Below are 57,671 nucleotides of genomic sequence, written 5' to 3' on the forward strand. Positions count from 1 at the left end.
TTTATCTTCAATGATAATAAATTTATCATTTGGGTTATTTTTCGCATACTCTTCAATTACTGTGTTATCAGCAACTACTGCATCAGCTCCGCCGCCCTTTAGCTCTAAAATAGCTAAATTGTTATTCTTAAACTTTTTAATTTGCGGGCTGTTTTTACCAAGAAGGCCTTCAACCGCTTCTTGTCCAGTCGTTGCATTTTGAACGGCTACTGTTTTATCCTTTAAATCTTCTGCGCTTTTAATATCGCTGCCTTCTGGAACCATGATTTTATTAGTAGATAAGAAATATGGCACAGAAAAATCATAGGTTTTCTTTCTATCATCATTAATGGTAATAGAAGAAATACCGATATCAGCAATTTTCTTCTCTAATTCTACAAATAATGGGTCCCAGCCTGTATGGGCAATATCAACTTCGTATCCTGCTTCTTTTGCAACCGCTTTAATAATGTCAATATCAAATCCTACAATTTCACCCTTGTCCTGATATTCAAATGGGGCATACGCCGCATCCGTTACGACTCGAAGTTTTTTCTTTTCGTTACCAGAATCGTCCCCATTACCACTTGTTTCACTCGAACCGCAAGCTGTAAGAAGTAACATTAAAGCCATGACCAAGAACGTTGTTACTAATTTTAAATTCTTCTTCATTTTAGTCCCCCCAATATTTTTTTAAAAAACCAATCTTTTAAACATTTAAAATTTTTAGAATATAAGTGATTATAACTTTTTTTGTTTCCTTATTCAATATTTTATTAGTAAAACATTATTAATTTACTATTTTAATACGCTAGAATTGCAATATGAAAATAGTATTAATTGGATAATGATTTAATTTAAATGGATTTTTTCATTTATGATTCCAGCTTATCTAGGCAGATGCCCACACTCTCCGCGGATGACTACATAATCTATAGGGTAGTAAATGAAAAAAAGGAGAGTTGCCCAATGTATCCTTATGGTTATTATCAAGTACCGCCAACGCAGTTTGATTACAATCCATATGACCAGTTTGATCCGTATGCACAACCACAGCAGGAATATGACGTGTATGATCCGGACAGACAACCGCAACAACTTGAGCGCAGAATTAATCAGCTCGAGAGACAAAATGAGCGTCAGGAAAGACAGATTAATCAACTTCAACGTGACGTAACCCAGCTTCAACGCCGTCTGCAGCGTGTGAATCAACGTCTCCGCCAAGTCGAAAGACGCTTCAACTTCCCATTCACACCATTTGATGGAGAATATTAATAACGATTTTTAGGAACCTGGCTGCTCATGCCAGGTTCTTTTTACTTTTGTTAGATTCCCTCTTACAATAAAAAAATTTGTGTCAGTGTTTCTGACACACTCCCTGACAAATTCTAATAATTTAGTTAATTTATAAACTATAAAAAGGACTTCAATAAAAGGGAGGAAGGCGGCGGAATGACAAATCAATTGCGTAAAGGCGTCGAAACGCTTAAACTATTTTACATTAATAGATTAATTGACTCTGGTCTTTATAACGCCTCTAATCACAATCTAGATTCCCTCACATTAAGCGAACTGCAAAGTATTTTTCAAAAGACATTTCCAGTAAAAATAACGAAACTACCTAATGCTCCAATGAAGTAAAATCCAATCAATGTAAGGAAAGTTAACATAAAATAATGCATAAATCCTAATCACAATAGAGCGTGGTGAAAAACAAAATGACAAACGATTCTTCTTATAAGGATAAAAAGGTAATCACAATTGGGGTTGTTAGAGACCTTACGGGTCTTTCAGAGAGACAAATTCGTTATTACGAGGAGAGAAGGTTAATTTTCCCCGAGCGGTCCCCTGGCGGCAGCAGAAAGTACTCTTTTGCAGATGTAGAATTATTAGTGGAAATCGCGAACAAGATCGAAGATGGTGTCCAAACGCATGAAATAAGAAAAGAAATGCTCCGCAGAGAGAAGGCCCAGAATCAAAATGACGTACGAAGAAAAATGATCCAAGGACAATTGAATGCTCAGTTCGGTTTGCGAAAAGGTCCATCTTCTAAATAAAGAAGATGGCTTTTTTATTTCCTTCCAAAAACCATGTCAGGAAACCTCACATAAATGTAGAATCCACATCAAATCCATGTAAAAATACAAATACACCGAATGTTAAGAAAATTAACATGAATTTAAAGGAGGAGAAATGATGGATACGATATTTTTAATGAACAGTCTTTGGGTAATGGTTGGAGCCGTTCTAGTTATTCTCATGATTGGAGGATTCATCCTGTTGGAAACTGGATCAACACGAATGAAAAATGCCGGACATATTGCCGGGAAAACGATACTTACCTTTGGTATCTCATCCATCATATTTTGGGCAGTTGGCTACGGCTTAATATTTGGAGAAGGAAACCCGCTTATTGGCTTATCTGACTTTTTCTATTCGGGATATGACGTGGAAGGATTGGCACTTTCCGGCTCGGTATTCTTTATGTTCCAATTAGCTTTTGCTGGCATTTCCTTAACCATTGCCTTCGGCGGCTTTGCTGAACGAGCAAAATTAGGAGCATATCTCGTGTTTGCCGTACTATTTTCAGTCATCGTATATCCGCCGATTGCCCACTGGATTTGGGGCGGAGGCTGGTTAGCAGAACACGGAAAACAAGATTTCGCAGGCTCAACGGTTGTTCACTTAACAGGAGCAATGGCTGCTTTTGCTGCTACATTAATCCTAAAACCACGAATTGGGAAATACAATAAAGATGGTTCAGCAAACAATCTGGCAGGACATAACCAAGTATTCACAGCGCTTAGTGTTTTAATCTTATGGGTGGGTTGGTTCGGATTTAATGCAGGCAGTACGGTTTCTGTTGATGGAGCATTCTTTGGTTTTGTAGCACTTAATACAAACCTGGCTGCAGGTGCCGGAGTAATCGCAGCCATGATAATCTCTTGGATTGTTATGGGTAAAGCAGATGTTCCAATGATGTTAAATGGTGCCTTAGCAGGTTTAGTCGCCATTACAGCCTCCTGTGCTTTTGTTGATACATGGGCTGCCGTCCTAATCGGTTTCATATCAGGAATACTTGTATTTTACAGCATTCGATTCTTCGAAAGAAAAGGCATTGATGATCCGATTGCTGCATTGTCTGTACACGGTACAGCAGGTATTTGGGGAACTTTATCAACAGGATTGTTTGCAACACCGGAATTAGCAGCAGTTGGAGAGCCAGGATTATTTTACGGAGGCGGTTTACACCAGCTGGGTGTTCAGGCATTAGGGGTTGTCACCAGCGGTGCTTTTGCTTTCATTGTCTCCTTTATCCTATTAACAATCATGAAAGCTGTTATGAATGGCTTGCGTGTTACAGAAGAAGAAGAAATTATTGGTCTAGATATGAGTGAGCACGGAAGCTACGGTTACCCTGAAATCGTCAAAGCAGATCAATCAACAATAGGACCAGAGACAAAGCTTAACGCATAATACCTTATTTCCACTGCCAGGCCTATCCCCTTCCACACACGAAGGGGATGGAATTGTATTTTTGGAGGTGAACTGAATGAATGAACAGCTACTTAGAGATTAAAAGGTTCCGTGATGACCAAATGATTCGGGTTTCTCATAATCATTTTCAATTAAATCAGCTGCATGATGAAATCATTCACTCTGTCATCACCCTTTCAATTGGGCAAATGATAGAAAGATCCGGGCCTATCCCCTGCCCATTTACTTTTTTTATGATGGGCAGTGCTGGACGGTTTGAGCAAGCTTTATGGAGCGACCAGGATCATGGCATTATTTATCAGGAGCAAGGCACTAAAATAAACGAATACTTTTTGGAATTAGGGAAAGAAATCTCACAAGGCTTACACCTGGCCGGTTATGTTTATTGTGATGGCGGAGTAATGGCCAGTAATCCATTATGGTGCAAATCCCTGCCACAATGGAGACGGCAATTAGCAGATTGGCTGGATGATTCTAGCTGGGAATTAATACGTCAATTATTGATTTTCATTGACGGGCGGTCACTATATGGGAACGCAGGCTTACTAGAAAACTTAAAAATGGAAGTATATCAGAATATTCATAAACAGAACCTCATAAAAAAATTACTCAGTAATACCCTGCATCTGAAAAAAGGAAGAGGCATTTTAGGTCAAATACTCGTGGAAACTCACGGACCGCATTCAGGAGCACTAAATATCAAGGAAAAAGCCCTTTTTCCATATGTGAATGCAATACGTTTATTGGCTATTAGAGGAAATATAATTGAAACCTCAACTCTTTCAAGGCTTGAAAACCTGCAAGAATCTGATCTTTCTTCTATTAAGAGAGAATTATATAAACAACAGTTTTTAAAATTACTAAACTTTCGTCTATCACACGCTAAAACTGATAATTACGAGAATAGCCATTATTTGCCTATCACTGCCCTTTCAAAGGAGCAAAAGGAAGAAGTAAAAGCAATATTGAAAAATGGAGCTGCCCTATATCGATATGTAAGAAATTTAGTAGATAAGGAGGATACCTAATGGGAATGAATGATATGATTCACTTTTTCAGACAAATGTCAGGCAGACTTGGTTCCAATATTTATGCTGGTGTTCAAGGGCATGCAAACATGCAAAATATCTCTTTTATTAGACAGCTCCAAAAAGAAATGAAAGAAAACAACTGCCTGGACACACCGCTTCAAGAATTAGAGGTTGTGGTGTTTGATTTAGAAACGACAGGATTCTACCCAGAAAAAGGAGATCGAGTCATTTCCATTGGGGCCATAAAGATGATTGGGAAGGAAATCCAAGAAAGAGAAACTTTTTATTCCCTAGTCCACTCACCCCATAGTCTTTCAGACGAAATCTCCGTTCTGACCAGTATTACCGATGAGGAATTACAGACAGCGCCGCCTGCAGAAGAAGTATTATTGGAGTTTTTTAGATTTGTAAAGAATCATGCTCTTGTGGCCCACCACGCTAATCATGAACAATCCTTTATGCAAAAAATGACATGGGATCTACTAAGAACTAGATTTGAACACCGAATCATTGACACCTCCTTCTTATTACGTATTTCAAACCCCGCAATTAAGTCATTACCTCTTGAAGTGGTCTGTGAGGAATGCGGCATAGAAATAATTAACCGGCATCATGCCCTTGGTGATGCAGCACTAACCGCACAAATTTGGGGACATTATTTGGGTCTTGCCCACAATAAGGGATATAAAAATTTACGTGAAGTATATGAATATATTGCAAAAATAAGGTAGCAGTCAAAGCCAAAACAAATATAGTGAAAAACTAATGTTTATTCTTTTTTATAGAATAACATTTCTCATCCAAGCTGTTTTTTCAGTTGACAATAGTAGAATCCCCGCAGGAAATCACTCCTTCTCAATCTACTTTTTTACCCTCAAAAAATATTTTTTTACTATTTCTATTTCCCTTTAACCTTAATCTAACAATAATGAAAACGCTAACAATTTTTTCGATTTATTTGAATTGTCAGATTTTTATGTTGACCAAGATTTAGATTGGGTGTAAGATAACTGAAAATATAATTTGTATTAAATATTCTAATTAATGTACTTACCTTCAGCCATTCCTTAAAACAGGAAAATCGGCATAGGTATTCTTTTACAATCGATTTTAATTATTTAAAGCGTTGTATGACTAAAAGGAGTGGTTAGGTTGGGAAGTCAATGGATTTTCCTTGACGGAGACTTCGTCAAGAAAGAGGATGCTGTAGTTTCAGTTTTTGACCATGGATTTTTATATGGAGATGGAGTATTTGAAGGCATTCGTGTATATAGCGGAAACGTCTTTAGACTCGATGCCCACCTAAAAAGACTGTTCGAATCAGCACAATCCATTATGCTGAATATTCCTTATACACAGGAAGAAATGACACAATTAATTGTGGATACGATCAGAAAAAATGAATTAGACAGCGCCTATATTCGTGTTGTTGTTTCACGAGGTAAAGGAAATCTCGGCCTAGACCCTTCCTCCTGCAAAAAGCCAAGCGTCATCATTATCGCAGAGCAATTAGCATTATACCCAAAAGAATTTTACGAACGGGGAATCAAAATTGCTTCTGTGGCAAGCAGAAGAAATCGTCCAGATGTCCTTAGTCCACAAGTTAAATCACTAAATTATTTAAATAATATTCTAGTTAAATTAGAAGCCAATCAAGCTGGTGTAGAGGAAGCTCTAATGCTTAATGATCAAGGATATGTAACAGAAGGCTCAGCTGACAATATCTTCATCGTAAAAAATGGAGTTATCTTTACCCCTCCTGTTTACTTAGGGGCATTAGAAGGGATTACCCGAAACGCTATTATTGATGTAGCAAGAGCAAAAGGTTACGAGGTTAGAGAATCTCCTTTCACTCGTCATGATGTTTATGTGGCGGATGAGGTGTTCTTAACTGGAACAGCAGTAGAAGTCATTGCAGTTATTAATGTTGATGGCCGCGAAATCAGCGGCGGAAAACCAGGTACCGTTACAAACGACCTATTAGAAGAATTCAGAAAAATCGTAACAACGGACGGAGTGGCTTGTTATCCTGAATCAACAAACCACGCTATTGTCAGTTAGGAGATATTACAATGCGAAGCGATATGATTAAAAAGGGGATTGATCGTGCTCCCCACCGCAGCCTTTTATACGCAACTGGGGTAACAGTGAAAGACCTGGATAAACCGTTTATCGGTGTCTGTAACTCATTTATTGAAATTATCCCTGGACACAAACACCTTAATCATTTCGGTGAAATTGTTAAAGAAGCTATAAGAGAAGCTGGCGGAATACCTTTTGAGTTTAACACTATTGGCGTAGATGACGGAATCGCAATGGGCCATGTAGGGATGCGTTACTCCCTTCCCAGCCGTGAAATTATCGCCGATAGTGCAGAAACAGTCATAAATGCCCACTGGTTCGATGGAGTATTCTACATTCCGAACTGCGACAAAATCACACCAGGAATGTTAATGGCAGCAGTCAGAACCAACGTCCCTTCTGTTTTTGTTTCAGGCGGACCAATGGAAGCTGGTGTTTCTTCTACCGGAAAAAATTTATCACTCACTTCTGTTTTTGAAGGAGTTGGAGCTTACCATAGCGGTAAAATGACTCAAGCAGAGCTGCTTGATATTGAAACGGCAGCATGCCCGACTTGCGGGAGCTGCTCTGGAATGTTTACGGCAAACTCCATGAACTGTTTGATGGAAGTATTAGGGATGACCGTTCCAGGTAACGGAACAATTGTGGCAACCTCTGAAGAAAGACATGAGTTAATCCGGCAAGCTGCGAAACACTTAGTTGAGTTAGTGAAAAACGATATTAAACCTCGCGATATTATAACCAGAGAAGCAATTGACAATGCATTTGCCTTAGATATGGCAATGGGGGGATCGACGAATACCGTCCTACATACCCTTGCAATCGCTCATGAAGCTGGTATTGAATATGATTTGCGTGAAATTAATAAAATTGCTGAAAGAGTTCCTTATTTAGCAAAAATTATGCCTGCCTCCGATTACTCTATGGATGATGTACACCGCGCAGGCGGAGTTAGTGCCATTCTTAATGAACTATGTAAAGTTGAAGGTGCATTACATCAAGATTGCTTAAGTATCACAGGTAAGACTCTTCGAGAAAATGTGAAAGAAGCAACAATAACAAATGAAGCCGTCATTCGGACCAAAGATAATCCATATAGCCCTGTTGGTGGACTATCCATTCTATACGGAAACATTGCTCCTGATGGCGGAGTCATCAAAGTTGGTGCGGTGGATCCTTCCATTAAAACGTTCCTTGGTGAAGCAATTGTTTTTGAGTCCCAAGATGAAGCACAGGAAAACATTAATAATGGCACCGTTAAGGCTGGTCACGTTGTTGTCATTCGTTACGAAGGGCCTAAAGGCGGACCAGGAATGCCAGAAATGCTTGCTCCAACATCGGCCATTGCAGGCCGTGGATTAGATAAAGAAGTGGCTCTGATTACTGACGGCCGTTTCTCAGGTGCCTCTAGAGGTATCTCTATCGGGCATATTTCACCTGAAGCTGCTGAAGGCGGTCCAATCGGACTCGTTGAAAATGGCGACAAGATTCTCATTGATCTTGAGGCACGAACAATTGAGTTAATCGTTGATGATGAGGTGCTGGCAGAAAGACGCAGACTATGGCAAAAGCCAGAACCAAAAATCAAAACCGGCTACCTAGCCAAATATGCAAAGTTAGTTACATCCGCTAATACTGGCGGAGTTATGAAAATTTAAATGCTATTCAGTTATTAAATACTGCAACTTTAACCTAATCCAGGGTTTAGGCTCCCTATTTAATCGCCGAGGTTAAAGACCAATCAGTAGATTTGAAAAGTTTATAGAAAAAATCGATGACGGGAATAAAGGAATAAGAACATGTATTTTCAGAGAGCTGGGGTTGCTGGAAGCCCAGTAATACACCTTATTCCGACATCATCCCTGAGTATTGAGCTGAACAGTCACGACTCATTAGGCTCAATCGGGTGTACACTTAGGCACCTGTTACAAAAAGAAGCGGTTATGGTTTTAATTAACTGCTTCATGAGGCAGTATTCGTAAGGATGCTGTAAAAAACCGGGTGGTACCGAGAAATGGAAGGCCTTTTCTCCCCGATCTATTCTGCTTTTGTTTTCAACTGCAGTTTATTTCGGAGGCGAAAATGGCCTTTTACTATTTAAATAGATAACAATTATGTATTTTCATAGGTTCACTTTATAAAGATTTAAACAATCACAAGGAGGGATTACGAGGTGAAAGTAGAAGCAAAGCCGGACTTCCAAACCAGTACGGCACCAAAAACGGGTGCAGACCTGCTCATTGACTTATTAATAAATGAAGGTGTTGATACTCTATTTGGGTATCCGGGTGGTGCCGTTCTGCCAATATATGACGCGATTTATCGTGCGAGAGGCAGTATAAAGCACGTCCTCTTCCGCCACGAGCAAGGAAGCATTCATGCTGCTGAAGGTTATGCCCGGATTACTGGGAAACCAGGAGTTGTAATCGCAACTTCTGGTCCGGGGGCAACCAACCTGGTTACAGGAATTACAGACGCGATGATGGATTCTTTACCTCTAGTGATTTTCACTGGCCAGGTTGCAAGAGGTGTCATTGGAACGGATGCATTCCAGGAAGCGGATGTTATGGCTATCACAACACCAATCACAAAACATAATTATCAAGTACAGTCTATTTCTGACTTACCAAGGATTGTAAAGGAAGCCTTTCATATTGCTTCTACAGGCAGACCAGGGCCGGTATTAATCGATATTCCAAAAGACATTTCAGCAGGAGAATTATTCGTTATTCCTGAGGAAGGAACGATAGACCTTCCTGGATATCAGCCAACTACGAAGCCAAATCCGCTGCAGATCAAAAAGCTTGCTGATGCCATTACAAAGGCTAAGAAGCCTGTAATTCTTGCGGGTGCCGGTATTCTCCATGGCAGAGCTTCAAGAGAGCTGACTGCATTTGCCGAGAAACACAAGATTCCAGTTGTAACCACTCTTCTGGGTCTTGGAACTTTCCCAGCCAACAATCCTCTCTCACTCGGAATGGGTGGTATGCATGGGACATATGCAGCGAATATGGCACTGTACGAAACAGATTTACTAATTAATATTGGCGCCCGCTTTGATGACCGTTTGACAGGGAATTTAAAGCATTTCGCTCCAACTGCGAAAGTCGCTCATATTGATATCGATCCTGCAGAAATTGGTAAAAATGTTCCAACCAATATTCCAATTGTATCTGATTCAAAGGAAGCTCTGGTTGAGTTGCTCAATCAGAACGGTGAATCACCGGATACTGAAGGATGGTTGAAAACACTTAATAAATACAAGGAAGAATTCCCATTATGGTACAAACACAGTCCTAACGGGATGTCTCCTCAGTGGCTGATTGAAGCCATTCATAAAGTAACCAATGGAGAAGCAGTTGTCACAACGGATGTTGGACAGCACCAAATGTGGGCCGCTCAATATTACAATTTTGAAAAGCCTCATCGCTGGGTTACTTCCGGCGGACTCGGGACGATGGGATTTGGCTTCCCTGCAGCCATTGGAGCACAAATGGCTGCTAAAGAAAGCACTGTCGTAGCCATTGTGGGTGATGCAGGATTTCAGATGACCTTACAAGAGCTATCCGTAATCTATGAACAAAACCTTCCTGTCAAGATCATCATTGTTAATAACGGTGCTCTAGGTATGGTTCGACAATGGCAGGAATTATTACATGGCAACCGAATTTCTGAGTCCATCCTTCATTCGCAGCCTGATTTTGTAAAGCTGGCTGAAAGCTATCATATTAGAGGGTTGAAAATTGAAAGCCAAGAAGAATTGATCACCAAGCTTCCTGAAGTGTTTGCTTATGACGGTCCCGTTTTATTGGACTGCCGAGTATTACAGCAAGAAAAAGTCTTCCCGATGATCGCTCCAGGAAAAGGAATACATGAAATGATTGGGGTGAAACCATCATGAAACGGATTATATCCTTAACCGTTCAGGACCGAAGCGGGGTGTTAAATCGGGTCACAGGTTTATTGCAAAGACGACAATTTAATATTTCAAGTATTTCAGTCGGTCCTACTGAAACCGAAGGCATTTCAAAAATGACCTTAGTAGTTGAAGTCGAAGATGAACAGCGCCTCGAACAAGTAACAAAACAGCTAAACAAGCAGATTGATGTTTTAAAAGTTTCAGATATTACAGATAAGGCGATTGTTGCCCGTGAACTGGCTTTAATTAAAGTAGCCGGCAGTTCACAGCTCCGCAGTGAGATTAACGGGATTATCGATCCATTCCGTGCCTTGATTATTGACGTAAGCAAAGACAGCTTGACGATTCAGATCACAGGCCGTCCAGACAAAATTGACGCGTTGATTGATTTACTTCGCCCATATGGTATTAAAGAGATTGCTAGAACAGGATTAACCGCCTTCTTACGCGGACATCAACCACAGGTTAACGAGTTAACTACCTACTCTCAAATAAAATAAACATTTTCGAAGGGATGATTATAATGGCAAAAGTATTATATAACGGAGATATTCAAGAGGCAGTTTTACAAGGAAAGAAAATCGCAGTAATCGGATATGGCTCACAAGGTCATGCTCATGCATTAAACTTAAAGGAAAGCGGTTTTGACGTTGTTGTTGGTTTAAGAGGCGGAAAGTCTTGGGATAAAGCAGTTGAAGATGGTGTTGAAGTAACATCTGTTGCAGACGCAACTCGTCAAGCTGATGTTGTAATGGTTTTACTTCCAGATGAAATGCAGCCTAAAGTTTACGAAGAAAGCATTAAACCAAACCTTGAAGCTGGTAACGCATTGGTATTTGCACACGGCTTCAACGTTCACTTTACACAAATCGTTCCTCCAGCAGATGTAGACGTATTCCTAGTTGCACCTAAAGGACCAGGACATTTGGTACGACGCACTTATACAGAAGGCGCAGGTGTTCCAGCACTATACGCTGTTTACCAAGACTACACAGGCCAAGCGCGTGAATTGGCACTTGCTTATGCGAAAGGAATCGGATCTGCTCGTGCAGGTGTCCTAGAGACTTCTTTCCAAGAAGAAACTGAAACAGATTTATTTGGAGAACAGGCAGTTCTTTGCGGCGGTACTACTGCCCTTATCAAAGCAGGTTTTGAAACTCTTGTAGAAGCAGGATATCAGCCTGAGGTTGCTTACTTCGAGTGTTTACATGAATTAAAATTAATCGTTGACCTTCTATATGAAGGAGGACTTGAAAACATGCGTTATTCTATCTCAGATACAGCACAATGGGGAGATTTCGTTTCTGGACCGCGTGTTGTTAACGAAGATACAAAAGCCCGCATGAAAGATGTATTAAAGGATATTCAAACTGGTGCATTTGCGAAAGGCTGGATCTTGGAAAACCAAGCAAACCGTCCTCAATTTAACGCAATTAACCGCAGTGAAAATAACCATCCAATTGAAGTAGTCGGCCGTGAGCTTCGCGCTTTAATGCCATTTATTAAAAATAAGCCAGTAAATGAGAAGAAGGAAGTGGTGGTAAATGGTTCACGTTAACATCTTTGATACGACACTTCGCGATGGCGAACAGTCTCCTGGTGTAAATTTAAACCAACTCGAAAAACTGGAAATTGCCAGACAGCTTGAAAGGTTTGGCGTTGATATTATGGAAGCTGGATTCCCGGCTTCCTCCCAAGGGGATTTCGAGGCAGTTAGAGCAATTGCCCGGAGTATTAAAAACAGTTCCGTTACTGGCCTGGCAAGAGCAACCAAGTCGGACATTGACATTGCGTGGGACGCATTAAAGGATGCAGCGGAACCAAGGTTGCACGTTTTCCTTGCTACCTCCCCTATTCATATGAAATATAAATTGTTCAAAACACCTGATGAAGTTATTCAAACATCTGTTGATATGGTGGCATATGCAAAACAAAGATTCCCCCATATCGAATGGTCGGCTGAAGATGCTTCTCGCTCGGATCTTGATTTTCTTGTCAAGATTATTACAAAGGTGATCGACGCTGGAGCAACAGTCATCAACCTTCCTGACACTGTAGGTTATGCAACTCCTGCCGAATATGGTTACATGTTCCGCTATATTCGTGAGAATGTTCCAAATATCCACAAAGCAGCGTTATCCTGCCACTGCCATGATGATTTGGGCATGGCGGTTGCCAATTCACTAGCGGCAATCGAAAACGGTGTTACCCAAGTGGAAGGAACCATTAATGGAATTGGCGAGCGTGCTGGAAATGCCTCTCTTGAGGAAATCGCAGTAGCCCTTAATATTAGAAAAGATAAATATCCTTTTACAACGAATCTTGTTTTAAAAGAAATTAAACGTACCAGCGACCTTGTCAGCCGCTTTACCGGAATGATGGTTCCTGGAAATAAAGCAGTAGTTGGAAAGAATGCATTTGCCCATGAGTCTGGAATTCATCAGGATGGTGTATTAAAAAATACATTAACCTATGAAATTATCACACCTGAAATGGTTGGGATTCAATCGAATGATTTAGTCCTTGGTAAGCATTCTGGACGTCATGCTTTTAAAGATAAAATTGAAAATATGGGCTTTACCTTATCTGCTGAGAAGCTTCAAGAGGCCTTTGTTGCATTTAAAAAGCTGACAGATCGCAAAAAAGAAGTAACAGATGAAGACTTATTTACCATTTTAACCGATATCCAAACAGCCGTTGCGGATGTAAAGAAATATGAACTTGTTGCTTTCCAGGTACATTATGGTTCAGCCAACCTCCCTACAGCCACTGTTGCACTAAACACGCCTGAAGGGGTTCGCGTTGAAACTGCTCGTACTGGTTCAGGAAGCGTTGAAGCTCTAATGAACACATTGGAAGCTTTGATTAAAGAAGAAATACACTTAACCGATTTTAAACTAAATTCGGTTGGCCAAGGACGAGATGCATTGGCTGAGGTTCATGTAAAAATGACCGTCGATGGTTTACAAGTAAGCGGCCGCGGTTCCGCTCAGGACGTATTAGAAGCTTCTGCTAAATCGTTCCTAAATGCTGTTAACCGAGTATTTTATACCCCTAAAGCTGTTGTTCAAGCAGCAGCTCAAGCTTAAAAGTCTTTTTCAGCAAGGGTGATAAAAAAATGATGAGGAGGTTGCTTCGAATGAAAAAGCGTATTGTATTACTACCTGGTGATGGGATCGGCAAAGAGGTTATTAATTCTGCAAAAGATGTGTTGAGCGCGATTGCTGAAGAATTTAATCACAGTTTTAACTTCGAAACCCATGAGATCGGAGGGGCAGCCATTGACCTGTACGGCACTCCGCTGCCGGAAACAACTGTTGACGCCTGTAAACAGGCAGATGCTGTATTATTAGGTGCAGTTGGCGGCCCAAAATGGGATAACAACCCCTCCCATTTACGCCCTGAAAGAGGATTACTTGGTATTCGGAAGGCTCTTGATTTATATGCAAATTTAAGACCCATTAAAGGATTTAAAAATTTACTGCATGCTTCTCCTTTAAAAGAAGAAGTTATTGCAGGAAGTGACTTGCTAATTGTCCGTGAATTAACGGGCGGACTTTACTTTGGCACTCCAAGCGAACGTCGTGACAATGGGCGAACAGTGGTTGATACCCTTCTCTATACTCGTCGTGAGATTGAAAGAATCGTAGACAAAGGTTTCCAGGCTGCCCAAGGAAGGCGCGGACACCTTACATCCGTTGATAAGGCAAATGTTTTGGAATCCAGTAAGATGTGGCGTGAAGTGGTGGAGGAGAAAAAAGCCCAGTATCCAGATGTGACTGTTGAACACGTATTGGTGGATGCAGCTGCAATGAAATTGATTACAAATCCTACACAGTTTGATGTCATTGTAACAGAGAACTTGTTCGGTGACATTCTTAGTGATGAAGCCTCTGTCTTAACCGGTTCACTAGGGATGCTTGCATCAGCGTCCTTGAGTGAGGACGGTGTTGGACTTTATGAACCCGTTCATGGATCTGCACCAGATATTGCTGGAAAAGGTGTTGCCAATCCAGTTGCGATGATACTATCAGCTGCGTTAATGCTGCGATATTCTTTCCAACTAAATGATGAGGCGAAGTTAATTGAAGAAGCTGTACAGTCCGTATTAGACAGCGGCTTCCATACCGCTGACCTTCAAATCCCTGAAGGAAGACTTGTAGGCACCGCTGAAATGACACGTCTGATTGTTGATTTTATTAAATCACAAAACGCGTCTAAATGTATTATGAGCTGTTACGTGTAACTAGTTGCAGCTGGGCTCATTAGTCCAGCTGCTTCTCCATATTAAGAAGCTATATTTATCGGGGAGATACTCCCCTATTGACTAATTCTAGAAATGTGAGGAAGGACATTATGCAAAAACCAAAAAATATTATTCAAAAAGTTTGGGAGCAGCATGTTGTATATCAAGAAGCAGGAAAACCTGATTTACTTTATATCGATTTGCACCTGGTTCATGAAGTAACCTCTCCTCAGGCATTTGAAGGACTACGGATGAACAACCGTAAAGTGCGCAGGCCCGATCTTACTTACGCAACCATGGATCACAATGTTTCCACACTTGATCTCAATGTAATCAAGGATCCAATCTCAAAGAAGCAAATTGATACATTAAAAGAGAACTGCCAAGAATTTGGTGTTGAGCTTTCAGACCGGCAGCATCCTGATAACGGAATTGTTCATGTCATCGGTCCTGAACTAGGTCTTACACAGCCTGGAAAAACAATTGTTTGTGGTGATAGCCATACTTCTACACATGGTGCATTTGGAGCTCTAGCTTTTGGAATTGGGACAAGTGAAGTCGAACATGTTCTAGCTACACAAACACTTTGGCAGGCACCTCCAAAAACAATGAATGTTAAGGTTAATGGAAAGCTTGGCACAGGCGTAACGGCGAAGGATTTAATCCTAGCGATTATCGGAAAATTTGGAGTTCAATTTGGTACCGGTTATGTTATGGAATATACAGGTGAAGCAATACGCTCCCTTTCTATGGAAGAGCGTATGACCGTTTGTAATATGTCCATTGAGGCAGGTGCACGTGCAGGCTTGATTTCTCCTGACGAAACAACGATTGAATACTTAAAAGGACGCCGGCATGTTCCGAAGGGTGAAGCTTTTCTTGAAGCTGCAGCAAAATGGCAGGCACTTGCCTCTGATGAAGGTGCACAATATGATGCAGTGGTTGAAATTGAAGCATCTGAAGTTGAACCTCAGGTTACTTGGGGAACCAACCCAGGTATGTGTATTCCGATAACTGCATCTGTTCCAAATCCTGACCAGGAAGAAAAGTCTAATAAAAAGGATGAAATTTCTCGTGCCCTAAAGTATATGGGACTTGAAGCGGGTCAGCCCATCTCAGACGTAGAAATTGACCATGTCTTTATCGGTTCTTGCACCAATTCACGGTTAAGTGATTTACGAAAAGCAGCCGATGTCATTCGCGGTCATAAAGTAAATCCTAAAGTAAAAGCCATTGTTGTTCCTGGTTCTTTTAGTGTCAAAATGGCTGCCGAAAAAGAAGGAATTGACCAAATCTTTATAGAAGCTGGCTTTGAATGGCGTGAATCAGGCTGCAGTATGTGTCTGGCAATGAATGATGATATTGTCCCTCCAGGCGGCCGCTGTGCCTCCACTTCTAATCGTAATTTTGAAGGCCGTCAAGGAAACGGTTCACGCACCCACCTTGTCAGCCCGGAAATGGCCGCAGCAGCTGCAGTAGCAGGTCACTTCGTGGATGTTCGAAAGTTTACAGCACAGGAGGTACTATAAATGGAACCATTACGCATTCATTCCGGTATTGTCTGCCCATTAAATCGTAGTAACGTGGACACAGATCAGATCATTCCAAAGCAATTTCTAAAAAGAATTGAGAGAAGCGGATTTGGTCAATTCTTGTTTTACCACTGGCGTTTTGATGATGAAGGTAACCTTCGAAAAGATTTTTCTATGAATGAATCAAAATATCAGGGAGCGTCTATTTTAGTTGCCGGCGAAAACTTTGGCTGCGGTTCCTCTCGTGAACATGCACCGTGGGCGATTCAAGATTACGGCTTTAAGGTCATTATTGCCCAAAGCTATGCAGATATTTTTAAAAATAACTGTGTGAAAAATGGTATTCTTACCATTCAAGCGAGTGAGGAACAGGTTCAAAGTATTATTCGTCAGGCTGAAAACGAGGAGTACTCCCTTACAGTGAATCTAGAAGATCAGGTGGTTACGGATAATCAAGGGCTGGAGTTTTCATTTGATATTGCTCCGTATCCTAAAGAAATGCTGCTTAACGGCTGGGACGAAATTGGTGTAACGCTGAATTTTGAAGATAAAATTTCTCAATATGAGTTTCTCCATAAATAATTAAAATGAGCTTGGACCTCCAAGCTCATTTTTTATTGTCTTGGCGCTAATAACATGACCAATACACCAGCTAGACATATTCCGCCGCCAATCCAGTCATACAAATCAGGAGTCTTTTTATCGACGCCCCACCCCCACAATAATGAAAGCACAATGAACACTCCCCCGTATGCGGCATAAACACGTCCAAATGAGGGAAACGATTGGAAGGTCGCAATGACTCCGTACAAGGCTAAAACAAGTCCTCCAATTAGGCCCCAATAGGACGGTTTCCCTTCCCTGAGCCATTGCCAGATAAGGTACCCTCCTCCTATTTCTGCAATACCTGCTAGTATAAAAACAATAGTTGCTTGTAGCACTGTGGTCCACGTCCTTTTGTTAAGTGGAAGCTGCTAATCCCATTCGGCGGAAATCAGCTCACTTTTTAATCACTACCCCTTTAAGAAATTGGGTAAATTCGGTTGAAAATAGTTCGGCTTCTTCAAGAAATGGGTAATGATTACTATTATCAAAAACAACTAACTTTGAATTCGGTATGTATTCATTCATCTCTAAAGAGTATGGAAGTGGACATTGAACATCATGTTTTCCACACATAATTAAGGCTGGGGATGAAATGAGTGTTAATTTCCTTGTAACGTCGAATAGTTGAATTTCACGGTTAAAATAATTTAACCGGGATGCCGATATTTTTTTCCTAATGTTTAAGTTAAAGTAATCATTAAATCGATCTGGTTTGTACAATGATAATTTGGTACGTTCATTTGAAAGTTTATTTCTTCTTTCTGCCGATAAATCTGGGTTTTTTAAGGCTTCCAGTAGTTCTTGCATTACTTTATATTTTGGATGATTCCTGTTATAAATACACTCAGGTGAAAACGTGGTATATTCTCTTGCAGCAGCTCCGACTATTACATTAAACCTCAAGCTGCTGGAAAAATAGATTCCATAGACAATTCCTAACATTCCTCCCGTCGAGTGACCGGCAAAACCCCATTTTTCAATACCTAATGCTTCACGAATACCTTCTAAGTCAAATATGGTTTCCAGCATGCTAAGCTGATAGGGTTCGACTGCCTTTGGTGAATTACCAGCTTCACGTAGGTTAACTAGGTAAACTTGGTGTGTATGCGTAAAAGATTCAGCAAAATAATCGCCAGTCTCATTAAATTCGGAATAGTGGTGGGTAATACAAAGGGGCTCTCCTTCCCCCTTCAGAAAGACTTCAAATGTTCCACGCGGTGTGTTAATCATTAATTGATTCCAGCTCATGATATTCTCCTCTACATATTTTGTCTGAAGACACCACTATATTCTATACACAGAGCAATGACTCCTTTTGATTTCTTAAGAAAATAAAGAATGAAAAATTGATAAGGGATGATAATAAGTATCAAAAAGGAGGGATCCTAATGGATGGGAAATACAATACAGGCGACGATGCGAATATAGAAATGAAGAAGGCTCTTAGTAAAACTACTCCTAGAAAGAATCCAAATATGAGTGAAGCCGAGTTTAAAATGAAATATCAGGGGAAGAAGCAAAGCTAATCAAACGGGGCAGGAAATTTCCTGCCCTTACTATAAACATCAAAGCTTTATTGCATCTACGATAACCGAAGGTGCACGCAGCTGGTCCTGATTCCTTGGGTCAAATTTTTTCGAGCGAAAAATTACTCCGTCTTCTGAATTCCACTCATTATAGTGAAAGATACCTGCTTCATCACAATACTCCAGTAAGTTCACTTGAAAACCTGCTGATTCAAACAATTTAGTTAGAGTACGATAGTTATGGACGATTTTATGACTTGCAGCAGGATGATCTTTAGGACCGGGTCCGCCGATTTTTACTATATTCTGATATTCCTCATCTGGAAAATACCCATCAGGAACAGCACAGCGAATATAACCAGAAGGCTTCAGATATTTATAACAATTTTTTGCAGCTAGAACACCTTCCAGATAGGTAAAGTGCTCCCAAACATGTTCTGCAAGAATTGCCTTTATGGAGCTACTTTCAAACTTTTTACTCCACGTGGTATCATCGAGTAAATTCAGTTCCTCTTCCTGCGTATGTACCCACCCCGGATTATTATTATATTCCCCTGCCCCTATCACAACTTTGATTTCTTTTTCTGTTTCCACCCGTTTTCCCCCTGAACCTTTTCCATTGCTATCTTCCTACTTTTCTATCCAAAATCTTTTTATAACATTTCCATCTTCCTCAACAAAGTCTGAATCAGGTATTCCTCCATTATTAACAATCGTTTTAAAGGAGCCTGTATTCTCTTCATCACAAACAACCAAAGCTTTATTGATTCCCAGCTCTTTAGATTTTTCCAGTGCCAGTGATAATAGTTTTGTTGCATAGCCTTTCATTCTTTCTGAAGGACGGATACCGTAGCCAATATGTCCGCCTCTATTTAATAGATTTTCATTTAAGCGGTGTCTAATATTAACTACACCAAGTATTCTTTTGTCTTGGTTTATTAACCAAAATGTTGAATCTGGAACCCAGCCCTCCGGAAGGTTTTGTCCCTGCTCATTATTCCTTAGGAATTGGACCATTTCCTCAAAGTTTGAAGGATCTCGTTTGATTACCCAAGGGATCATATCCTCTTTACTATCTAACCATTCTTGATAAAAGGAGAGGTATTCTTCCTTCAAATCTACCGTTGGTTTGACTAAAGATACCCTTGATTCCATTGGCAATCTTTCATAGGTTAGGTTATCGTCCTTTTTTTCCAATAGAAACACATCGGGATTACGCAGACTTTTCCAATCTTCAAATCCGAATTGAGGATTATAATGATTTAATAGTAAAGAAAGCAGGTTACCATGCGTAACAATAATTGTATTGTGAGCTTCACTGTTCAGTACATCCTCTACTACGCTTACGATACGATTCACCGCTTCATAACTTGACTCCCCGCCCTCAAATTTCATTTCAAAATCATCAAACGTTGCTTTTAGTTTATCAAGCCAATCAGTTAGGTTTTGAGAACTAAGGACACGTTCTGTTAATAAATCGTTTGTTTCAATTTCCAAATTCATTCTTTGTGCGGCCGGCTCTATTGATTGCACTGTACGCTTATATGAACTAGCGATAATACGATCAATTGAAAAATGAGTTAAGAAATCCGCTAATTGAATGGCTTGTTTAGCCCCTCTTTCTGTAAGCTCTGCTTCAGGCGGCTGTCCCTGTGCCTCACAATGTCTAATAAGATAAATTTTCTTCACATTAACTCCTCCTGCTATTCCTCTAAAGTTTTCCTAAAGCCATAAAAAGGACGATATCCTAATCCTTCATAAAAAGAATGCGACGTACTAGAGGCAAGCATTTCGATTCTCGTTTTCGGGTATAATTGGTGGACGTGCTGAAGTAAATCCTTCCCGATGCCTAACCCGCGGTACTTTTTATCTATTAGTAATTCGCAAATGTAAAGAGTGATACATGTATCTGTTAACCCACGAATATATCCGACCACCTCATCATCTTCAGTTACTGCCACGAATGAAACATTTGAATTTTCCCATGCTGCCTTACTGTCTTCATTCTTTTCAACGAGGTTACTCCAGCCCTCTTCTCGGTTTAAACCTTGTATTCTATCAAAATCAGTGTCTATATACCTTCGAATTTTTATCGTTTTCATTGTATGTACCTCACAAAATGGTTATCTTTTAAAATAGGAACCGTTTGATAGGCATTTAATAAGCTGCAATGCCCTACATCAGCTTCAAATCCTTTCTCGCGTAATTCCCGGCCGCTGCCACAATCCCAAATGAATTGGGTTAATTTTGGTTTTGCCTGCTGAAATGCCCCTATGCATACCTCTGCTTCAGGTGACTTTTCCCCTTCTAGATAAGATAAAATAGCACCGGCACCTAAATAATCCTCAATGGCAGGGCGAAGTGTATCTTCCTCTTCTTTTCCATCACTCCACAGTTCACCGCAAGGGATCACCGTAATACTTGCATTCTTTTGTAATCTTAGTTGATTACAAACTTCAGCAACGGATGCAGCATTTAGCAGAGAACCTATTAACAGTGCAGGCACTTTAGAAGCAATCCAGGTACAAAAGGCACCGTTTAACGAGGTTAATACAAACTTTTTATTTCTATGTTTTTCATTAAAAGATACGGGTGATAAGGTTGGTTTCCCTGCCTTAGCTGCCTCACTTCTTCCTAGTATAAATTCCGCATTAATGTTCTTCGCATATTCTTTTCCATCCAAATTAGGAGGATATGGATAGATGACTGCATCATAATGTAAAGCTGATACGACTGTTGATGAGAAGCTGAGGACATCGACAATAATGATAATGTCACCACGCTCGGCTGCCTCTCTAGCTCCACGTCTGCCCCATTCCACACGACAAGTGTAGGGAGATTGATCAAACATCAAATTTACCACCTTTTATTAAGTTCTTGAATCAGGAGGGGTATCCCATATCGATTCTAGGGATGAGGCTAAGCATCCGATCTGAATAGTCGGAAAAAATCCCCTTATTTCATAAATAGCATTGAAATTTGCTTAAATAAACGGAGAGATTCCGCCTATTGTTTCAAAAAACGTTAAAAAGATAAAGTTTTCATTGAATAACCGGAAAATCTCCGCTTATATCCCCTAAAATGAGCTTCATTTTACATTTAACCGGAGAATCTCCGCTTAGTTTGCTTAAGCTGGTCTGTCGACTCTTATTTTCAAAACTCCCTCAAAGTGCAATACCGTTATATATTCATCAAATTATTGTCATTATCCTTCCACAAAAAATAAAATTGCTTTACTCCATTAGGAGTAAAGCGCCATTTTTAGAGTTCATCTAATATATTCTGATTTTGCGGGTCTTCGTTATAGGTCAAAACCTCTTCAACAGGCTGGTAGGAATCACCGTAAAATTGTTGATCTTTGTAGGTATGAATCTTGTTATACGTTTTTCTCATGCCTTCAAAAATTAGCTCTTCAGACTCTTTATTTGGAGCCCAGTATAAGATCTCCATTTTATTAACTTCATTGGTAGCGAGCGACCGTCTTTCATATCCGATCGAATTAGCATGTTCAAAACCTTCACGTTTATAAAAATGAAGCCTTTTTTCTGTATCGCTGTCTTCATAATTAACTGGTTCTACTTCAAGAATGATAGGCTTTCCTTTTTGTTTCATTTTTTCGATTAACTTATGGCCAAGTCCCTGGCCGCGTGCATTTTTTGAAACGAAGAGGTAATCAATAAAAACAAAATCATCTAACTCTGCATACATCAATACATGATTAGGTCCTTCATCCTTATGGTAAATATCAGATCTCTCTTTTAATAGTGTCTCCATATGCTCTCTAGACTTCATTTCTTCTACAGGAAAATATTGATTAAGCTTCTCATACCAATGCAAAATACTGCTCCTCCGTTCAAGTGTGTTAATGAGGAAAGTATGTGTGGTTTTCCTATTTTTAATACAAGCTATGGTAAAATAGTTTTTATTAACTTTTTAAAGGAGATAATATGAAAACTGAAAAGGAAAAAATGGTGAACGGTGAACTTTATCTTGCCGGGGATCCACAATTGGTGAGAGAACGTATAGATGCTCGAAGACTTACCAGATTATACAACCAAACTCTCGAAAACGATGAGGAGAAAAGGACTGCTCTTTTAAAAGAACTTTTCGGCTCAACCGGAAAAAACCTATACATAGAACCAACCTTCCGCTGTGATTACGGATACAACATCCATGTTGGGGAGAATTTCTATGCCAACTTCGATTGTGTCTTTCTAGATGTATGTGAAATCACGATCGGTGATAATTGCGTTATAGCTCCTGGTGTACACATCTATACAGCCACACACCCACTTGATCCCACTGAAAGAATTTCAGGCAGTGAGTATGGAAAACCTGTTACCATCGGTCACAATGTTTGGATTGGCGGAAGAGCTGTTATTAACCCCGGAGTAAACATTGGAAATAATGTCGTCATTGCCTCAGGTGCAGTCGTAACAAAAGATGTACCAGATAATGTTGTCATTGGTGGAAATCCTGCAAAGATTATAAAACAAATAGAAATCTAAAAAAGGGCTTGGTCAAAGCCCTTTTAATCCTTCCCTAATGAAAATCCGTTAAATAACCGTCCGCCAAATGGCTGCAGAATATCATCAATCATCATAATGATTTTATTTTTATCGCCGTTTCTATAAAAAATATCAAACGCCTCGACAAATTTACCTGCAAATATTTCATCATAGTTTTTTAATGAACGAACCATCCATTTTGAAGTGCCGATCCATTTTCCATTTGTTCTTAAGACAAACTCACTGCTTAATTCTGCAAGAGTATTGGCAATAAAGACCTCCTCCGCTCTATCGGTACAGCCAATAAAATCATCAAGTGCATCTGTAATGAAATAACGTTTTACTTTTATGGTTTCAGCTGACCATTCTTCTGGGCCATTCTCTAGCAATTCATTTGCCTCTTGTTTTATTGACTGTATGATTCCAGTATCTTTGATTACGATTCCTTCTGAAACCATTTTGGGCAAGGAAGGTCTGGCTCGTTCACAATCACTTTTAAAGAAATCCTTATAGGTTGATAAATTGTGGACAAAAACCTCAATATTCCATCCAAATTCAATGACTGACTCTCTATATGCCTTTGTAAGACTCTTATCAAATATCACGATATCAAGGTCCGATGTTTCTGTAGCTTCACCTCGAATGACACTTCCTGCTAATACGGCACCATGACAATTCGGGTAACGACGCAAGATAAACAATTCAGCTGCTTTGAATGGATCAATTTTATTAATCTTCCACACCCCCATTACTTTTTTTATAATAAATAAGCGTAGTATTTTCATTTAAATTCTTTTGAATTCCCGTTTTTATGTATCCCATCTTTTCGTATAAGCAGCAGTTTCGCTCCTCTTCTAAAATCGTTGCCAATTCCCAGCTGAGTGCTTGAGGAAACAATTCCTCCACCAAGACGATAGCTCTCTGTGCAATCCCCTTCCCTTGATATTCCGGAGAAATAAACATAGGGCTGATCCAAAATTGCTTCTCCACTTTAGAAACTACACAAATAGCACCTACAAGATTATTCTCAATCAGTATTTTATAAAAGCCGCCTTGTGGATTATTTATTCTAGTGATAACCGTATCAATGGTTTCATTTGCCGGGTTTGTCTGGTAATCTTGATACTTTTCCAGTAATGGGTTAAAGGCTTTAACTTGAATATCAAAAATCTCTTGTGCATCTTTATTGGTTGCTTTTTCTAGTTTGATGTCCAATTTGCCTCAGCTCCTTCTAAATAAAATTCATAGATTTCAAGTGAGTGGTATCTCCTTCTAGAATAAGTTTAAAACCATTTTCATTCGTTTCTACAATTGTTAGACTCGTATCATGTATATAAGGAGGGTCCCATAGTGCTTCAATTCGTAAGTTCTTAAAATATGAATACAAACATTTTATTACGACAGAATGAGTTACAATTAATATGTTTCCAGATTCATGTTCACTTTTTATTCGTTCTAAAACCCGAATGGCTCTTGCTCGCGTTTGTTCAAACGTTTCTCCTTCAACAGATGTATATTGATGAGGTGCATTCCAGAATGCGTCAAATTCTGTTTGATACAATTCTTTGATCAATGAATGAGTTTTCCCTTCCCATTGACCTAGCTTAATTTCCCTTAAATTCTCATCGTAAATAACAGGTATATCTCTATCTCCCCGTATCAAACTGGCAGTGGCTTTCGTCCTCCCGCTTGTACTTGAATAAATCGCGGTTAACTCTGTATCTTTCAATCTTTCACCTAAAGAAACCGCATTGTTTATACCGCTTTCTGTTAGATTTGAATCCAGCCAGCCTTGCATTCTTTTTTCAGTGTTCCACTCGGTTTCACCGTGTCTTGTTATGTAAAGAGTAATCATACCCATTCTCCCTTACTTATTTAGTTCGCTAATTCCTTCATTAGTTTACTTTAACAAAAAAAAGGCCACGCATTTGACCTTTTATAAAATATTTTGAAGTGTTTCCAAAATATATAAAATAAATTGGTAAACCATTGTTATGAGCTGTGATATAAATTCAAATAAAGAGTCCAACAACATGCATCACCCTTTCATTCGTCCTGTTTTATCATATGCTTTGTGGGACGAGTATGAAATGGATAATAGCGTACTTCTGTTACAATACAAGTGAAATGATGCCTTGGCTGATGCTTACAATTAGGATACTCTGACCTAAGCCGCTAATGATCCCTGTACTTACTCTTAATGGATTATTACTCATCCGCAGTTTCCTTTTTTGGGTCCAGCCATCCAGAACCATGGGAAGATTCAATATGATCCCAAGCCAAAGTGGTAAATTTAATTCAATTATTAATAAGAAAGGGAAAAATAAATAACCCAATAAGATCCCCGTGCACCTTGCACATAATGGCAGCGTATGTCCTTTTATCGTCAAACTCCGTGTCTTCATCCGGTGACAAGGAACAATGTCAGTTAACCTTTTTAAGTTAATTACAATTTGGTCCACAGTCACAATCTGGTCCTCCATCACAATCTGATTTTTTGCCATCGCAATCTGGTCCGCAATCAAATGTCGGACAGTCTGGAACACAATCCAGCTTATTCTTTTTTCGATACTTCTTACTTCCATAATAGAAAAGTATAAACAACAGGGTTAGAATGCCTAATGCCGCCGCGATCATGCCAAATACCATTTTGCCATTTAGTAAAAACGTAACAGCTGTCACAAAAGAAATAATCATTCCAGTTAACAATAGAAAAAACATAACAACCACCTTTACTCTCTATGCAGTTCTCTTATTCTTTAACATTATGATTCCAGTAATTAATAATAAAACGGGGCCAATAATAAGATATTTAAATATGCCAGGAGTAGCTAAACAATACAAACTGAGCGGTAGTGCCCAGAGAGAACCAATAATGAGCAAGATCGGTTTTAATGAAAAACTTGAGAAGCCTGTCAAAAACATTGGCAGTAAGTACATGATCATGAACGAATTTAAAACATCTAGGTCTGCGCTAGTATGGGTATAAGGATTAAAAAGTAAAATAGTGCTGCAAAAAAGGAAACTTCCAATTGATACAAAGGTCCCTATTAGTTTCATAAAATTCATCTATATCTCCCCCAAAAAAACACACAGCTAATTATTTATTTATATTCCATTAAATTGGCAAAAAACCTTTTTCTAATAAAAAGAAAATGAGAGCAGCCTTTTAAGCTGCTCCATCTAAGAACTAAAATTCAGGCAGTCGATCCAGATTGTTTTCTTTTATCCCATCCGGTTCGCTTCGAATAATATCTCTTCCATATTTGTGAAAAACGTCGACATGTGCGATTTGACCTGCTTTTGCTTCTTTCAAAGCCGTAATGTAATCCAATTCTCTGCCTGTGCTTGTTTTAAAGGCAATGATATCTCCATCATCATTTTTCCTAACGGCTGTAAATTCCTCTTTTCCATCAGGATTACCTTGCGCTGCCTCTATGTGCGCCTGCTGCTCACTTTGCTGCTTATATTCTTCATAAATTTTCTCATAATTCTTATCTTCCACTTCATCCACCTCCGAACGTATGTTAGTATTTTGAGGCTATTGGCAGATAAATATTCAAAATACACAAAACTGACAAAAAAGGTCATTTATTAGACGTGGTATAATTTACCTAATTGGGGGGCGATGAAATTGGCATCAAATAAGGAAAATGTCTGGTTTTTTATTAAAGATTCCGAACAGCAAGGACCTGTCTGCCTTTTTGAATTACAAAAGTTATTAGAACAAAGGGTACTCTCTGGTGATACCTTCGTCTGGAACAAATCAATGAAATGCTGGCAAATGGCAAAAAGCCTTGATGTTTTTTCAAAGTGTATTTTTGAATCCACTAGAGTTCACCTTCTCCCAGATAAGTTTAATACAAAAGAAGAATATGAAGAAGCAACCTATCCTAATGGCAGACCTTATGTACGGTACCTTGCCAGGTTTTTTGACCTTTCCTTATTTTCCATCACTTTCATTTTATTCGTATCTATTCTGTTTCCAGCATTCGTTAGTGAAATCTCAAATTTATATATATTTATCATAAGTTTGATACTTTGGATTATGGTTGAACCTGCTATCATTGCCATTTTCGGCAATACCTTTGGAAGGGCTTTCTTAAATACTAAGATCAAAAGCTTAAATGGCGACAAGCTTGATTTCCAAACTCTGTTAAAGCGGAGTATATTTGTTAGTGCAGCTGGTATGGGATTTGGAATCCCTATCTTAAATTTTATATGCTTCTTTTTTTCCTATCGAGACCTAAAGAAACGTGGAATGTCCACTTGGGACAATAAAAACGGAACTGTAACATTATATGGAAAGGTTAGTGTATCGAGGCTTTGTATTGCAGGCAGCTTCCCTCTCGGATTGTTAGCTGCTGGTTTTTATATTTAATATGATGGAGCTGTTTGAGGAATCAAACAGCTCCTTTACTTTTACTATAAGCTCAAACTGGAAGAACTTTTGTGATTTTTGACTTCTTTTATATTTCTCAAAACTAAAAACATGCAATAAATCACTACGAGATTAAAAAGTACAATGCTCCAAACCAACATACTGCCTATCTCCACTCCCGCTCTTATTTGAAGGAAAATCATCGCTGTCATGGCGGTAAGTAAAGTTATTTCTTTTATGATGATTACCGGGGCAAGCAAGTAGCCAAATGGCTTTCTCATCATTAAGAGGACACCAGCCAGCAGACCTGCTGGTACAACAAAGCCCAAATCAAGTGCTTGAATAACGAATGTTGTATAGTGCTGCAAATCTTCCGGCGGCGGTGTTTGCTTTAATAGCGGAAAGCCCAGCTTTCCGGTCCACATCATCCCAAACACAAAAGAAACAAATAGCAGGAATCCACCTAAGAATTTCACTGGTGTTTTTTCCGCAAAGAACAAAGGGAGATTATGAATTTCATACGACACCATCATAAGTGTAAAGGCAAAGAAACTGGCTGACATGAGGGCGACATAGATAAGAAACATTGAATTATACATGGAAAGAAAGGAATAAGAGGCGTAAGTGTATAGAAAATAGCCTAGCGTACCAGTCAGAAGCAGGCTCCCTTTAAGCAATCCTTTTCTATACAAATAAAATGATAGAAGCAGCAATGGTACTCCCAAGAAGAGTGTAACATAATCCTGTGCGATTGCTTGGGCAGCCATTGACACCGAGTCATGCACATAAAGTCCTTTTCCATAGATCGAGACACTTTCCCCATATATCGACTTGTATTCATATTCCCCTTGCCCATGATTTGAAAAAATGGCATAAGACGTTGAAAAAAGTGAGAGGATGGCAACAATAATAACAAGTATACTTATGGTATTTTTGTATTTCATAGCTGGTTCCGCCTTTCAAATATGATTTAATAGTATGTATTCGATACACCAAAGCCGCGACCTCTATGTTCACAAAAAGTTCAGTTTTCCTTTTTACTAGAGCTTCACCTGTGATTCAGCAATAATAGTTATATTAATGTTTTTACCTTGGAGTGAAGAAGAAGGATGAAATTTAATCAATTCCATAATCCTCGAAAAAACAGAGAGTTGCTTTCAGAGATTACCGGAAAACATCTAGATATAGAAAAGGTTATAACAGAGACAGAAGAGCTTTTTCAGCAATGCCGTGAGAATATACCAGTACCTCAAATCAACAAAACACCCCTCTCACTTCCTTTTTCGAAAAAGATTATAGAGAGACTGTTTCGATTATTCGCCAAGCCCTTTTCCATTTCGGAGCCTGTACAAATTTCCGTTGATTCTAATGGGGAAGTTTATCCTGAATGGAAACTGAAACTGGATGATGAGTACGAAAACTTAATGAGCAGGATTTCTAGGGAAGTAAATATTGTGGATTACGGCGGAGTTGGAGATGGAAAAACAGATAACACTACTGCTTTTAAAAAAGCGATTGGAGAGGGATTTGTTAAAGTAATTGTTCCAGAGGGCATCTTTATTACAAAAGGTATTGTTATGCCATCTTGGACTTATCTCGCTGGGGCAGGAAAAGGGAAAACCACGATAAAATTACATAATAATGCTCCAAAAGGATCTCGATTAATTACCAATGCCAACCATTGGCGTGGAGATCATCATTTATTTGTTCAGGGAATGAGTTTAGATTGGAATATCGAAAGACTTGGGGAGGTCAAAAAGACCAGTACCTGGGGCAATCATTCTAGTTGTTTAACATATGCGAACGTTACATACGGCTGGGTAAAGGATGTTGAAGGGATTAATCCTGGGCTCCATTGCTTTGATATTTCCTCCACACAGTACAATTATGCTGGTGATGGGTTCCGGGCTCGAGGCGGAAGCAGCTATGTTTGGCTGGACAATTTAACCGGCTATGGTTTCGGAGATGATGGAATAACGACCCATCATAGTGACTATATTTTTATTTCAAATTCACATATGTGTGACCCGAGCGGCCGTGCCCATCAGAAAGGTTTTTCTAATTCAAATGGGTTTGAAGTCGATGATGGTTCAAGGAATGTTCTTTTGGTGAATAATTCAACAGCAAGATGCTTCGGGGGGATTGAATGTAAGGCACATCAAAATTCCTCTGCTGCCTCTAACGTGAAGATCATAGGTCATATATCGGTTAACGACAACCGTTCCTATAACTTCCGCCATATCGGGCACCACAAAAGTACTGATACAGAATCAAAGTCGGCCTATAATATTACAGCTATTAATCTTGCAGCCATTCAACCTGTTTTCACTGAACTATATAAAGATTCGACGCCGCGTGGATTGGTGGTGTCAGCCTATAAAAATGTCGTGGTTAATCATTTCACCTTGATTGGGGACTCTGATTATGACTACCAAAGTAACCCCCTCATAGCGGTACAATATCGAGCAAGAAATGTGGTTTTAGAAAACATTTCAATCAAGGGGTTCAGAAGAGCTGGTGCAGTTATTAAGGTTTACGGAGGAGAAAATCGGGCTGATTCTGTCTCTATCCATAATGTTGAGGTAAGTGATTCCGAACGGAAGGTAATTGATATAGGTATTGCTGTAAAAGATATTCATATTCAACAAGAGAAGGAAATAGAAAAAGCGTCATATCATTTATGACGCTTGCCTTCTTTTTCAACTATAAATTCATCTACCAATTTTTCAGCTGTTTTTCGGTATAAGTTGCTCATATGAACAAGAGAAGTAATCATCAGTACCTGCTCGAGGTAAGGGGCGTTTCGATCCTCCATTTTTGATACCTCTTCCTTTACATCTTTGACCCGCTCATTTATATCCTCATTAAAATCAGCCACATTTTTCTTCGAAAGGTTTAAATAACTCTTGTAAAAAGAATCTAACTCGATGTCCTCTTTTATAATCCTTTTATTTATCCCATCAAGTGTCATTTGAATATCGTTAATGGAAAGAGCCCCTTTTAATTGATAAATCAAACTCATTAATATCAAATGCTCTTTGGAGTACTTCTTATTTTTTATCGGAAAAATAAGCTTCCCTTTTGCATAATTATTTATCATGGTTTTCGTCAAAATCTTTTCATCATCATTACGTTTAGTCTCTGCAAATTTATTTTCAAATAACTGTATGACCTGGTCCATATATAAATCTATATTGGGGATATCATCTAGTTTAAGGTTTGACTCCAGTTGAAGGTCCTTAAGAATTTCATTGATTTTTTCCATATTAAAAACTCCGATCATTGTGGTATCTAATTAACATTATATCGTAACAATTATTCGTTGACTAGTTGTTGTTTTACAGGTATTATAATAAGTAGTTATGGAAACTACATGTTGTGTCAGGAGGGTATTAACCTTGAGTAATTATATTCGTGAACCCATTAATGGATTAACTCATTTAACAGGAGCTTTGCTATCTTTTGTCGGACTTCTGGCAATGTTAATTAAAGTTTCGAGTACCACCGCGTCGACGATGGCCATTGCTGCCGTGATTATTTTCGGCGTCAGTATGATACTTCTTTATTCTGCCTCAGCAACTTACCATATGGTGATTGCTAAAGATCATGTGATTGCGTTTTTAAGACGGCTCGATCATTCAATGATATTTATCTTGATTGCAGGTACCTATACACCTTTTTGCTTTATCAGTTTAAATGGAACAACCGGTAATATTCTATTTTCAATTATTGCAGCGGTCGCTTTAAGCGGGGTTGTTTTTAAAATGGTTTGGTTTAATTGTCCACGCTGGATTTCTACAGCATTGTATCTTGTTATGGGATGGATGATTGTCTTTGTATTTTCGCCATTAGCAGGGAGCTTGGAGCACATGGGGCTATTTTTATTAGTACTCGGAGGGATTTTTTATACAATCGGCGGTGTGATTTACGGTGCAAAACCAAAATTCCTTCAATCCAAATACATGGGCTTTCATGAGATTTTCCATATCTTTATCATGCTTGGCAGTTTGTCTCACTTCTTTTGTGTCTTTTACTTTGTTATATGAAATAGAAAAAACGCCCTCCAGTGGCGTTTTTTCTTTAAATTATGAGTTCTTTTTATTTTCTCTCGCAGCTTTTTTCCTTGCTTTTTTACTTAAACCTTGTTCCGAACCAAATTCCGTATCTGCTTTGCTTCCACCAGTATGAGGCTGGTTGCGATTATTGTTTTTATTCGTCATTTTTTAAATTCCCTCCTATTTATGTATGTTGGGCTAGCAACATCTTTTATCATGCATAAAAAGATAGGGAATTATACCTACTTTTTCTTTATTTCTCTATCAGAAAAAAGCGTGAAATTGAGCATTAAGAACTACATCAGCATATTTCTAAGTGCAGACAGTTAGGAAGAACCTAAGAACACAGTATGAAGTTCGGTTTCAACCACTTTATTTTTGCAGGCAACATGATATGCCTTGCTGTTTGGTCTAGAGCTGACAATTTTACTGATTTCTTGCTCAATGTAATGAATAGCAACACCATCATCTGCTGCAATTCCTGTCTGTATTTTCTTAGCTCCAATAAGATTATGGTATGCAGGTCTTCTATCTGCTTCCCCATCATAATGAGGACAATTGCTTCCTTTCAAGAAACCTAAGCAGCTTAAAGGCTCAAGTCCTTCCCCATAGGAGTCGGTTACTCCTTCCTCGAACCAACAAATGGACCCTGCGCTAATTCCAGCTAATAGGATTCCTTGGTTCCACGCTTTTCTCAAGATGGTGTCTAATCCCCAATCTTTCCATAGTGCTAAAAGATTCTTGGTATTACCGCCGCCAACATAAATAATATCTTTTTCCAAAATATAGTTCTCCAGATCCCTTGTCGGAGGTCTAAATAATGAAAGATGTGATGGTCTGCAGTTTTGTTTTTGAAAAAAATTATAAAACCTTTGAATATAGTCTTCTGAATCTCCACTAGCAGTTGGGATAAAACAGATTTTGGGATTTTCTTTACCCGATTGCTTAAGAATATAAGAATCCAATAATGTATTCTCAGGTTCCATGGAGAAACCTCCGCCGCCAAGAGCGATAATTTGCCGCATATTTAATTCCTCCTGGATAGATTTATCTATACTCTTTTATCCCGTTTTCAAATGCCTCTGCATCATCATTTTCCACCCCATGTAAGGCTTCTTGCAGCGCAAATGTACTTCTATAAAATCTAACTCGGTCAGCTATTTCAGTACCATTCGGATACAGATTCAAACACATATTAAAAAATTCTTCTCCGTAACTGGATAGAATTCCTGCAAAATCATAGGCGGGGTCTCCTATATTACTGCCTCCAAAATCAATGATTCCTGTAATATTATTAGTTGTTGTATCCCACAAAATATTTGTTGCCCCAAAATCACCGTGGACCAAGGATGTTTTTAAACTACGAAGGGTTTCACTGTTTAGATATGCTTCAAAAGAATATGAGGTTTGACGTTGTGCGTCTTCCCTCATTAAGGGATATAGTTTATCTTGTATTCTTTGATATAAGTTGACCATTTCTTCACGGGGATTAGTTTCCTCTAATAGCAGTGTTTTTTTAGAAATGGAATGTATTTCGAATAGAAAAGTAACAAGCTGTGATGCAAGCCTATTTAATACTTTTTCACTTTTAATGTTTGCGAAACTTTCTTTCCATAGTGGTGATCCTTTGATTAATTCGTAGCCAACAAAAACTTTCCCGACTTCCCATTTTTCAAAAGATTGATAGATAGGATTGGGAATCGGAAGTGATATCTTATTCTTAATAGCTTCTAATATCTGAGTCTCTTTTTTCAAACTGGCTATTCCCTTTTCGTACTTGGGAAATCTAAACACAACTTTTTCATTCACAATTACTACATCATTATTTTGGCCAATTTCATTAAGCTGACTATTCTCAATGGAAAGGCTGGGGTAAACCTGTTTTATACGCTCAATAAATTTCTCCATTTCTGTACTTTCTTCTCCTATCATGACAAAATGGCAGACTAAATCCATGTGGATTTAGTCTGACTATTTCTCCTATCAATTTACAATTGCGTCTGGTGCCTTGTCGGATACAAGATTTAATTGAATGTTAAACTCTAGATAAGCCTTTAATCCAGCGAGTACCATAGTGTATCCTCCCATTGAATCAATTGCATGGCTGACCATTTCATCGCCGCTGCCTGAAAAGCCAGAGTTTGTAATTGAAACAAAGGTTTGATTATCTCCTCGGGGGGTAAATATCCACTCCACCTGGGTACCATCTGTCCATTCAATACTTATTTTCTTGTTTTGCTGGATTTCCTTAACAATCAGCTCATCTCCAACTCCATACATCTCCCAGTCCCACCTGATTGTTTTACCTTCTTCTAATCTTCCGCTGCTTTTGGTAAACCAGAACTTTGTAGTGATTTCAGGGTTGATAAAAGCTTCATAAACAACTTCAACTGGCCTCTTAATAAGCATTTCTGCCTTAACAACTGGATTTTCGTTTAACGTTATCATGCTTAATACTCCTTTTTCATAGCTTTTATCACTATGGTTTCTATTTCGATGATGGTTTCATACTACTTTCTTTTAATACTTTTTCTGATAATCGATTAGCAATTAATTTATATCCAGCAGGATTGGGATGCAGGGAATCACTGAAATAGGTACTTTTGGGTTTATCTTGAAACAGGTCAAGCGTGGCAACATATTCAATTCGCTCAAAATTTTCTGCAGCTTTGACAATCCCAGCATTCCAATCTTTAATAGTGCTTAGAATTTCCTTTGTATTCGAGTATTCAACATAGGGTTGATATAATCCTAAAACAAAGATAGGCGCTGCAGAATTCTCTTTCCTAATGCTTTCAAGGATAAAATTTAGGTTGGTCAGGAATTTACCTTTACCAACGTTAATTCTTTTCGCATCAAGTGGATCAAATTGATAATTAGCACTCTTTCTAAAATCATTCGTTCCGATATACAAAATGATATAACTAGCCTTTTTTATCTGCGCGTTGATATTTTTATCCTGCAGTTGTCTGATAACTTTTTCTGTAGAATACCTTGGAATAGCATAGTTATTCACTTTGATAGAAGTCTTATGTACTTCTTCCAATTTTTCTTTAACTCCTTCAATATATCCCTTTTTTGCAGGGTCCCCTACTCCATGTGTGATTGAATCACCGAGGGCTACAAGGTTAACACCCCTTGTACTGGCTGAAGAACCATGAATACTGGTATAAGTGCCAAACAGAATTAAAATAACACAGAATAGAAAGATATAATTTTTCATACTAAAACTCCTAGTTTTGCTGATTTATTTAGGAGTTTTCCCAGTGACACCCAGACTATGTTGGCAGTATCTGTGAGTTTACTCCAAGTGTAGTGTTAATTCTTTGAAGGCATGAAAGCTCATCTTTTTCCCAAAACTCCTTGTTAATATTTTATTATTTTGTACCTCAAAAAAACGATTTATATATCCTACATATTCAAGAAATTTATATAATAATCCTCTAATAAATAAAATATCTAAATAGAAGAGGAGCCCTTTTGATTGCAGGGCTCCTCTTCTATGCTTTTACTTCATTTATTATTTTGTTTACCTCTTCTTGCAGCACGATCGCATGATTATATACAGGATCCTTTGCACCGTAGAGGAGAGTAACTCTCCCCTTTGATGTCATCGTAATGATTTCATTTATTATCTTTTGTTTTTGTACATCCGTGCGTAATTCCTCTATGTATCTTGCTCTAAACTCACGAAACAACTCCGGTTTGTGACAAAACCACTTGCGAAGCTCAGGACTTGGAGCAGCTTCCTTCTCCCATGCAGTTAACTTAGCTGCCTCCTTCGAGATCCCGCGAGGCCAAATACGATCCACTAAAATTCGAAAACCATCTGACTCGTCAAATGGTTCATACACTCTCTTCAAGAAAATATTCCCCATTAGAAACCAGCTCCTTTTCCAGTTTTTAGAAAAGTGTCCATTCCAGGCGGACACTGTCCACGGACGGTGAACTCCTTTTAGGAGTCACCTTGGTGACAGGCACCATATTATTCGGTTGGTGACAGGCACCCATCAGTCCTCATCTTTGATGTCGTGGTCTTCTGGGATGGGTTCGCTGAGGATTTCTTCTACTAGGTGTTTGTATTTTTCGATTTGTTTTAGGTGGGTGTTGAATTGTTCTTTGTTGATGACCCAGCCTTCTCCGTCATGAATGGCGCGGATTTTCTTTTGTTTGATTAGGTCTTCTATAGCTGATTCTGGCATTGATAAATATTCTGCTGTTTCTTTTATGGTTAGATACATATCTCTCATTCCCCGCCCTTTAAGGTAATCTTGTTTACGACTCTTCCCGCTCTTCCTTTTGTAGTCACTGCCTGTGAAAGGGAGTTTAGGATGGCTTCTTCAGCTGCTTCTGCAGCCCCTGTGAAAAGCTGGTTCATCAGGGGATGATCTTCACGGAGCTGGAGCCTTTGTTCCGTTGGTTCATCTGAAAAATGCTCTGATTTATAAGCTGTCGAAAAAGCGATGACAATATCCCCGCTGCCGTGACTGAAATGACTGCCTGTTCTCCCAAGACCTATTCCACAACGTTTTGCTAAACGCAATAGCTGTCGGTCACTTAAAGGCGCATCACTTGCGAGAACAATGATAATGGAGCCATCTGCTGTTTCCGAAAGTCCCCCCAGTTCTGAAAATTGGAATCTTTGTTGTTCTTCCTTTTTACCAAAATTAGTAAGGACTAAGCAGCCAATGGTGTATTCCTCGATGGTACGTGAAGACGTTCCAATTCCTCCTTTATAACCAAAGCAAATCATTCCTTTTCCAGCACCAACAGCTCCTTCCTCCGTCTGATGGTCAGAGGCATTTCTTATGGCTTCAATTGCATGGGCCGGTTTAACGGGAAACTTCCTAATCGAATTTAAGTAACTATCATTGCATTCTCCCACTACGATGTTAATGGTCCCTGTGGTTTCTCCAATTTCAGGATTCTCAGCCAGCATGTATTCTAATGTCCCTTGAGTGACTGCGGGTACTCCAAACGTATTGGTCAGCATAATCGGTGATTCAAGAATCCCTAGTTCATTGATCTGAACCAGGCCGGTTGTTTTGCCAAAACCATTAATCACATAGCTTGAGGCGGTGACTTTCTGTTTAAATACATTGCCTTTATGAGGCAGTATCGCTGTTACCCCTGTGCAAACATAATCTTCCCCTGTTTCATCCAGCGGATAATCAAGCGTTACATGACCTACCATGACGCCTTCAACATCGGTGATACAATTTTTAGGACCTGTTGGCAGTTTCCCGACACTCACCCCTGTCTGTCTGATCTTCATACTAGCACTCCTGGGCGATGGTCGAGAAAGTTTTGGTAGGCAAAACCTCTTACCTCTTCCTCTTTAAAATGTTTCAATAATTCGTTAATGAGATTCTGGGTTTTCGAGGCGTCCTCAAGGCCGGTAATAAATGCCCCAATCCCATCAAAATCCGAACCCAATCCAATATTCCTTACTCCGCCTAACGAACAAAAATGATCGATATGGTTAATAAGATCTGAAATCATGACCTCTCCACCCTCTTTTACAAACGGAGGATAGTAAACAACATGGATCATGGCGTTTCTTTTAAACATTGCTTTTGCCTGATCGTCCGTTAAATTTCGAGGATGATGACATAGAGTTCGTGAATTGGAGTGGCTTGCAATCGGATACTTTGCTAATTCAATGACTTCCCAAATACCCTTATCACTAAGGTGGGATATATCAGTCAAAATTTGATGTTCATTATTAAATTTTACAATCTCTTTTCCCAAAAGGGTAAGTCCGCCGCCGCGCGGTTCACCAGCACCATCAGCAGCTAAGTTGGCATTATTCCAGGTCAAACCGACCGAACGAACTCCAAGCTGATGAAGGATATGGAGTTTCGCTAAATCGTTGCCAATGGCATCCACACCTTCAAGGGTCAGCATCGCACCAATTTGGCCGATATTAATTTTTTCAAAGTCAGACCATTCTTTTATATGAATGATATCAGGGTTTTTCCCGAGTACCTCCTTATAAAAATAATCAATTTGTACAAGTGCCTCTTGAAATTTCTGGTCAGAAGGGATGTCCGGCTCAATAAAAATGGCAAAGCACTGAACCTTGACTTGCCCTTTGTGCAGCCTTGTTTTATTGGTCTGCAATTCTTTTGCATCCGCAAAACGAAGGGTGCCTTTTCCTTCTGAAAGTTTAAGCAATGCATCACAGTGGAGATCAATTAATTTCATGATGAGCAGACTCCTTTTTTAAGAAATTTTATCATAAATATCAAGGTAAGGTTAAATAAGGAAAGTATGATACCAAATACTAGCACTTATGTAGTAAATAATTACCAGTTAAAATAACATTTAGAATATTAAAAATTACCTATTAATCATGATAAATAAATAGTAGAATTAATGTATACACTATAGTAATGGAGGTGAATTTACCTATGACAAATAAACCAATTCATTATGATGGAAGTATCCAAAACAATGAAACTTCTGCTAGTAATTCAACAGTAAATGAGCCATTTACATTAACGGACGAAATGCGTGCGAACATTAGTGGTAACCCTTACTTCACTGAAAATAATAACTAAAAAATAAAAGGAGTTTGCCAAAACGCAAATTCCTTCTATTTTTCATGTTCTATCCTTTTTTGTGTATCTGCATAAACTAACATTCACTGCACAAACTAGAATGCATGCTAGATACAGAAAGGATCGATAAGAATATGACAAAAGTACTATACATAACTGCTCATCCACATGATGACACTCAGTCTTATAGTATGGCAGTTGGAAAAGCATTTATTGATACCTACAAAGAAGTGAATCCAGATCATGAAATTATTGATGTGGACCTCTACAAAGTAGATGTTCCACAAATTGATGTAGATGTCTTCAGCGGCTGGGGAAAACTTCGGTCAGGAACGGATTTTGAACAGCTGTCAGCAGAAGAAAAAACAAAGGTTGGCAGACTTTCTGAGATTTGTGAGCAATTTATTTCAGCAGATAAGTATATTTTTGTAACACCGTTATGGAATTTTTCCTTCCCGCCTGTAATGAAAGCTTACGTGGATGCCGTTTCCGTTGCAGGTAAAACATTTAAATATACCGAAAAAGGTCCGATTGGTCTGTTAACAGACAAGAAAGCCTTACATATCCAAGCACGCGGCGGCATTTATTCAGAAGGTCCTGCTGCTGCAATGGAAATGGGACACCGATATCTTGAGATCATTATGCAATTTTATGGAGTCCCATCTTTTGAAGGATTATTTGTGGAGGGGCATAATGCAATGCCTGATAAAGCCCAAGAAATCAAGGAAAATGCCATTGCACGCGCTAAAGACTTAGCACATACTTTTTAAAAATAAGTCTCAGTTAATGGTGATTGTTGACTTTACCGTAGTTATCAGTATACTTTGGCGGAGAATTTCCGTCTATTGGAATAAATGGAGCTTAAAATGCGTTTATTTTCCAAACACAAGAAATCAACATTCAGTTATAATAAAGCCTAACTCAGGAGAGCCAACACAAATTGTTGGCTCTTACCTTTATTTAGCCGCCAATAAGTCATAAAGCGTACAGGCGATGATTTTGGCAGCAGCCTGCAGGTCAGACAGCCGAATATTCTCATCCGCCCGGTGTCCGTTCGCCTCTTCTAATACTTTGGGTCCTACTCCAAACATAATCGTTGGAATTCCTGCATCATAGAAATGACGCGCATCTGTGTATAGAGGAACTCCATGAACAGGTAATTCTCCCTCCTCCTTTAAAATACTTTGCCAGTTGCTAGCTAAGGCTTGAACAAGCGGCGTATTTTCTGGAACGGGTCCAAAGCTTTTTGCATGGAGAACTTTATTGATTTCTACTTTTATCCCGGTAATTTCCGAGACTGCTTGATGAACCAATTCTCTAAACTCTATTTCTGCTTGAACATAGTCTACTTCCGGAATTAATCTCAGATCCACCCTAATTCTGCATTCATCAGGGACGACATTGGTATTGATCCCGCCTGAAATAAGTCCTACATTCAAGGTAGGAAAATCAATGCCCGGAATTGATGACCTTTTTCCTTCAAGTATTTTACGATAATCATATAAAACATGCAGAATTTTAGTAGTCGCCTCGATTGCATCTATTCCAGTATGCGGAAGGGCTGCATGTGCTGACTTTCCCGTTATTTTAACATCAAAATGCAAACAGCCATTATGCGCGTTAACAGCTGAATAGGTGAAGCCTGCCACAATGGCGTGATTAGCCTTAATATACCCCTGGTCTAACAGCCATTTAGGACCTATTTCTCCACCTGTTTCTTCGTCGAAAGTGAATGCCAGGTCCACTCTCCCGGTCAGCTTTTCCTTCACCTGGTTTAAAGCTAGGACACTAAAAGTATAGGCTGCAATATCCGACTTCGACACAGCGACACCGCGCCCATACATTTTTCCATCGATAATTTCTCCTCCATAGGGGTCAACACTCCACCCCAATCCAGGGGGAACCACATCTCCATGAGCGTTTAAAACGACATTTGGTCCTTCACCAAATTCTGTAGGCGCAAAGACGTTAGCCATACTAATCATCCCATTTGCCTTTACACTTTCTTCGTCCACTTCGAGGAGAGATACTTCTTTAAATCCCAGGTTATGAAGCTGTTTTTCTAAAACTTTTGCTATTGGCAGACAATCACCTGCTGGATTATCCGATGGGGTTTGAACTAACGTTTTTAAAAATGAGATCATGTTTTCCTCTTGGTCCTGTATCCACCGGACCATCTTGGCTTTATCCTGATTCAAAAAAAAACCTCCTCTGGCTAGTAGGCTAATTGATGTAATAATTCTGTAAGCACAGTAAGACCTGTTTCTAAATCTTTAGTTGACGTATATTCTAGTGGAGAATGACTAATGCCGCCCTGACTTGGTACAAAAAGAATCGTCGTCGGACAGATTCGTGCAAACAGCTGGGAGTCATGTCCTGCACCGCTATTCATCCAATGGCAGGGAATAGAGCGGCTGAAACAGATACTTTCGATGATTTCATTAAGATGCGAATCCATCGGAGCAGGCTTAACTTCATGCCACATTTCAACTTTTATACCTAATTCATGTTTTTTTGCATGGCTTTCAAATGTTTCGGTGAAATGCTGACAAAAAGAGCTTAAAACAGATTCGTTTGGATGTCTGGCATCTACAGTAAATTGAACAGTATTCGGGATTACATTGGGGACATTCGGTTCTACAAAAAGCTGTCCCACACTTGTTACTAGATCTTCGTCGTAACCCTTTATACTTCCATATAAGTCATGAATCATATTTACTGCCCCATGAAGTGCATCCTTCCGCCATTTCATTGAGGTGGTACCTACATGATTGGATTCGCCAGACACGCTTATCCGATACCGTCTTTGTCCGACAATGGCTTTGACAATACCAATCGCTTTATTTACTTTCTCAAGAGTGGGCCCTTGTTCGATATGTAGTTCAATAAAAGTTTGGATATCATTCCGGCCCCTGTATTCTGTAAGTCCAAATCCTGCTGCCATCATCGCTGTCTCAAAGCTATTACCCTCTGAGTCTTTGATAGTACAAATATCGTTATATGAATAAATTCCCGTCATCATACCTGATCCCCAAAGCGCGATTGGAAAGCGGCTCCCCTCCTCTTCACAAAAAGATACCACCTCAAGGTTTATGCTCGGCTGCCCGTATTGCGTTTTCAATTGCAATAATGCTAGTATTCCAGCAATGATTCCATATGCACCATCATATTTCCCGCCTGATTTAACACTGTCGACATGTGATCCAATTAATATCGTCGGAGCATTGGGATTCGAGGAAGAAAGCCTGCCAAATAAGTTTCCGATTGCATCAAAGTATGCCGCGAGACCCTCTTCCTCCATCCAGCCCTTTAAAGCATGCTGTGCTTCCTTCCACTGCGGAGAGTAAAGAGTTCGTGTAACACCGCCATCAGGCTCTGCCCCATACGAAGCTAACCATTCAATACCTTCTTCAAGTGTAGCGGGGAACTGACCCATAAACTCACTTCCTTGGCTGAATATATTGACCATACTTTTTATGGTCTACACCTGTTTGAGCGTCATAGATTACCTTTCCTCTTAAGATTGTTTTCTTTATTTTTAATAGAAATGTTTTATTTTCATATGGAGAATATTGATTTCGAAAAGCAATAGAGTGCTGGTCGACAAATGTTGTTTCGTCCAGTGAAATCAAAACTATATCACCATCTAATCCTGGCTGAATTCTACCTTTTTCTGTTAGTCTAAACCGATCCGCAACATTTTCAGTGCCTAAAGGCAGGATATTTTTCAGTGGGATATTCCTTTTCAATGCTTCATCCAAGAGTGCCAGCCAAGTAAATTGGACACCTTGGATTCCTCCCCATGCCTCCCATATGGAGTCAGTATTTTTCATAGAATACAGGCAGGGGGAATGATCGGAACCGATTGTATCAATCCATCCATTTGATATACACTCCCATAGCCCTTCTACTTCTTTCCTCGGCCTGAGAGGCGGGGCACATTTAAGAATAGAACCCTTCTTAAGGAAATCCTCCTCATCAAAAATCAAATAATGAGGACAGGTTTCGACAGTAACGTCAATTCCACTCTTCTTTCCCTGTTGGATAAGTTCAATCACTTTTGGTGAACTGATATGCACGAAGTGAATTGCCGTACCATATTTTGCAGCTATCTCCAGCGCCGTGCTGACGGCTTGTTCTTCAGCTGATATAGGCCGGCTTAGGAGGAATGCTTTTCGTTCATTCACCCCTTTTCGATGTTTATAAAAAGTGGTAAGAGTATGAATCTCCTCCTGCCATTCCGCATGAAGACCAAGGATTTTATTTTGTTCTGCTGCCATCTTCATTGCCAGTTCTAATTGTTTTGGTGCGGTATAAGGAAAATCATCGATGCCGCTATCTGCCATAAATGCCTTCCAGCCAATAATTCCCTCACACATTTCGTCCAATTCTGCTTTATTCGTAACCGATTCTCCAGTCATACCGCCCCATAAGGCGAAATCAACATAAGACTTATGGGTTAGATGTTCTCGTTTATTGTGTAAATGTATTACGCTTGTCACGGAAGGAAAACTGTTCAGCGGCATATCAAATATCGTTGTCGTTCCACCAATGGCGGCGGCTCGGCTGCCGGTTTCGATTCCTTCCCAATCACTGCGGCCGGGGTCATTAAAATGGACATGTGCATCGATAAATCCTGGTACGACAAGACAGCCGGCAGCATCTATGAAAAGAGACCCGCAGTCTTTTTGTGGTTCGACATCGCTGTCACTGATCGCTTCTATTGTTCCGTTTTTAATTTTTATACTTGCAAACCGAAACCCTTCACTCGTAAAAACATATCCGTTTTTCACCCAAAGTTCTGTTGTCATTTTTCCTCCTAACTCCCTCGATAGGTACTATACCCTCCTGGTGAAATCAAAAGCGGCACATGGTAGTGGGAATCCGGTTCAGAGATACCAAATCGTACAGGTACACAGTCTAGAAACGAGAAGTCACCTGTGGATGCTCCGCGGTTTCGGTAATAATCGCCAATATAAAAATGAAGTTCATAGATTCCCTTTTTCATAGATTCACCTTCTAGAAGGGGGGAATTTAATCGGCCATCCTCATTTGTATAGGAGGAAGAGATGGATTCTATCTCTTTATTTGAACCAACACGAACTAACTCCACTAACACACCGCCTGCCGGCTTACCAATACTGATATCTAGGACATGTGTTGTCAATCTCCCTGTCATTTACTTATTTCCTCCTGGGTTCTAAGTCATCAGGGGTCATGGAGAAGCATTGAAATCCATATGGCGGACGGGGTTCAGTAAATACTTTACCTTTTTGTGAAGCGGGAATTTCATCCAGGATGGTTTCCCAGGTACGGTTGTTGGATTCAAAGGTAACCTCTGCTAGCTGAGGAAAACGCTCTAGGATTCTCGTACCGATACGATATATTAAATTTTGAATCGATGGAGAGTTTTCTTCATGAAAGACGGTACAGGCAATATCTCGAATCTGCTCGGCTGCCACATAGCCATCCGATGTGTGTCCTCTGGCATCCTCGAGATTGTGGTAACGCCAATCAATATTTAAAAAGATAAACAGCGGGCGATCAAAGGATTCTGGTAAAGTCGTATATTCATCCTTTACATAACCGTAGAAGGAGCTGCCCTTCACTTTGATGAGCTTCAGTCCCTTCAAACTGCTCATGTGATTGGAGGTAATGATTTGATTTTTGTCACGATGAACTTCTATGGAGGCACCAGCCTGTTCATTTAAAGAATAGCGAAAGACAAGGGGGCTTGGTTCAAACGTTCCATTTGCCGGAACGGGAAGCTCTTCAAATGGTATTTGTTCTCCTGAAATCTTAATTCCTGACATATGTGTATAGGTTTCAAGAAAACGGTGAGCAACAAATTCAAGAAACCCCTCCTGAGTGGCTCCTTGATAGTCTCCTGCATGCTTTAGGATGAAGTTCTTCATTGAATCTGTTGCGACAACTAACGTGTTATCACCATCTCTGAAGGATGGGAAAAATGCATCACCTTCTACGGCAACTTTTACATTCATGCCAAACAGAATGTTGTTTCTGCCTGTGAAGGGGGACTCTGGAATGCTTCGAACGGCGGTTAACGGCTTAGCGTAGGTGCGATACACCCACACATCTGCTTTCCCATAGCTCATTGTTCTTTTCATCTTGCAGCCTCCTGCTCTTCGGTCACTCCAGACACCCTGCATTGACCGTAAGCTTATATTTTTCTACATTTCGGGCACTCTAGCCCTCCTGCATTGACCGGAAACTCATTTCCTCCTGTTCTTCGGTCACTCCAGCTCTCCTGCATTGACCGGAAACTCATTTTTCTCTGCTCTTCGGTCACTCCAGACACCCTGCATTGACCGTAATCTCATTTTTCTCTGCTCTTCGGTCACTCCAGCTCTCCTGCATTGACCGGAAACTCATTTTTCTCTGCTCTTCGGTCACTCCAGACACCCTGCATTGACCGGAATCTCATTTTTCTATGCTCTTCGGTCACTCCAGCTCTCCTGCATTGACCGGAAACTCATTTCCTTCTGCTCTTCGGTCACTCCAGACACCCTGCATTGACCGTAATCTCATTTTTCTTTGCTCTTCGGTCACTCCAGACACCCCGCATTGACCGGAATCTCATTTTTCTCTGCTCTTCGGTCACTCCAGACACCCTGCATTGACCGTAATCTCATTTTTCTTTGCTCTTCGGTCACTCCAGACACCCCGCATTGACCGTAATCCCATTTTTCTCTGCTCTTCGGTCACTCCACAAAGAAGTTATTTCTTATTTATCTTTAAGAATTTCATTCAATCGAAAGCCTGCAATTTTATAGACTTCGTGTAAGGCGGTATTATACTCATCCTTGTAAGAGTGATGAATTCTTTGCTTCATTGCAGCAAGAATACTGGCTTTCGTTTGCCCCTTCACGGCCATAATAAAGGGGAAATTAAATTTCTTTACGTAATGCTGATTGAGAAAAACAAAGTCCTCAAATTCCTCTTTTGTAAGTTGGTCAAGTCCTGCACCCGCCTGCTCCTTTTGAGAAATCTCAGACATTTGCAATCTTGTTCCTAAATCCGGATGTGCACGCAGTAATGCTAACTGCCTGGATTCCTCGGCATTTTGAACACATTCAATCATAGTTTGCAAAAGGTGTTCATGTGATGTAAACGGCCTGCACTCCCACGCCCGAGAAGCCACCCAAGGAGACTGTTCAAACACCCAGCCTGCCTTTTCAACAAACTCCTCCCTGCTCATTTGATTTAACTCTTTACTTACTTCCAAGTCTCCACCTCTCCCTTAAAGAACATGCTATTCAATAAACAATGGGCTTCTGTAAAACTATATATATTCCAAACCACTTGAAAATACCCATACGTTCTCTCTATTTCTAAAATGATACATAAATAGTTTGAATGCTACATAAGTGTCATATAATCTACCAACCATTTAAATAGGTTGGCATGAAATCTTACAACAAGTAAGAAAATCTGTGAATGATCGTGAATAATGTAAATAATACGACCCTTCTTTCACAAAACCCCAACATGTTTGGGTCCTGCTAAGCGTATTTTATGAATAAAAATATAAAAATGAATGGAGAGGTTACATGTCAGATATTCAATTTATGAAAAAAGCAATTGACGAAGCATATCAAAATGTCCTATCCAGCCGCGGGGGACCATTTGGGGCCATTGTGGTAAAAGACGGGAAAATAATTGGAATTGGACGAAATGAAGTCACCACTTCAAACGATCCTACAGCACATGCTGAGATTCAAGCGATTCGTAATGCGTGCAAGTATTTAAACGATTTTCAACTGACTGAGTGCGAAATTTATACGAGCTGCGAACCTTGTCCCATGTGCATTGGCGCCATTTATTGGGCAAGGCCCAAAGCTGTTTATTATGCATGTACGAAACAAGATGCTGCAAAAATCGGGTTTGATGATCAATTTATTTATGAGCAGTTGGAACTGCCGATGGAACATCGAAAGATACCGATGCAGCAAATTTTCCCTGCCGATGGTGATCTCCCTTTTCGAACGTGGGAAAGCTCTAAGAACAAAGTGGAATACTAATCTTAAGCAAGAGGGTGTTAGTCAATGGAGAGAAATCAAATCAAGCGGAGAATCTCTGTGGCTTCAGGAAACGAACCTGCTGATACGGTCGTAAAAAATGGCAGGATTGTTGATGTCTTTAATGGAGAAATAATCGAAGGAGATATCGCCATTGTCGATGGGTATTTCGCCGGTATAGGGCAATATTCTGGAAATACCATTGTGGATGCAAAGGGCAAGTATATCATTCCATCCTTTGTTGATGGTCATGTTCACATCGAATCGTCTTTGGTGACACCAAGTGAGTTTGCAAAGGTCCTCCTGCCGCATGGAGTGACAACCGTTATTTGTGATCCCCATGAAATTGCTAATGTCTTAGGAACTGAGGGTATTCAATATATGCTGGATTCTTCCGAGGACCTTCCCTTCGATATTTATATCATGCTCCCTTCCTGTGTTCCTGCTACAAGCTTTGAAAATTCAGGTGCAATATTAAATGCTGAACAGCTAGCCCCTTTTTATCACCATCCTAGAGTTCTTGGCTTAGCAGAGGTTATGAATTACCCTGCAGTCCTCCAGGCTGATGATGATATGTTGAATAAAATTTCAAAAGCACAGCAATTTGGTAAAAAAGTAGATGGCCATGCTGCAGGATTGTCTCCGAGAGATCTAAATGTGTATATGGCTGCAGGAATTCGGACTGATCATGAAAGTACCACCGAACAAGAAGCAAAAGAACGTCTTAAAAGCGGTATGTATTTAATGATTCGTGAGGGCACTGTTGCTAAGGATTTGCGAAATTTGATTTCAGTTGTAAATGAGTATAATGCGCGCAGATGCTTGTTTGTTACAGATGATAAGCATTTAGATGACCTTGTGCTTGAGGGCAGCATCGATTACAATGTCCGGCTCGCGATATCAGAAGGACTATCTCCGATAACGGCCATTCAAATGGCCACCATTAATGCCGCGGAATGTTTTGGGCTTTTAGATAAGGGAGCGATTGCTGCAGGGTACAAAGCTGATTTTTCACTGGTTGATGACCTTGAAAGTATTAGAATATCTCATGTTTATAAAGATGGAAATGCCGTTGTAGAGAATGGCAAATTGGTGATTGATTGCAGTAACGATCATAATCATGGTTTGAAAAAGTCAGTCCATTTTGATGATATCACGGAAACTAACTTAAACATTTACCTGCCCTCTAATAAAGCCAATATCATCGAAATTATTCCAAACAGTCTTATCACACGGCATGTCGTGGAAGAAGTGGATATCTGTGACCAAGGACTCTTCCAACCCTCTACTGCTGCTGATTACCTGAAGCTTGCCGTCATTGAGCGCCATCATCTGACGAAGCAAATTGGTTTAGGAATTGTCAAAGGCCTAGGCTTAAAATATGGTGCGATTGCCACTACGATTGCCCATGATTCCCATAATCTCATTATTGCTGGAACCAATGACAGTGATATGGTTTTAGCAGCAAATAGTATTAAAGAAATGCAGGGCGGACTGGTTGTCATTAAAGAAGGTCAAGTTCTAGCCTCATTAGAATTGCCAATTGCAGGTTTAATGTCTGACCGCCCATACCGGGAAGTATATGCGAGTCTTAACAGTCTTCATATTGCTCTTGAAGAGCTTTCTGCTAACGGTCAGTTTAATCCCTTTTTGACCCTTTCCTTTTTAGCTCTGCCTGTCATCCCCGAACTAAAACTAACAGACAAAGGCTTGTTTAAGGTATCACAATTTGAACATATAACGGTACATTCTGATTAATTTTCATGCATATTAGACATACTATCATGCGAGTTAACCAAAAACGGTTGCTTTCGAGGCCATTACCTGTCAAACTAAATGGACGACTGATTTCATAGAAAGTAAATGTAGGTGACGAACATGATAGAAATAAAAACATCAAAACTTAGTGATGGAGAGTTCAATAGAGGGGTATTCGCAACTAGAGATATAAGTAAGGGTGAACTGATTCATGAAGCTCCCGTGATCGCTTATCCGAATGCCGAGCATGAACATATTGAAAAAACTTTACTAGCTGATTATGCATTTGAATATGGAATCAACCATACATGCCTACTTTTGGGTTATGGAATGTTATTCAACCACTCCTATCAGCCAAATGCTACGTATGAGATAAATTTTCCAAATCATACGTTTGACTTTTATGCATACAAAGACATTAAAGCGGGCGATGAGATTCTAATCAACTATAATGGTGATGAAGAAGATCAAGAACTGCTATGGTTTGATAAAGAAAAGCAAGAAAAATAACAGCCCCTTCCTGGGCTGTTATTTTTTCATTCGGATACACCTTTTAGGTATAAAGGACCATTTTTGGTAAAATGGTTAAGATTTCAAAGTTTGTTCAATATTTCACAAACTTTATTCAAAAAACTCTGTTATGATTTATTTATAAAAGGCATAAGGAGTGATATGACATGATGGTATGTGAATGGAAATCCTTTTCAACAGATTCTGAAACGTATACTCAAGAAACTTTCGAAGAAACTGTTGGTGATGAATTCGAAGCTATGATGTTTAAAGATAATGAAAGCATCCCAAGTTATATTTGGACAGTAAATTATGTCATTCTTGTAAAAAAATATTCAAAGGTCCTAACGGATATCTCCTTTGAAAAAATACCGCGCAATCCGGTTTGTGAGTGAGTGTCGGCAGGGTCCGATCAATTGGTTGGCTGTTATTTTTTTAATCACACTTGTGAAATATTTCACAAAGTTTTTAGGTAATAGGAGGAATTACAATGAAAGTAGCAGAAAGAATGGATAAGGAATTACACAGTGTCGCGACAATGGTTGATAGCTTGGTGGAAAATGGCCTAAAAGCGTTAGAAGAATTCCGCAGCTTTGATCAAGAAATGATTGATATGATTGTAAAGGAAATGGCCTTAGCTGGTCTTGATCAGCATATGCAGCTTGCAAAACTCGCAGTTGAGGAAACCAAACGCGGTGTTTATGAAGATAAAATTATAAAAAATATGTTTGCGACAGAATATGTCTATCATAATATCAAATATGATAAAACCGTCGGGATCATTAGCGAAAACGAACATGATGGAATAATTGAAATTGCTGAACCAATTGGTGTGATCGCAGGTGTGACACCTGTAACTAATCCAACATCTACAACGATGTTTAAAGCCCTTATATCCATAAAAACGAGAAATCCAATTGTTTTTGCCTTCCATCCGTCTGCACAAAAATGCAGCAGTGAGGCGGCAAGAATTCTTAGGGATGCAGCTGTTAAGGCAGGTGCTCCAAAGAATTGTATCCAATGGATAGAAACACCATCCATTGAGGCTACACAGACACTCATGAATCACACAAAGGTATCAATGATTCTTGCAACTGGCGGTGCAGGAATGGTCAAATCTGCTTATAGCTCTGGTAAACCTGCGCTCGGTGTAGGACCTGGAAATGTTCCTTGCTATATAGAGAAATCAGCCAACATTCATCAGGCTGTAAACGACTTAATTTTATCAAAGACGTTTGACAACGGAATGATATGTGCATCAGAACAGGCAGTGATTATTGATCAAGAAATTTATTCAGAAGTAAAAAATGAGATGATTTCGAACAATTGTTACTTTTTGAATGAAGAAGAAAAGGCAAAAGTTGAAAAATTAGTGATTAATGAAAAATCATGCGCTGTTAACCCGAATATTGTTGGAATGGCTGCAAGTAAAATTGCCGATTTGGCAGGAGTAACCGTTCCTGAAAACACAAAAATCCTCGTAGCAGAATTAGATGGTGTCGGACCAGGATACCCGCTTTCAAGAGAAAAATTAAGTCCTGTCCTAGCTTGTTACAAGGCAGGCAATCTTGAAGAAGGTTTAAAAAGAGCAGAAGAAATGCTAGAGTTTGGCGGTTTAGGACATTCTGCAGTCATTCATTCTCAGGACCAAAATGTAATTAAGCAGTATGGCTATCGGATGAAAGCTGGAAGAATCATAGTCAATGCCCCTTCATCACAGGGGGCGATCGGTGATATTTACAATGCTTATATGCCCTCACTTACACTTGGGTGTGGTTCCTACGGAGGAAACTCTGTTTCTACGAACGTTGGTGCGATTCACTTAATCAATATTAAAAAAGTGGCACAAAGGAATGTTAATATGCAATGGTTTAAAGTACCTTCTAAAATTTATTTCGAGAAAAATTCAACTCAATATTTAGCGAAAATGCCGAAAATCTCTAAAGCTTTCATTGTAACGGATCCTGGTATGGTGAAATTAGGCTATGTAGATAAAGTCCTTTATTATTTAAGGAAACGTCCTGATTATGTTCACTGTGAAATTTTCTCAGAGGTAGAACCCGATCCATCCATTGAAACTGTTATGAAGGGTACCGAAATGATGGCGAAATTCCAGCCAGATGTAATTATTGCCCTTGGCGGCGGTTCAGCAATGGATGCTGCAAAAGGGATGTGGCTATTCTATGAGAATCCAGAAGCAGATTTCTTTGGCCTGAAACAAAAATTCCTAGATATCCGAAAACGAATCGTAAAATATCCTAAGTTAGGTGAAAAAGCTCAGTTTGTCGCGATTCCAACAACTTCAGGAACAGGTTCAGAAGTAACATCGTTTTCGGTTATTACTGATAAAGAAGCAAATTTGAAATATCCGCTCGCTGATTATGAATTAACACCAGACGTAGCCATTATTGATCCACAGTTTGTTATGAGTGTTCCTAAGCATATCACAGCAGATACTGGAATGGACGTATTAACTCACGCGATTGAGGCTTATGTATCCTGTATGGCTAATGATTATACCGATGGACTTGCAATGAAAGCAATCCAGCTTGTATTCGAATATCTGCCTAGAGCCTATCGAAATGGCAGTGACGAATTAGCTCGTGAAAAGGTGCATAATGCTTCAACGATTGCGGGGATGGCCTTTGCAAATGCATTCCTAGGTATTAACCATAGCCTTGCCCACAAGCTTGGATCAGAATTCCATATTGCTCACGGACGAGCAAATACCATATTGCTGCCGCATGTCATTCGCTATAATGCAGCAAAACCGAATAAGTTTACAGCATTTCCGAAATATGCTCACTTTGTGGCAGATAAGCGTTATGCGGAAATTGCAAGAACGCTTGGACTCCCTGCAAATACAACAGAAGAAGGAGTTGAAAGCCTAGTTCAAGCAATCATTCGCCTTGCAAACGAGCTTGAAATTCCGATGAGTATCGAGGCAAATAATGTTGATGCAGAAGCTTTCGAAAGTAAGGTCGATTATCTTGCAGATAAAGCATTTGAAGACCAATGTACTACTGCTAATCCTAAACTGCCCTTAGTAACTGAATTAGCTGAAATCTACCGTAAAGCATATAAGGGAGTTTAAAGTATACAAAAAGCCATCCAGAATTTGGATGGCTTCTTTATCGCTTATACCATTATCTTACAGATATCATTCGTAAATTCCACTGGGTCCTGGATAGGAAGTCCCTCAATCAGCAAGGCTTGGTTGTATAATAACTTCGTGTACAGATCGAGCTTTTCTTTATCATTTTCAAAGGCTTCTTTTAAAGATTGGAACACTTCATGATTTTTATTGATTTCAAGTACCTTATCGGCTTTGATATTTTGATTATCAGGCATAGCCGCTAAGATTTTCTCCATTTCGATAGAGATATCCCCCTCGGTTGCCAAGCAGACAGGGTGAGACTTTAAGCGTTTTGAAACTCTGACATCCTTTACTTTATCTGCTAAGATACCTTTCATGTAGTCAAAGATTTCCTTGTATACCTTCTCTTCTGTTTCGGAATCGCTCTTGTTTTCTTCTCCTTCAATTCCGAGGTCGCCGCTGGAGATAGATTTAAATTCTTTCTCCTTGTAAGTCATGAGCATTTTGATTGCAAATTCATCGATATCCTCAGTGAAGTATAGAATTTCATAGCCTTTTTCAGAGACGAACTCTGCTTGTGGCAATTTGTCGATTCTTTCAATCGATTCACCGGAAGCATAGTAAATGTACTTTTGGTCTTCAGGCATTCTTGAAACGTATTCATCTAGTGTAACCAGCTTCTTCTCTTTTGAAGAGTAGAACATGATCAGGTCCTGCAATACTTCTTTGTTTGCTCCGAATTCGTTATAGACGCCGTATTTTAATTGACGGCCAAAGGATTTATAGAATTCTTCATATTTTTCGCGCTCATTATTTAAAAGGCTTTGCAGCTCGCTCTTAATCTTTTTGTTAATATTTTTGGAGATTAGCTTTAGCTGGCGGTCATGCTGCAGCATCTCACGAGAAATATTTAAAGATAAGTCCTCAGAGTCGACCATTCCTTTTACAAAGCTAAAATGATCTGGAAGCAGGTCGGCACACTTGTCCATAATTAAAACGCCGTTTGAATACAGCTCCAAGCCTTTTTCAAATTCTTTTGAGTAGAAGTCATATGGCGTTTTTTCCGGGATATATAATATCGCATTATAGCGGATTGTCCCGTCTACACTAATATGAATATGTTTAATCGGCTTATCGAAACCGTAACGTTTTTCAGCGTAGAAGTTCGCATAATCTTCGTCCGTTAGTTCACTTTTATTCTTTTTCCAAATTGGAACCATGCTATTAATAACTTGTTCTTCTACATATTCCTCGAACTCGTTTTCGCTGCCCTCTTTTGGTCTTGAGCTGGACACATCCATTTTAATTGGGTAACGGATAAAGTCAGAGTACTTTTTAATAATAGACTTTAAACGATACTCTTCTAAGAACTCATCATAATTCTCATCTTCCGTATTTTCTTTCACTTTAAGGATAATTTCAGTTCCAACAGAATCCTTCTCAACTGTCTCAATTGAATACCCTTCTGCGCCGGTAGATTCCCACTTGTAAGCCTCATCGCTGCCTAATGCTTTACTAATAACCGTCACAACATCCGCTACCATGAAAGCAGCGTAGAAACCAACACCAAACTGACCAATAATATCATAGCCATCTTTTAGTTCAGTTTCTTTTTTAAATGCTAAAGATCCGCTTTTTGCAATCGTACCAAGGTTGGTCTCAAGCTCATCCTTCGTCATCCCAATCCCGGTATCAATAATTTTTAATGTTCTATTTTCTTTGTCAGGAATTACTTTAATGAAGTAGCTGTCTTTGTCGAAGCTTAATGAATCATCTGTTAATGCTTTGTAGTAAATTTTATCAATCGCATCGCTGGCATTTGAGATTAACTCTCGTAAAAATACCTCGCGGTGTGTATAAATTGAGTTAATCATCATTTCTAACAGCCTTTTAGACTCAGCTTTAAACTGCTTTTTTGCCATAGAAACCTCTCCTTACTCAAATTGTTAATTGGATTTTCCTTCGATTAGCACTCTCACCCAAGGAGTGCTAATACCGACATTATTTAAATATCATATATTCTTATCTCATGTCAATAAAAGAGCGACATACTTTTTATATTCTGCTTACTTTTGACACCCATAAATTGTAATATGACACCTTATCACAACAAAACAGAAGACCGACAGTTACTTGTCGGTCTTCTTTAGGGTAATATTATTCTGCAAGGTTCTATTCTATTGCTTTTTCAATCGCCTCTAATAATTTTTTACCCTCATCACCAAATTCTTTTACATAGAAATCTCTAACTGCCTGCATTTCTTCAACAAATACTTTTCTTTCGTCATCACTAATTTCTACAAACTTCATTCCGGAAGCTTCCATTGTTTTACGAACGTTTTCGATATTTTCATAGGTTTTCTCTACTGTTACATTACGACCTGCCTCAAATCCTTTTTGCATAGCATCTTTAATGCTTTGATCTAGACCATCGTAAAAAGTCTTATTAACTAAGATTAATTGGTCAAGAACACCATGGTCTGTCAGTGTCGTTACTTCTTGGACTTCATGCAGCTTCATATCATAGGTTGTATCTAGTGGATTTTCTTGTCCATTTATGGTGCCAGTTTGCAGTGCATTATAGGTTTCCGCAAACGGGAGGTCAGTTGGGGAAGCACCTAATGTCTTAAACTGTTCAAATATAACTGGTGATGGCATTGCTCTAAACTTTAATCCTTTAAAGGCTTCTGGGGTATTTAATGCTTTGGGACCAGTAAATTGTTTATAACCAGTATGCCAAATACCTAATGCCTTAATGCCTACGCTTTCTGTTTGATCCAATAATTGACGCATTGCATCACTGTCCTGAAGGCTCAATAATTTTTCTTTTTCTTTTGGCATTAAGAACGGGATATCAAGTAGGGTGATTAACGGTTGAAACCCGCCCATAAATGATGTTGGGGAAATGACCATTTCGATATTCCCCATCTGGACCCCTTGTACTATCTCTGTAGGATTTCCAAGCTGTGAAGCCGGATAGATTTCCACCTTTACTTGACCATCGGTTTCAGCTTCCACCACTTCTTTAAATTTTTGGGCACCTAAATCACGGGCACTGTTTGGTGCAGAGGAATGTCCGAATTTAATGGTAATACTTGAGGATTTACTGTTACCTCCTTCATCTTTGTTACCACTTGTTGAATTTGAAGAAGATGAACATCCTGCTATCACAAAGCTCATTACCAACATGACATAAAACAAGAATTTCATTTTTTTCATAATCCCAACCCCCATATATTATTGTTTAACCATTGGCTTTCATCATTTCCGGAAACCACATAATCAAATCTGGGACATAAGTTACTAAGAGGAGAACAGCAATGCTGATAATAATGAACGGAATAAGCCCCGGAATAATTTGTGCATACGGAATTTTGAATGCACCTTGGGCAATGAAAATATTAAGTCCAAAAGGTGGTGTAATCATTCCAATCGTTAAATTAAGGGTAATGATTAAACCTAAATGTACTGGATCAATTCCTAGAGCAAAAGCAACAGGGGTTATCAATGGTACTAAAATGATTACGGCAGAGTTTGGGTCAATAAACATACCTGCAATTAAAAATATTACCGTAATGATTGCCAACACAATAATGGCCGAAAAGTCTCCAAAAAGGTCGGTAATTATAGCAGGCAGTCCTGCAATGGTCATTACATAGGAAATCGCTTTTCCGGCCGCAATTAAAACTAGAAGCATCGTAATAACCAAACCTGATTTACTTGTTACTTCCCATAAATCTTTTAATTTTGTTCCTTTATAGACAATCATTTCTACGAAAATAGCATAGGCAACAGCAATTGCAGCCGCTTCTGTAATCGTTGTCAATCCTAAATATATACCCGATAAGATAACAATTGGCAGCCCTAATGCCCAGCCAGCTTCATGAAATGCTTTTCCAATATTTTTATATCCTACAAATTTCTCTTTTGGGATATTATGTTTTTTTGCATAAATATAGCTGTAAACCATAAACGCAAAGCCTGTAAGCGTTCCTAGTATAATACCGCCTGCAAATAAATCACCTACTGAGGCTTGGGGTGCAACCGTAGAATACAAAATCATCGCAATACTCGGCGGTATCAACATTGCCAGACTGCTAGAAGCCAAAATCAAACCGATAATAAAACCTTTCTTGTATCCTTTTTCAACAAGAACTGGATAGACAATTCCGCCAATCGCTACTACTGCCGCAGAACCAGCACCAGAAATGGCTCCAAAAAACAAACAGGTTACAATCGTTGCAATTGCAAGCCCGCCAGTAATATGCCCTACGAGTGTATTCGCTAAATTAACAAGCTTTTTCCCAATCTGTCCTTGAGAAATGATATCAGCTGCTAAAATAAAAAATGGAATTGACAAGATTGAAAAACTATTAATTCCTCCTACCATCTGCTGCAGGAGAATATCTGCCTGCATTTGAGGAAAGTACATATTCAATACTAGAAAACTTGGAATTAATATCGCAAGAAATACGGGGACACCAATCATTAAAAAGAAAACGGCTAAGGGAAAAAGAGTAGCGACCATTAATCAACCCTCCCGTTTAAACTCATGAAAACACCCTTTGATGTAATATTTTTTATAATGATGTGAAGAAAATTCTTTGCTGTTAGTAGACATCCAACTGGGACGGCCAAATATACATATCCCATGGGTATTCCTAGAGTGACGGACATCTGTTTCGTTTCAAAGATTTTAACGGTCATAAAATATCCGATATAAGTTAGATAAATAAAGGTCAAAAAGCATAATAAGAGAATGATCACTGAAAAGTACTTCTTAATTTTTCCTTGTAATTTATTGAATAACATATCGATAACTACATGTTCACCTTTTCTAACACAATAGCTCATTCCAATAAAGGTTACCCAAATGACGATGAAACGCGGTAATTCATCAGACCAGTCAGGTGAATAATTAAAAAAATACCTGGATATTACGGTTCCGACAACAACAATGGTCAACATTAATAATCCAAATGCAATCACAATTCTTTCAAAACTTTCAAGGATCTTATCTATCCATTTAAGCAGTGCCTTTACCCTATTAGAGCCCGTTTGTTGTTCTACAGTGACAATAGAATTTTCCATTTTTGCACCCACCCATCTTGTTCCTAGTCTACAAGCCGCATATAAACTTCTTGCTCGAGGCTGCATACACCTTATCTATTCGATTTATCACCTCTATTGTGTATTTATTTTAGATAATAGTATCATAGTTAATATTTAAATTATTCAGAATACAACACAAATTTTAGTCTTACTTTTTGTATTCCGACCACAAAACGTTAGGACTTCTGACATATATTTCTGAAAGATTTAAGATACTTTTTTGAACTTCAAAGAGTAATAGAATAAGTGTAAAAGCTTGTAGACGACCTTGCATTTTCTACAAGCCTTCCACCTTATTTATTACTTTATTTCTTTGGAATTATAGGGACTAAAAGGCAGCTGTTTTTATCTCCTCCAGAGTAGATGGTTACCTTTCCGCCAAAGACATCTTCAGGGCGGTCACGAATATCGTCATGCCAGTATGCTCCGGAACCTGTCATAAACTTGGTATGAAACCGGACACCCTCATCCGTATTTTTATAGTCTTTACCGCCAATGGTTAATCCTAGTTGATAACCTGGCGGGATGACTATCGAGGTCGGCCAAATCTCAATATCTAGTTCATAAACCTCGTTTGGTGTTAAAGGCTGAATCTCATCATGGGTATGGTAAGGTTGATAGAATGTAGTTCTTTCAACATCTAGCTTTCTGTGTGAAGCTCGTAACCAGCCTTGTGAAATCGGTGTCCTTGGATCCATAGCTCCACTGTAAAGGATTTCATTCCCTTCTGGATCAAAAAGCCTGACTGTAAGGAACAAATCAGCATCAGTAGTAGTAGAAGAGATAAATAGTTTAGCAGCTAAGGGCCCTGTTATTTCTGTTTCTTCAGAGTATGGTTCACTTAAAAACGTTACTTCTTCTTTTAATGGTTCGTATTCGATTTTACCATCAGACTTTATTGGCTCTGCTCCGAATCCAGTATTAGCTGGGTCAAGATATAGCTTTTTCCATTGTGTTCGCTCAAACGGCCATTCATGTTCTGCTCTTTCAGTAAATTCATTTACTCCGCGAACATTCAATTGAATAGGTGCCTGAGATGACCAGCCGTTATCTTCCCCCTTTAGGAAGTAGTCAAAGAACTTTCTTTGTAAGTTAACACCGTAGTCCGTATAAAAATGAGTCCAATGTTCAAGACCATGAACTTCCAACCACTTCTGTGTTGAAGCAGCCTGCTTGTATCCTTCAATATTACCGCGCAAGTGAAGACCAATTCCGCCCCAGTTTGCAGC

General features: G+C 39.3%; 63 protein-coding genes and 1 pseudogene (2 of these 64 running past the window's edge). 28 read left to right on the top strand and 36 right to left on the bottom strand.

The annotated features are described in order from the left end of the window. A protein-coding gene (locus SFC47_RS18435) for a basic amino acid ABC transporter substrate-binding protein (protein ID WP_411255785.1) crosses the window boundary here: on the bottom strand, positions 1-651 show its 5' portion. It extends 171 nt beyond the left edge of the window; only the first 651 of its 822 coding nucleotides appear in the window; it begins with the start codon at positions 649-651; the stop codon falls past the left edge of the window. Between the two features lie 297 nt (positions 652-948). Between SFC47_RS18435 and SFC47_RS18440 the strand changes: the two genes are divergently transcribed. The 15 genes from SFC47_RS18440 (at position 949) to leuD (ending at position 16,869) form a co-directional block, all read left to right on the top strand. After that, on the top strand, positions 949-1,254 hold the full coding sequence (locus tag SFC47_RS18440; RefSeq protein WP_411255867.1) for a hypothetical protein: 306 nt from the start codon (positions 949-951) through the stop codon (positions 1,252-1,254). A gap of 177 nt (positions 1,255-1,431) precedes the next feature. After that, a complete protein-coding gene (locus tag SFC47_RS18445) occupies positions 1,432-1,620 on the top strand; it encodes a Fur-regulated basic protein FbpA (RefSeq protein WP_411255786.1) in 189 nt (62 codons plus the stop codon). A gap of 77 nt (positions 1,621-1,697) precedes the next feature. Continuing rightward, entirely contained in the window at positions 1,698-2,036 is a 339-nt protein-coding gene (locus SFC47_RS18450) for a MerR family transcriptional regulator (RefSeq protein WP_411255787.1), read from the top strand. 139 nt (positions 2,037-2,175) lie between these two features. Beyond that, a complete protein-coding gene (locus tag SFC47_RS18455) occupies positions 2,176-3,456 on the top strand; it encodes an ammonium transporter (RefSeq protein WP_411255869.1) in 1,281 nt (426 codons plus the stop codon). Positions 3,457-3,536: 80 nt separating this feature from the next. Continuing rightward, positions 3,537-4,505, top strand: a complete 969-nt coding sequence (locus SFC47_RS18460) for a DUF294 nucleotidyltransferase-like domain-containing protein (RefSeq protein WP_411255788.1) — start codon at positions 3,537-3,539, stop codon at positions 4,503-4,505. After that, positions 4,505-5,239 (top strand): exonuclease domain-containing protein, encoded by a 735-nt coding sequence (locus SFC47_RS18465; protein WP_411255789.1) that lies wholly within the window; start codon positions 4,505-4,507, stop codon positions 5,237-5,239. Before SFC47_RS18460 ends, SFC47_RS18465 begins: the two co-directional genes overlap by 1 nt. A 421-nt stretch (positions 5,240-5,660) precedes the next feature. After that, positions 5,661-6,569, top strand: coding sequence for a branched-chain-amino-acid transaminase (gene ilvE, locus SFC47_RS18470; RefSeq protein WP_411255790.1), 909 nt, complete (start codon positions 5,661-5,663; stop codon positions 6,567-6,569). Between the two features lie 11 nt (positions 6,570-6,580). Continuing rightward, complete coding sequence (gene ilvD, locus SFC47_RS18475; protein ID WP_411255791.1) at positions 6,581-8,248, top strand: dihydroxy-acid dehydratase; 1,668 nt, start codon at positions 6,581-6,583, stop codon at positions 8,246-8,248. Positions 8,249-8,763: 515 nt separating this feature from the next. Next, positions 8,764-10,491 (top strand): acetolactate synthase large subunit, encoded by a 1,728-nt coding sequence (ilvB, locus tag SFC47_RS18480; RefSeq protein ID WP_411255792.1) that lies wholly within the window; start codon positions 8,764-8,766, stop codon positions 10,489-10,491. After that, entirely contained in the window at positions 10,488-11,009 is a 522-nt protein-coding gene (gene ilvN / locus SFC47_RS18485; protein WP_034677413.1) for an acetolactate synthase small subunit, read from the top strand. Before ilvB ends, ilvN begins: the two co-directional genes overlap by 4 nt. Positions 11,010-11,032: 23 nt before the next feature. Then, positions 11,033-12,067, top strand: a complete 1,035-nt coding sequence (gene ilvC / locus SFC47_RS18490; RefSeq protein WP_411255793.1) for a ketol-acid reductoisomerase — start codon at positions 11,033-11,035, stop codon at positions 12,065-12,067. After that, positions 12,054-13,598, top strand: coding sequence for a 2-isopropylmalate synthase (locus SFC47_RS18495; RefSeq protein ID WP_411255794.1), 1,545 nt, complete (start codon positions 12,054-12,056; stop codon positions 13,596-13,598). The genes ilvC and SFC47_RS18495 overlap by 14 nt, the downstream gene beginning before the upstream one ends. Positions 13,599-13,648: 50 nt before the next feature. Further along, entirely contained in the window at positions 13,649-14,755 is a 1,107-nt protein-coding gene (gene leuB / locus SFC47_RS18500) for a 3-isopropylmalate dehydrogenase (RefSeq protein WP_411255795.1), read from the top strand. Positions 14,756-14,865: 110 nt separating this feature from the next. Continuing rightward, complete coding sequence (leuC, locus tag SFC47_RS18505; protein WP_411255796.1) at positions 14,866-16,284, top strand: 3-isopropylmalate dehydratase large subunit; 1,419 nt, start codon at positions 14,866-14,868, stop codon at positions 16,282-16,284. Then, positions 16,285-16,869: a 3-isopropylmalate dehydratase small subunit gene (gene leuD, locus SFC47_RS18510; protein ID WP_411255797.1), complete on the top strand. Its 585-nt coding sequence runs from the start codon at positions 16,285-16,287 to the stop codon at positions 16,867-16,869. It begins immediately after the preceding gene. A gap of 32 nt (positions 16,870-16,901) precedes the next feature. Here the strand turns inward: leuD and SFC47_RS18515 are convergent, their stop codons facing one another. Both SFC47_RS18515 and SFC47_RS18520 read right to left on the bottom strand, forming a co-directional pair. Then, positions 16,902-17,228, bottom strand: a complete 327-nt coding sequence (locus SFC47_RS18515) for a YnfA family protein (protein ID WP_411255798.1) — start codon at positions 17,226-17,228, stop codon at positions 16,902-16,904. A 58-nt stretch (positions 17,229-17,286) separates the two neighbouring features. Continuing rightward, positions 17,287-18,141, bottom strand: a complete 855-nt coding sequence (locus SFC47_RS18520; RefSeq protein WP_411255799.1) for an alpha/beta fold hydrolase — start codon at positions 18,139-18,141, stop codon at positions 17,287-17,289. Positions 18,142-18,281: 140 nt separating this feature from the next. On the opposite strand from SFC47_RS18520, the gene SFC47_RS18525 reads away from it, so the two are divergent. Then, positions 18,282-18,419 carry a hypothetical protein gene (locus tag SFC47_RS18525; protein ID WP_411255800.1) on the top strand — a complete coding sequence of 46 codons (138 nt, stop codon included), beginning with the start codon at positions 18,282-18,284 and terminating at the stop codon, positions 18,417-18,419. Positions 18,420-18,458: 39 nt separating this feature from the next. On the opposite strand, the gene SFC47_RS18530 is transcribed toward SFC47_RS18525, so the two are convergent. The 6 genes and pseudogenes from SFC47_RS18530 to SFC47_RS18555 form a co-directional block, all read right to left on the bottom strand. After that, positions 18,459-19,013, bottom strand: a complete 555-nt coding sequence (locus tag SFC47_RS18530) for a class I SAM-dependent methyltransferase (protein WP_411255801.1) — start codon at positions 19,011-19,013, stop codon at positions 18,459-18,461. 36 nt (positions 19,014-19,049) lie between these two features. Beyond that, on the bottom strand, positions 19,050-19,574 hold the full coding sequence (locus SFC47_RS18535; RefSeq protein ID WP_411255871.1) for a GNAT family N-acetyltransferase: 525 nt from the start codon (positions 19,572-19,574) through the stop codon (positions 19,050-19,052). A gap of 75 nt (positions 19,575-19,649) precedes the next feature. Beyond that, a pseudogene (locus SFC47_RS18540) lies at positions 19,650-20,108 on the bottom strand (histidine phosphatase family protein); the annotation flags it as partial. Positions 20,109-20,122: 14 nt separating this feature from the next. Next, entirely contained in the window at positions 20,123-20,521 is a 399-nt protein-coding gene (locus tag SFC47_RS18545; protein ID WP_411255802.1) for a GNAT family N-acetyltransferase, read from the bottom strand. Next, entirely contained in the window at positions 20,518-21,270 is a 753-nt protein-coding gene (locus tag SFC47_RS18550; protein WP_411255803.1) for a 2-phosphosulfolactate phosphatase, read from the bottom strand. The genes SFC47_RS18545 and SFC47_RS18550 overlap by 4 nt, the downstream gene beginning before the upstream one ends. Before the next feature lie 410 nt (positions 21,271-21,680). Further along, complete coding sequence (locus SFC47_RS18555; RefSeq protein WP_411255804.1) at positions 21,681-22,256, bottom strand: GNAT family N-acetyltransferase; 576 nt, start codon at positions 22,254-22,256, stop codon at positions 21,681-21,683. A gap of 110 nt (positions 22,257-22,366) precedes the next feature. Here SFC47_RS18555 and maa point away from each other — a divergent pair, with 110 nt between their 5' ends. Beyond that, positions 22,367-22,927, top strand: coding sequence for a maltose O-acetyltransferase (maa, locus tag SFC47_RS18560; protein WP_411255805.1), 561 nt, complete (start codon positions 22,367-22,369; stop codon positions 22,925-22,927). A 23-nt stretch (positions 22,928-22,950) separates the two neighbouring features. Here maa and SFC47_RS18565 read toward each other — a convergent pair whose 3' ends face one another. The 4 genes from SFC47_RS18565 to SFC47_RS18580 all read right to left on the bottom strand — a co-directional run bounded on the left by SFC47_RS18565 (position 22,951) and on the right by SFC47_RS18580 (position 25,512). Continuing rightward, positions 22,951-23,712 (bottom strand): nucleotidyltransferase domain-containing protein, encoded by a 762-nt coding sequence (locus SFC47_RS18565; RefSeq protein ID WP_411255806.1) that lies wholly within the window; start codon positions 23,710-23,712, stop codon positions 22,951-22,953. Beyond that, positions 23,657-24,142, bottom strand: coding sequence for a GNAT family N-acetyltransferase (locus SFC47_RS18570; protein ID WP_411255807.1), 486 nt, complete (start codon positions 24,140-24,142; stop codon positions 23,657-23,659). Before SFC47_RS18570 ends, SFC47_RS18565 begins: the two co-directional genes overlap by 56 nt. Positions 24,143-24,158: 16 nt before the next feature. Next, the gene (locus SFC47_RS18575; RefSeq protein ID WP_411255873.1) at positions 24,159-24,782 is read right to left on the bottom strand and encodes a histidine phosphatase family protein; all 624 of its coding nucleotides are present in this window, start codon (positions 24,780-24,782) and stop codon (positions 24,159-24,161) included. 256 nt (positions 24,783-25,038) lie between these two features. Then, positions 25,039-25,512, bottom strand: coding sequence for a DUF2085 domain-containing protein (locus tag SFC47_RS18580; protein ID WP_411255808.1), 474 nt, complete (start codon positions 25,510-25,512; stop codon positions 25,039-25,041). A gap of 50 nt (positions 25,513-25,562) precedes the next feature. Between SFC47_RS18580 and SFC47_RS18585 the strand changes: the two genes are divergently transcribed. Continuing rightward, a complete protein-coding gene (locus SFC47_RS18585; RefSeq protein WP_411255809.1) occupies positions 25,563-25,916 on the top strand; it encodes a hypothetical protein in 354 nt (117 codons plus the stop codon). A gap of 201 nt (positions 25,917-26,117) precedes the next feature. Here the strand turns inward: SFC47_RS18585 and SFC47_RS18590 are convergent, their stop codons facing one another. Beyond that, entirely contained in the window at positions 26,118-26,432 is a 315-nt protein-coding gene (locus SFC47_RS18590) for a DUF3892 domain-containing protein (RefSeq protein WP_411255810.1), read from the bottom strand. A gap of 129 nt (positions 26,433-26,561) precedes the next feature. Between SFC47_RS18590 and SFC47_RS18595 the strand changes: the two genes are divergently transcribed. Beyond that, positions 26,562-27,308, top strand: a complete 747-nt coding sequence (locus SFC47_RS18595) for an RDD family protein (protein WP_411255812.1) — start codon at positions 26,562-26,564, stop codon at positions 27,306-27,308. A 44-nt stretch (positions 27,309-27,352) separates the two neighbouring features. Here SFC47_RS18595 and SFC47_RS18600 read toward each other — a convergent pair whose 3' ends face one another. Further along, on the bottom strand, positions 27,353-28,252 hold the full coding sequence (locus SFC47_RS18600) for a hypothetical protein (RefSeq protein WP_411255813.1): 900 nt from the start codon (positions 28,250-28,252) through the stop codon (positions 27,353-27,355). A 165-nt stretch (positions 28,253-28,417) separates the two neighbouring features. On the opposite strand from SFC47_RS18600, the gene SFC47_RS18605 reads away from it, so the two are divergent. Beyond that, the gene (locus tag SFC47_RS18605) at positions 28,418-29,992 is read left to right on the top strand and encodes a glycosyl hydrolase family 28-related protein (RefSeq protein WP_411255814.1); all 1,575 of its coding nucleotides are present in this window, start codon (positions 28,418-28,420) and stop codon (positions 29,990-29,992) included. Here SFC47_RS18605 and SFC47_RS18610 read toward each other — a convergent pair. Then, a complete protein-coding gene (locus tag SFC47_RS18610; RefSeq protein WP_411255816.1) occupies positions 29,983-30,573 on the bottom strand; it encodes a DUF1836 domain-containing protein in 591 nt (196 codons plus the stop codon). The two genes, SFC47_RS18605 and SFC47_RS18610, sit on opposite strands and share 10 nt — an antisense overlap. Before the next feature lie 133 nt (positions 30,574-30,706). Here SFC47_RS18610 and trhA point away from each other — a divergent pair, with 133 nt between their 5' ends. Next, on the top strand, positions 30,707-31,354 hold the full coding sequence (trhA, locus tag SFC47_RS18615; RefSeq protein ID WP_411255817.1) for a PAQR family membrane homeostasis protein TrhA: 648 nt from the start codon (positions 30,707-30,709) through the stop codon (positions 31,352-31,354). Positions 31,355-31,393: 39 nt separating this feature from the next. On the opposite strand, the gene SFC47_RS18620 is transcribed toward trhA, so the two are convergent. From SFC47_RS18620 to SFC47_RS18660, 9 genes are all read right to left on the bottom strand, one after another. Then, the gene (locus tag SFC47_RS18620; RefSeq protein ID WP_411255819.1) at positions 31,394-31,528 is read right to left on the bottom strand and encodes a hypothetical protein; all 135 of its coding nucleotides are present in this window, start codon (positions 31,526-31,528) and stop codon (positions 31,394-31,396) included. Between the two features lie 161 nt (positions 31,529-31,689). Continuing rightward, complete coding sequence (locus SFC47_RS18625) at positions 31,690-32,388, bottom strand: Type 1 glutamine amidotransferase-like domain-containing protein (protein ID WP_411255820.1); 699 nt, start codon at positions 32,386-32,388, stop codon at positions 31,690-31,692. Between the two features lie 22 nt (positions 32,389-32,410). After that, positions 32,411-33,319: a phosphotransferase family protein gene (locus tag SFC47_RS18630; RefSeq protein ID WP_411255821.1), complete on the bottom strand. Its 909-nt coding sequence runs from the start codon at positions 33,317-33,319 to the stop codon at positions 32,411-32,413. A gap of 27 nt (positions 33,320-33,346) precedes the next feature. Next, a complete protein-coding gene (locus SFC47_RS18635) occupies positions 33,347-33,811 on the bottom strand; it encodes an SRPBCC family protein (protein ID WP_411255822.1) in 465 nt (154 codons plus the stop codon). Between the two features lie 40 nt (positions 33,812-33,851). Continuing rightward, complete coding sequence (locus SFC47_RS18640; protein ID WP_411255824.1) at positions 33,852-34,586, bottom strand: GDSL-type esterase/lipase family protein; 735 nt, start codon at positions 34,584-34,586, stop codon at positions 33,852-33,854. A gap of 277 nt (positions 34,587-34,863) precedes the next feature. Further along, on the bottom strand, positions 34,864-35,241 hold the full coding sequence (locus tag SFC47_RS18645; RefSeq protein WP_411255825.1) for a DUF488 domain-containing protein: 378 nt from the start codon (positions 35,239-35,241) through the stop codon (positions 34,864-34,866). Positions 35,242-35,373: 132 nt separating this feature from the next. Then, entirely contained in the window at positions 35,374-35,604 is a 231-nt protein-coding gene (locus SFC47_RS18650; protein WP_411255875.1) for an excisionase family DNA-binding protein, read from the bottom strand. 5 nt (positions 35,605-35,609) lie between these two features. After that, positions 35,610-36,638, bottom strand: a complete 1,029-nt coding sequence (locus tag SFC47_RS18655) for a DmpA family aminopeptidase (protein ID WP_411255826.1) — start codon at positions 36,636-36,638, stop codon at positions 35,610-35,612. Further along, on the bottom strand, positions 36,635-37,570 hold the full coding sequence (locus tag SFC47_RS18660) for a dipeptidase (RefSeq protein WP_411255827.1): 936 nt from the start codon (positions 37,568-37,570) through the stop codon (positions 36,635-36,637). Before SFC47_RS18660 ends, SFC47_RS18655 begins: the two co-directional genes overlap by 4 nt. Positions 37,571-37,776: 206 nt before the next feature. On the opposite strand from SFC47_RS18660, the gene SFC47_RS18665 reads away from it, so the two are divergent. Then, entirely contained in the window at positions 37,777-37,926 is a 150-nt protein-coding gene (locus tag SFC47_RS18665; RefSeq protein ID WP_411255828.1) for a hypothetical protein, read from the top strand. A gap of 134 nt (positions 37,927-38,060) precedes the next feature. Next, a complete protein-coding gene (locus tag SFC47_RS18670) occupies positions 38,061-38,696 on the top strand; it encodes an FMN-dependent NADH-azoreductase (RefSeq protein WP_411255829.1) in 636 nt (211 codons plus the stop codon). Positions 38,697-38,882: 186 nt separating this feature from the next. On the opposite strand, the gene SFC47_RS18675 is transcribed toward SFC47_RS18670, so the two are convergent. The 6 genes from SFC47_RS18675 to uraD all read right to left on the bottom strand — a co-directional run bounded on the left by SFC47_RS18675 (position 38,883) and on the right by uraD (position 45,172). Next, positions 38,883-40,124 (bottom strand): ArgE/DapE family deacylase, encoded by a 1,242-nt coding sequence (locus SFC47_RS18675; RefSeq protein ID WP_411255830.1) that lies wholly within the window; start codon positions 40,122-40,124, stop codon positions 38,883-38,885. 17 nt (positions 40,125-40,141) lie between these two features. Further along, positions 40,142-41,362 (bottom strand): Zn-dependent hydrolase, encoded by a 1,221-nt coding sequence (locus tag SFC47_RS18680; RefSeq protein WP_411255831.1) that lies wholly within the window; start codon positions 41,360-41,362, stop codon positions 40,142-40,144. A 4-nt stretch (positions 41,363-41,366) separates the two neighbouring features. After that, positions 41,367-42,737, bottom strand: coding sequence for an allantoinase AllB (gene allB / locus SFC47_RS18685; protein ID WP_411255832.1), 1,371 nt, complete (start codon positions 42,735-42,737; stop codon positions 41,367-41,369). 8 nt (positions 42,738-42,745) lie between these two features. Further along, a complete protein-coding gene (gene uraH, locus SFC47_RS18690) occupies positions 42,746-43,105 on the bottom strand; it encodes a hydroxyisourate hydrolase (protein ID WP_411255834.1) in 360 nt (119 codons plus the stop codon). Positions 43,106-43,109: 4 nt separating this feature from the next. Then, entirely contained in the window at positions 43,110-44,054 is a 945-nt protein-coding gene (pucL, locus tag SFC47_RS18695) for a factor-independent urate hydroxylase (protein ID WP_411255835.1), read from the bottom strand. 617 nt (positions 44,055-44,671) lie between these two features. Beyond that, the gene (gene uraD / locus SFC47_RS18700; RefSeq protein WP_411255837.1) at positions 44,672-45,172 is read right to left on the bottom strand and encodes a 2-oxo-4-hydroxy-4-carboxy-5-ureidoimidazoline decarboxylase; all 501 of its coding nucleotides are present in this window, start codon (positions 45,170-45,172) and stop codon (positions 44,672-44,674) included. A gap of 325 nt (positions 45,173-45,497) precedes the next feature. Here uraD and SFC47_RS18705 point away from each other — a divergent pair, with 325 nt between their 5' ends. From SFC47_RS18705 to adhE, 5 genes are all read left to right on the top strand, one after another. Next, a complete protein-coding gene (locus SFC47_RS18705; protein ID WP_411255838.1) occupies positions 45,498-45,968 on the top strand; it encodes a nucleoside deaminase in 471 nt (156 codons plus the stop codon). Between the two features lie 24 nt (positions 45,969-45,992). Beyond that, complete coding sequence (gene ade, locus SFC47_RS18710; protein WP_411255839.1) at positions 45,993-47,723, top strand: adenine deaminase; 1,731 nt, start codon at positions 45,993-45,995, stop codon at positions 47,721-47,723. A gap of 120 nt (positions 47,724-47,843) precedes the next feature. Next, the gene (locus tag SFC47_RS18715) at positions 47,844-48,233 is read left to right on the top strand and encodes an SET domain-containing protein (protein WP_411255876.1); all 390 of its coding nucleotides are present in this window, start codon (positions 47,844-47,846) and stop codon (positions 48,231-48,233) included. 167 nt (positions 48,234-48,400) lie between these two features. Continuing rightward, entirely contained in the window at positions 48,401-48,628 is a 228-nt protein-coding gene (locus SFC47_RS18720; RefSeq protein ID WP_411255841.1) for a hypothetical protein, read from the top strand. A 95-nt stretch (positions 48,629-48,723) separates the two neighbouring features. After that, complete coding sequence (gene adhE, locus SFC47_RS18725) at positions 48,724-51,327, top strand: bifunctional acetaldehyde-CoA/alcohol dehydrogenase (RefSeq protein ID WP_411255843.1); 2,604 nt, start codon at positions 48,724-48,726, stop codon at positions 51,325-51,327. 44 nt (positions 51,328-51,371) lie between these two features. Here the strand turns inward: adhE and htpG are convergent, their stop codons facing one another. The 5 genes from htpG to SFC47_RS18750 all read right to left on the bottom strand — a co-directional run. Then, positions 51,372-53,252 carry a molecular chaperone HtpG gene (gene htpG, locus SFC47_RS18730; protein WP_411255844.1) on the bottom strand — a complete coding sequence of 627 codons (1,881 nt, stop codon included), beginning with the start codon at positions 53,250-53,252 and terminating at the stop codon, positions 51,372-51,374. A 250-nt stretch (positions 53,253-53,502) separates the two neighbouring features. Beyond that, positions 53,503-54,549: a TRAP transporter substrate-binding protein gene (locus SFC47_RS18735; protein ID WP_411255845.1), complete on the bottom strand. Its 1,047-nt coding sequence runs from the start codon at positions 54,547-54,549 to the stop codon at positions 53,503-53,505. A 25-nt stretch (positions 54,550-54,574) separates the two neighbouring features. Continuing rightward, positions 54,575-55,858 (bottom strand): TRAP transporter large permease, encoded by a 1,284-nt coding sequence (locus SFC47_RS18740; RefSeq protein WP_411255847.1) that lies wholly within the window; start codon positions 55,856-55,858, stop codon positions 54,575-54,577. Continuing rightward, on the bottom strand, positions 55,858-56,421 hold the full coding sequence (locus SFC47_RS18745; RefSeq protein ID WP_411255848.1) for a TRAP transporter small permease: 564 nt from the start codon (positions 56,419-56,421) through the stop codon (positions 55,858-55,860). The genes SFC47_RS18740 and SFC47_RS18745 overlap by 1 nt, the downstream gene beginning before the upstream one ends. A 326-nt stretch (positions 56,422-56,747) precedes the next feature. Then, positions 56,748-57,671: the 3' portion of a CocE/NonD family hydrolase gene (locus tag SFC47_RS18750; RefSeq protein ID WP_411255849.1), read on the bottom strand. 807 nt of this gene lie beyond the right edge of the window; only the last 924 of its 1,731 coding nucleotides appear in the window; the start codon falls outside the window, past its right edge; it ends in the stop codon at positions 56,748-56,750.

Source organism: Neobacillus niacini, from assembly GCF_046591715.1.
GTDB lineage: Bacteria > Bacillota > Bacilli > Bacillales > Cytobacillaceae > Neobacillus > Neobacillus niacini_L.

Bases quoted from the DNA above. Each gene is read 5' to 3' on its own strand.
- SFC47_RS18610 (WP_411255816.1), bottom strand. From the start codon at position 30,573: ATGGAAAAAATCAATGAAATTCTTAAGGACCTTCAACTGGAGTCAAAC.
- leuD (WP_411255797.1), top strand. From the start codon at position 16,285: ATGGAACCATTACGCATTCATTCCGGTATTGTCTGCCCATTAAATCGT.
- SFC47_RS18625 (WP_411255820.1), bottom strand. From the start codon at position 32,388: ATGCGGCAAATTATCGCTCTTGGCGGCGGAGGTTTCTCCATGGAACCT.
- SFC47_RS18520 (WP_411255799.1), bottom strand. From the start codon at position 18,141: ATGAGCTGGAATCAATTAATGATTAACACACCGCGTGGAACATTTGAA.
- leuC (WP_411255796.1), top strand. From the start codon at position 14,866: ATGCAAAAACCAAAAAATATTATTCAAAAAGTTTGGGAGCAGCATGTT.
- SFC47_RS18455 (WP_411255869.1), top strand. From the start codon at position 2,176: ATGGATACGATATTTTTAATGAACAGTCTTTGGGTAATGGTTGGAGCC.
- SFC47_RS18680 (WP_411255831.1), bottom strand. From the start codon at position 41,362: ATGGGTCAGTTCCCCGCTACACTTGAAGAAGGTATTGAATGGTTAGCT.
- SFC47_RS18575 (WP_411255873.1), bottom strand. From the start codon at position 24,782: ATGATTACTCTTTACATAACAAGACACGGTGAAACCGAGTGGAACACT.
- ilvN (WP_034677413.1), top strand. From the start codon at position 10,488: ATGAAACGGATTATATCCTTAACCGTTCAGGACCGAAGCGGGGTGTTA.
- SFC47_RS18745 (WP_411255848.1), bottom strand. From the start codon at position 56,421: ATGGAAAATTCTATTGTCACTGTAGAACAACAAACGGGCTCTAATAGG.
- SFC47_RS18705 (WP_411255838.1), top strand. From the start codon at position 45,498: ATGTCAGATATTCAATTTATGAAAAAAGCAATTGACGAAGCATATCAA.
- SFC47_RS18535 (WP_411255871.1), bottom strand. From the start codon at position 19,574: ATGGAATCAAGGGTATCTTTAGTCAAACCAACGGTAGATTTGAAGGAA.
- SFC47_RS18640 (WP_411255824.1), bottom strand. From the start codon at position 34,586: ATGAAAAATTATATCTTTCTATTCTGTGTTATTTTAATTCTGTTTGGC.
- SFC47_RS18715 (WP_411255876.1), top strand. From the start codon at position 47,844: ATGATAGAAATAAAAACATCAAAACTTAGTGATGGAGAGTTCAATAGA.
- htpG (WP_411255844.1), bottom strand. From the start codon at position 53,252: ATGGCAAAAAAGCAGTTTAAAGCTGAGTCTAAAAGGCTGTTAGAAATG.
- SFC47_RS18630 (WP_411255821.1), bottom strand. From the start codon at position 33,319: ATGGATTTAGTCTGCCATTTTGTCATGATAGGAGAAGAAAGTACAGAA.
- SFC47_RS18600 (WP_411255813.1), bottom strand. From the start codon at position 28,252: ATGAAATACAAAAATACCATAAGTATACTTGTTATTATTGTTGCCATC.
- SFC47_RS18665 (WP_411255828.1), top strand. From the start codon at position 37,777: ATGACAAATAAACCAATTCATTATGATGGAAGTATCCAAAACAATGAA.
- SFC47_RS18445 (WP_411255786.1), top strand. From the start codon at position 1,432: ATGACAAATCAATTGCGTAAAGGCGTCGAAACGCTTAAACTATTTTAC.
- adhE (WP_411255843.1), top strand. From the start codon at position 48,724: ATGAAAGTAGCAGAAAGAATGGATAAGGAATTACACAGTGTCGCGACA.
- SFC47_RS18720 (WP_411255841.1), top strand. From the start codon at position 48,401: ATGATGGTATGTGAATGGAAATCCTTTTCAACAGATTCTGAAACGTAT.
- ade (WP_411255839.1), top strand. From the start codon at position 45,993: ATGGAGAGAAATCAAATCAAGCGGAGAATCTCTGTGGCTTCAGGAAAC.
- ilvC (WP_411255793.1), top strand. From the start codon at position 11,033: ATGGCAAAAGTATTATATAACGGAGATATTCAAGAGGCAGTTTTACAA.
- SFC47_RS18565 (WP_411255806.1), bottom strand. From the start codon at position 23,712: ATGAAAATACTACGCTTATTTATTATAAAAAAAGTAATGGGGGTGTGG.
- SFC47_RS18450 (WP_411255787.1), top strand. From the start codon at position 1,698: ATGACAAACGATTCTTCTTATAAGGATAAAAAGGTAATCACAATTGGG.
- maa (WP_411255805.1), top strand. From the start codon at position 22,367: ATGAAAACTGAAAAGGAAAAAATGGTGAACGGTGAACTTTATCTTGCC.
- SFC47_RS18605 (WP_411255814.1), top strand. From the start codon at position 28,418: ATGAAATTTAATCAATTCCATAATCCTCGAAAAAACAGAGAGTTGCTT.
- SFC47_RS18655 (WP_411255826.1), bottom strand. From the start codon at position 36,638: ATGAAGATCAGACAGACAGGGGTGAGTGTCGGGAAACTGCCAACAGGT.
- SFC47_RS18620 (WP_411255819.1), bottom strand. From the start codon at position 31,528: ATGACGAATAAAAACAATAATCGCAACCAGCCTCATACTGGTGGAAGC.
- allB (WP_411255832.1), bottom strand. From the start codon at position 42,737: ATGACAACAGAACTTTGGGTGAAAAACGGATATGTTTTTACGAGTGAA.
- SFC47_RS18550 (WP_411255803.1), bottom strand. From the start codon at position 21,270: ATGTTTGATCAATCTCCCTACACTTGTCGTGTGGAATGGGGCAGACGT.
- SFC47_RS18495 (WP_411255794.1), top strand. From the start codon at position 12,054: ATGGTTCACGTTAACATCTTTGATACGACACTTCGCGATGGCGAACAG.
- SFC47_RS18660 (WP_411255827.1), bottom strand. From the start codon at position 37,570: ATGAAATTAATTGATCTCCACTGTGATGCATTGCTTAAACTTTCAGAA.
- uraH (WP_411255834.1), bottom strand. From the start codon at position 43,105: ATGACAGGGAGATTGACAACACATGTCCTAGATATCAGTATTGGTAAG.
- SFC47_RS18545 (WP_411255802.1), bottom strand. From the start codon at position 20,521: ATGAAAACGATAAAAATTCGAAGGTATATAGACACTGATTTTGATAGA.
- SFC47_RS18440 (WP_411255867.1), top strand. From the start codon at position 949: ATGTATCCTTATGGTTATTATCAAGTACCGCCAACGCAGTTTGATTAC.
- SFC47_RS18635 (WP_411255822.1), bottom strand. From the start codon at position 33,811: ATGATAACGTTAAACGAAAATCCAGTTGTTAAGGCAGAAATGCTTATT.
- SFC47_RS18645 (WP_411255825.1), bottom strand. From the start codon at position 35,241: ATGGGGAATATTTTCTTGAAGAGAGTGTATGAACCATTTGACGAGTCA.
- SFC47_RS18580 (WP_411255808.1), bottom strand. From the start codon at position 25,512: ATGGAAGTAAGAAGTATCGAAAAAAGAATAAGCTGGATTGTGTTCCAG.
- SFC47_RS18670 (WP_411255829.1), top strand. From the start codon at position 38,061: ATGACAAAAGTACTATACATAACTGCTCATCCACATGATGACACTCAG.
- ilvD (WP_411255791.1), top strand. From the start codon at position 6,581: ATGCGAAGCGATATGATTAAAAAGGGGATTGATCGTGCTCCCCACCGC.
- SFC47_RS18740 (WP_411255847.1), bottom strand. From the start codon at position 55,858: ATGGTCGCTACTCTTTTTCCCTTAGCCGTTTTCTTTTTAATGATTGGT.
- leuB (WP_411255795.1), top strand. From the start codon at position 13,649: ATGAAAAAGCGTATTGTATTACTACCTGGTGATGGGATCGGCAAAGAG.
- SFC47_RS18585 (WP_411255809.1), top strand. From the start codon at position 25,563: ATGCCAAATACCATTTTGCCATTTAGTAAAAACGTAACAGCTGTCACA.
- pucL (WP_411255835.1), bottom strand. From the start codon at position 44,054: ATGAAAAGAACAATGAGCTATGGGAAAGCAGATGTGTGGGTGTATCGC.
- SFC47_RS18465 (WP_411255789.1), top strand. From the start codon at position 4,505: ATGGGAATGAATGATATGATTCACTTTTTCAGACAAATGTCAGGCAGA.
- SFC47_RS18525 (WP_411255800.1), top strand. From the start codon at position 18,282: ATGGATGGGAAATACAATACAGGCGACGATGCGAATATAGAAATGAAG.
- SFC47_RS18735 (WP_411255845.1), bottom strand. From the start codon at position 54,549: ATGAAAAAAATGAAATTCTTGTTTTATGTCATGTTGGTAATGAGCTTT.
- SFC47_RS18460 (WP_411255788.1), top strand. From the start codon at position 3,537: ATGAACAGCTACTTAGAGATTAAAAGGTTCCGTGATGACCAAATGATT.
- SFC47_RS18650 (WP_411255875.1), bottom strand. From the start codon at position 35,604: ATGTATCTAACCATAAAAGAAACAGCAGAATATTTATCAATGCCAGAA.